The 55,475-nt window shown below is 74.2% G+C and carries 53 protein-coding genes and 4 pseudogenes (2 of these 57 running past the window's edge); 24 read left to right on the top strand and 33 right to left on the bottom strand.

Features of this window, described 5'->3' with window-relative positions:
- Window positions 1-434, bottom strand: partial view of a fumarylacetoacetate hydrolase family protein gene (locus XF36_RS18155; RefSeq protein WP_202968416.1) — the 5' portion only. 103 nt of this gene lie to the left of the window's left edge; only the first 434 of its 537 coding nucleotides appear in the window; it begins with the start codon at window positions 432-434; its stop codon lies off the left edge, out of view.
- A gap of 535 nt (window positions 435-969) precedes the next feature.
- Between XF36_RS18155 and XF36_RS18150 the strand changes: the two genes are divergently transcribed.
- The 5 genes from XF36_RS18150 to XF36_RS18130 all read left to right on the top strand — a co-directional run bounded on the left by XF36_RS18150 (window position 970) and on the right by XF36_RS18130 (window position 7,050).
- Complete coding sequence (locus XF36_RS18150; protein ID WP_060712894.1) at window positions 970-2,298, top strand: phenylacetate--CoA ligase family protein; 1,329 nt, start codon at window positions 970-972, stop codon at window positions 2,296-2,298.
- 48 nt (window positions 2,299-2,346) lie between these two features.
- Window positions 2,347-2,643 (top strand): hypothetical protein, encoded by a 297-nt coding sequence (locus tag XF36_RS18145; protein WP_060712893.1) that lies wholly within the window; start codon window positions 2,347-2,349, stop codon window positions 2,641-2,643.
- 132 nt (window positions 2,644-2,775) lie between these two features.
- Window positions 2,776-4,944 (top strand): indolepyruvate ferredoxin oxidoreductase subunit alpha, encoded by a 2,169-nt coding sequence (locus XF36_RS18140; protein ID WP_060712892.1) that lies wholly within the window; start codon window positions 2,776-2,778, stop codon window positions 4,942-4,944.
- Complete coding sequence (locus XF36_RS18135) at window positions 4,944-6,635, top strand: indolepyruvate oxidoreductase subunit beta family protein (protein ID WP_202968415.1); 1,692 nt, start codon at window positions 4,944-4,946, stop codon at window positions 6,633-6,635. Before XF36_RS18140 ends, XF36_RS18135 begins: the two co-directional genes overlap by 1 nt.
- 1 nt (window position 6,636) lies before the next feature.
- The gene (locus XF36_RS18130) at window positions 6,637-7,050 is read left to right on the top strand and encodes a RidA family protein (RefSeq protein ID WP_060712891.1); all 414 of its coding nucleotides are present in this window, start codon (window positions 6,637-6,639) and stop codon (window positions 7,048-7,050) included.
- A 300-nt stretch (window positions 7,051-7,350) separates the two neighbouring features.
- Here the strand turns inward: XF36_RS18130 and XF36_RS18125 are convergent, their stop codons facing one another.
- The 3 genes from XF36_RS18125 to XF36_RS18115 all read right to left on the bottom strand — a co-directional run bounded on the left by XF36_RS18125 (window position 7,351) and on the right by XF36_RS18115 (window position 10,675).
- Entirely contained in the window at window positions 7,351-8,190 is an 840-nt protein-coding gene (locus XF36_RS18125; RefSeq protein ID WP_060712890.1) for a PaaX family transcriptional regulator C-terminal domain-containing protein, read from the bottom strand.
- A gap of 164 nt (window positions 8,191-8,354) precedes the next feature.
- Window positions 8,355-9,878, bottom strand: coding sequence for a flavin-containing monooxygenase (locus XF36_RS18120; protein ID WP_060714801.1), 1,524 nt, complete (start codon window positions 9,876-9,878; stop codon window positions 8,355-8,357).
- Between the two features lie 5 nt (window positions 9,879-9,883).
- Window positions 9,884-10,675, bottom strand: coding sequence for an SDR family oxidoreductase (locus XF36_RS18115; RefSeq protein ID WP_060712889.1), 792 nt, complete (start codon window positions 10,673-10,675; stop codon window positions 9,884-9,886).
- Window positions 10,676-10,826: 151 nt separating this feature from the next.
- Here XF36_RS18115 and XF36_RS18110 point away from each other — a divergent pair, with 151 nt between their 5' ends.
- The 3 genes from XF36_RS18110 to XF36_RS18100 all read left to right on the top strand — a co-directional run bounded on the left by XF36_RS18110 (window position 10,827) and on the right by XF36_RS18100 (window position 14,308).
- Window positions 10,827-11,801, top strand: coding sequence for an AraC family transcriptional regulator (locus XF36_RS18110; RefSeq protein WP_060712888.1), 975 nt, complete (start codon window positions 10,827-10,829; stop codon window positions 11,799-11,801).
- A gap of 122 nt (window positions 11,802-11,923) precedes the next feature.
- Window positions 11,924-12,697, top strand: coding sequence for a cyclase family protein (locus tag XF36_RS18105; protein WP_060712887.1), 774 nt, complete (start codon window positions 11,924-11,926; stop codon window positions 12,695-12,697).
- A gap of 3 nt (window positions 12,698-12,700) precedes the next feature.
- Entirely contained in the window at window positions 12,701-14,308 is a 1,608-nt protein-coding gene (locus tag XF36_RS18100; protein ID WP_060712886.1) for a phytoene desaturase family protein, read from the top strand.
- Window positions 14,309-14,430: 122 nt separating this feature from the next.
- Here the strand turns inward: XF36_RS18100 and XF36_RS18095 are convergent, their stop codons facing one another.
- Window positions 14,431-15,756 carry an MFS transporter gene (locus XF36_RS18095; RefSeq protein WP_238588949.1) on the bottom strand — a complete coding sequence of 442 codons (1,326 nt, stop codon included), beginning with the start codon at window positions 15,754-15,756 and terminating at the stop codon, window positions 14,431-14,433.
- A 12-nt stretch (window positions 15,757-15,768) separates the two neighbouring features.
- On the opposite strand from XF36_RS18095, the gene XF36_RS18090 reads away from it, so the two are divergent.
- Window positions 15,769-16,845 (top strand): ISAs1 family transposase, encoded by a 1,077-nt coding sequence (locus XF36_RS18090; protein WP_202968414.1) that lies wholly within the window; start codon window positions 15,769-15,771, stop codon window positions 16,843-16,845.
- A 256-nt stretch (window positions 16,846-17,101) separates the two neighbouring features.
- Here the strand turns inward: XF36_RS18090 and XF36_RS18085 are convergent, their stop codons facing one another.
- The 7 genes and pseudogenes from XF36_RS18085 to XF36_RS18055 all read right to left on the bottom strand — a co-directional run bounded on the left by XF36_RS18085 (window position 17,102) and on the right by XF36_RS18055 (window position 22,344).
- The gene (locus XF36_RS18085; protein ID WP_238589343.1) at window positions 17,102-18,313 is read right to left on the bottom strand and encodes an IS256 family transposase; all 1,212 of its coding nucleotides are present in this window, start codon (window positions 18,311-18,313) and stop codon (window positions 17,102-17,104) included.
- Window positions 18,314-18,537: 224 nt separating this feature from the next.
- Complete coding sequence (locus tag XF36_RS18080) at window positions 18,538-18,903, bottom strand: transposase family protein (protein WP_238588948.1); 366 nt, start codon at window positions 18,901-18,903, stop codon at window positions 18,538-18,540.
- A gap of 210 nt (window positions 18,904-19,113) precedes the next feature.
- Window positions 19,114-19,503 (bottom strand): annotated as a pseudogene (locus XF36_RS18075) (IS5/IS1182 family transposase); the annotation flags it as partial.
- A 292-nt stretch (window positions 19,504-19,795) separates the two neighbouring features.
- Window positions 19,796-20,032, bottom strand: a complete 237-nt coding sequence (locus tag XF36_RS18070; protein ID WP_145981413.1) for a hypothetical protein — start codon at window positions 20,030-20,032, stop codon at window positions 19,796-19,798.
- Between the two features lie 48 nt (window positions 20,033-20,080).
- Entirely contained in the window at window positions 20,081-20,281 is a 201-nt protein-coding gene (locus XF36_RS18065) for a three-helix bundle dimerization domain-containing protein (RefSeq protein WP_145981412.1), read from the bottom strand.
- Between the two features lie 228 nt (window positions 20,282-20,509).
- Window positions 20,510-21,214 carry a response regulator gene (locus tag XF36_RS18060; protein ID WP_238588947.1) on the bottom strand — a complete coding sequence of 235 codons (705 nt, stop codon included), beginning with the start codon at window positions 21,212-21,214 and terminating at the stop codon, window positions 20,510-20,512.
- Window positions 21,211-22,344 carry a sensor histidine kinase gene (locus tag XF36_RS18055; RefSeq protein WP_145981411.1) on the bottom strand — a complete coding sequence of 378 codons (1,134 nt, stop codon included), beginning with the start codon at window positions 22,342-22,344 and terminating at the stop codon, window positions 21,211-21,213. Before XF36_RS18055 ends, XF36_RS18060 begins: the two co-directional genes overlap by 4 nt.
- 104 nt (window positions 22,345-22,448) lie before the next feature.
- Here XF36_RS18055 and XF36_RS18050 point away from each other — a divergent pair, with 104 nt between their 5' ends.
- The 5 genes from XF36_RS18050 (at window position 22,449) to XF36_RS18030 (ending at window position 27,187) form a co-directional block, all read left to right on the top strand.
- The gene (locus tag XF36_RS18050; RefSeq protein ID WP_060714798.1) at window positions 22,449-23,390 is read left to right on the top strand and encodes an ABC transporter ATP-binding protein; all 942 of its coding nucleotides are present in this window, start codon (window positions 22,449-22,451) and stop codon (window positions 23,388-23,390) included.
- Window positions 23,387-24,160: an ABC transporter permease gene (locus tag XF36_RS18045; protein ID WP_060712879.1), complete on the top strand. Its 774-nt coding sequence runs from the start codon at window positions 23,387-23,389 to the stop codon at window positions 24,158-24,160. The genes XF36_RS18050 and XF36_RS18045 overlap by 4 nt, the downstream gene beginning before the upstream one ends.
- A 131-nt stretch (window positions 24,161-24,291) precedes the next feature.
- Window positions 24,292-25,710, top strand: a complete 1,419-nt coding sequence (locus XF36_RS18040; RefSeq protein ID WP_060712878.1) for a fatty acid desaturase — start codon at window positions 24,292-24,294, stop codon at window positions 25,708-25,710.
- Window positions 25,710-25,901 carry a ferredoxin gene (locus XF36_RS18035; protein ID WP_060712877.1) on the top strand — a complete coding sequence of 64 codons (192 nt, stop codon included), beginning with the start codon at window positions 25,710-25,712 and terminating at the stop codon, window positions 25,899-25,901. Before XF36_RS18040 ends, XF36_RS18035 begins: the two co-directional genes overlap by 1 nt.
- A gap of 71 nt (window positions 25,902-25,972) precedes the next feature.
- Window positions 25,973-27,187, top strand: coding sequence for a PucR family transcriptional regulator (locus XF36_RS18030; protein WP_060712876.1), 1,215 nt, complete (start codon window positions 25,973-25,975; stop codon window positions 27,185-27,187).
- Between the two features lie 99 nt (window positions 27,188-27,286).
- On the opposite strand, the gene XF36_RS18025 is transcribed toward XF36_RS18030, so the two are convergent.
- From XF36_RS18025 to XF36_RS17990, 8 genes are all read right to left on the bottom strand, one after another.
- Complete coding sequence (locus tag XF36_RS18025; RefSeq protein ID WP_060714797.1) at window positions 27,287-28,192, bottom strand: hypothetical protein; 906 nt, start codon at window positions 28,190-28,192, stop codon at window positions 27,287-27,289.
- A gap of 425 nt (window positions 28,193-28,617) precedes the next feature.
- Entirely contained in the window at window positions 28,618-28,800 is a 183-nt protein-coding gene (locus XF36_RS18020) for a hypothetical protein (protein ID WP_060712875.1), read from the bottom strand.
- Between the two features lie 70 nt (window positions 28,801-28,870).
- Window positions 28,871-29,971 (bottom strand): MSMEG_0565 family glycosyltransferase, encoded by a 1,101-nt coding sequence (locus tag XF36_RS18015; protein ID WP_060712874.1) that lies wholly within the window; start codon window positions 29,969-29,971, stop codon window positions 28,871-28,873.
- Between the two features lie 3 nt (window positions 29,972-29,974).
- Window positions 29,975-30,808: a carbon-nitrogen hydrolase family protein gene (locus tag XF36_RS18010; protein ID WP_060714796.1), complete on the bottom strand. Its 834-nt coding sequence runs from the start codon at window positions 30,806-30,808 to the stop codon at window positions 29,975-29,977.
- A 1-nt stretch (window position 30,809) separates the two neighbouring features.
- Complete coding sequence (locus XF36_RS18005; RefSeq protein WP_020623658.1) at window positions 30,810-31,676, bottom strand: carbon-nitrogen hydrolase family protein; 867 nt, start codon at window positions 31,674-31,676, stop codon at window positions 30,810-30,812.
- A complete protein-coding gene (locus XF36_RS18000; protein ID WP_082375863.1) occupies window positions 31,673-33,199 on the bottom strand; it encodes an MSMEG_0567/sll0787 family protein in 1,527 nt (508 codons plus the stop codon). Before XF36_RS18000 ends, XF36_RS18005 begins: the two co-directional genes overlap by 4 nt.
- Before the next feature lie 2 nt (window positions 33,200-33,201).
- Window positions 33,202-34,392, bottom strand: a complete 1,191-nt coding sequence (locus XF36_RS17995) for an MSMEG_0568 family radical SAM protein (protein WP_082375862.1) — start codon at window positions 34,390-34,392, stop codon at window positions 33,202-33,204.
- A gap of 200 nt (window positions 34,393-34,592) precedes the next feature.
- Window positions 34,593-35,111, bottom strand: a complete 519-nt coding sequence (locus tag XF36_RS17990) for an MSMEG_0572/Sll0783 family nitrogen starvation response protein (protein ID WP_060712873.1) — start codon at window positions 35,109-35,111, stop codon at window positions 34,593-34,595.
- A 290-nt stretch (window positions 35,112-35,401) separates the two neighbouring features.
- Between XF36_RS17990 and XF36_RS17985 the strand changes: the two genes are divergently transcribed.
- From XF36_RS17985 to XF36_RS17965, 5 genes are all read left to right on the top strand, one after another.
- On the top strand, window positions 35,402-36,736 hold the full coding sequence (locus XF36_RS17985) for an MSMEG_0569 family flavin-dependent oxidoreductase (RefSeq protein ID WP_193393977.1): 1,335 nt from the start codon (window positions 35,402-35,404) through the stop codon (window positions 36,734-36,736).
- Entirely contained in the window at window positions 36,737-37,468 is a 732-nt protein-coding gene (locus XF36_RS17980) for an SH3-like domain-containing protein (RefSeq protein WP_060712872.1), read from the top strand.
- Window positions 37,465-38,052, top strand: a complete 588-nt coding sequence (gene nthA / locus XF36_RS17975) for a nitrile hydratase subunit alpha (protein WP_060712871.1) — start codon at window positions 37,465-37,467, stop codon at window positions 38,050-38,052. The genes XF36_RS17980 and nthA overlap by 4 nt, the downstream gene beginning before the upstream one ends.
- Complete coding sequence (locus XF36_RS17970; protein WP_060712870.1) at window positions 38,049-38,393, top strand: nitrile hydratase accessory protein; 345 nt, start codon at window positions 38,049-38,051, stop codon at window positions 38,391-38,393. The genes nthA and XF36_RS17970 overlap by 4 nt, the downstream gene beginning before the upstream one ends.
- 183 nt (window positions 38,394-38,576) lie before the next feature.
- A complete protein-coding gene (locus tag XF36_RS17965) occupies window positions 38,577-39,137 on the top strand; it encodes a hypothetical protein (protein WP_145981410.1) in 561 nt (186 codons plus the stop codon).
- Between the two features lie 116 nt (window positions 39,138-39,253).
- Here the strand turns inward: XF36_RS17965 and XF36_RS17960 are convergent, their stop codons facing one another.
- The gene (locus XF36_RS17960) at window positions 39,254-39,775 is read right to left on the bottom strand and encodes a PaaI family thioesterase (RefSeq protein WP_060712868.1); all 522 of its coding nucleotides are present in this window, start codon (window positions 39,773-39,775) and stop codon (window positions 39,254-39,256) included.
- Window positions 39,772-40,284 carry a winged helix-turn-helix transcriptional regulator gene (locus tag XF36_RS17955; RefSeq protein WP_060712867.1) on the bottom strand — a complete coding sequence of 171 codons (513 nt, stop codon included), beginning with the start codon at window positions 40,282-40,284 and terminating at the stop codon, window positions 39,772-39,774. Before XF36_RS17955 ends, XF36_RS17960 begins: the two co-directional genes overlap by 4 nt.
- 8 nt (window positions 40,285-40,292) lie before the next feature.
- Between XF36_RS17955 and XF36_RS35265 the strand changes: the two are divergent.
- Window positions 40,293-41,128: pseudogene (locus XF36_RS35265) on the top strand (SDR family oxidoreductase).
- A 45-nt stretch (window positions 41,129-41,173) separates the two neighbouring features.
- On the opposite strand, the gene XF36_RS33405 reads toward XF36_RS35265, so the two are convergent.
- The 3 genes from XF36_RS33405 to XF36_RS17935 form a co-directional block, all read right to left on the bottom strand.
- Window positions 41,174-41,443 carry a sigma-70 family RNA polymerase sigma factor gene (locus XF36_RS33405; RefSeq protein ID WP_060712866.1) on the bottom strand — a complete coding sequence of 90 codons (270 nt, stop codon included), beginning with the start codon at window positions 41,441-41,443 and terminating at the stop codon, window positions 41,174-41,176.
- A gap of 183 nt (window positions 41,444-41,626) precedes the next feature.
- The gene (locus XF36_RS33395) at window positions 41,627-41,953 is read right to left on the bottom strand and encodes a sigma factor (protein ID WP_060712865.1); all 327 of its coding nucleotides are present in this window, start codon (window positions 41,951-41,953) and stop codon (window positions 41,627-41,629) included.
- A gap of 227 nt (window positions 41,954-42,180) precedes the next feature.
- Window positions 42,181-42,363 (bottom strand): YegP family protein, encoded by a 183-nt coding sequence (locus XF36_RS17935; protein ID WP_020622520.1) that lies wholly within the window; start codon window positions 42,361-42,363, stop codon window positions 42,181-42,183.
- 190 nt (window positions 42,364-42,553) lie between these two features.
- Here XF36_RS17935 and XF36_RS31705 point away from each other — a divergent pair, with 190 nt between their 5' ends.
- Together XF36_RS31705 and XF36_RS17925 are read left to right on the top strand one after the other, a co-directional pair.
- A complete protein-coding gene (locus tag XF36_RS31705; RefSeq protein WP_145981409.1) occupies window positions 42,554-43,684 on the top strand; it encodes an SDR family NAD(P)-dependent oxidoreductase in 1,131 nt (376 codons plus the stop codon).
- A 268-nt stretch (window positions 43,685-43,952) separates the two neighbouring features.
- A complete protein-coding gene (locus tag XF36_RS17925) occupies window positions 43,953-45,104 on the top strand; it encodes a TerC family protein (RefSeq protein WP_082375494.1) in 1,152 nt (383 codons plus the stop codon).
- On the opposite strand, the pseudogene mgtE reads toward XF36_RS17925, so the two are convergent.
- Window positions 45,068-46,364 (bottom strand): annotated as a pseudogene (mgtE, locus tag XF36_RS34895) (magnesium transporter). The gene XF36_RS17925 and the pseudogene mgtE overlap by 37 nt on opposite strands.
- A 141-nt stretch (window positions 46,365-46,505) precedes the next feature.
- Between mgtE and XF36_RS17915 the strand changes: the two are divergent.
- Window positions 46,506-46,904, top strand: a complete 399-nt coding sequence (locus XF36_RS17915; RefSeq protein WP_168169538.1) for a DUF3040 domain-containing protein — start codon at window positions 46,506-46,508, stop codon at window positions 46,902-46,904.
- Between the two features lie 96 nt (window positions 46,905-47,000).
- Here the strand turns inward: XF36_RS17915 and XF36_RS17910 are convergent, their stop codons facing one another.
- From XF36_RS17910 to XF36_RS17895, 4 genes are read right to left on the bottom strand one after another with little or no spacing between them, the layout of a single operon-like run.
- Window positions 47,001-48,344 (bottom strand): NtaA/DmoA family FMN-dependent monooxygenase, encoded by a 1,344-nt coding sequence (locus tag XF36_RS17910; RefSeq protein WP_060712863.1) that lies wholly within the window; start codon window positions 48,342-48,344, stop codon window positions 47,001-47,003.
- A gap of 22 nt (window positions 48,345-48,366) precedes the next feature.
- Window positions 48,367-49,029, bottom strand: a complete 663-nt coding sequence (locus tag XF36_RS17905; RefSeq protein WP_060712862.1) for a methionine ABC transporter permease — start codon at window positions 49,027-49,029, stop codon at window positions 48,367-48,369.
- Window positions 49,026-50,114 carry a methionine ABC transporter ATP-binding protein gene (locus tag XF36_RS17900; RefSeq protein WP_060712861.1) on the bottom strand — a complete coding sequence of 363 codons (1,089 nt, stop codon included), beginning with the start codon at window positions 50,112-50,114 and terminating at the stop codon, window positions 49,026-49,028. The genes XF36_RS17905 and XF36_RS17900 overlap by 4 nt, the downstream gene beginning before the upstream one ends.
- Window positions 50,114-51,010, bottom strand: coding sequence for a MetQ/NlpA family ABC transporter substrate-binding protein (locus tag XF36_RS17895; RefSeq protein WP_060712860.1), 897 nt, complete (start codon window positions 51,008-51,010; stop codon window positions 50,114-50,116). Before XF36_RS17895 ends, XF36_RS17900 begins: the two co-directional genes overlap by 1 nt.
- Window positions 51,011-51,463: 453 nt before the next feature.
- Here XF36_RS17895 and XF36_RS35255 point away from each other — a divergent pair.
- Window positions 51,464-52,756: pseudogene (locus XF36_RS35255) on the top strand (sulfotransferase domain-containing protein); the annotation flags it as partial.
- Between the two features lie 235 nt (window positions 52,757-52,991).
- Here XF36_RS35255 and XF36_RS32545 read toward each other — a convergent pair.
- The 3 genes in view from XF36_RS32545 to XF36_RS17875 are tightly spaced (each overlapping or abutting the next) and all read right to left on the bottom strand, a layout consistent with a single transcriptional unit that may run on beyond the window.
- Window positions 52,992-54,095 carry an LLM class flavin-dependent oxidoreductase gene (locus XF36_RS32545; RefSeq protein WP_060712858.1) on the bottom strand — a complete coding sequence of 368 codons (1,104 nt, stop codon included), beginning with the start codon at window positions 54,093-54,095 and terminating at the stop codon, window positions 52,992-52,994.
- On the bottom strand, window positions 54,092-55,219 hold the full coding sequence (locus tag XF36_RS17880) for an ABC transporter substrate-binding protein (RefSeq protein WP_082375493.1): 1,128 nt from the start codon (window positions 55,217-55,219) through the stop codon (window positions 54,092-54,094). Before XF36_RS17880 ends, XF36_RS32545 begins: the two co-directional genes overlap by 4 nt.
- On the bottom strand, window positions 55,209-55,475 hold the end of the coding sequence (locus XF36_RS17875) for an ABC transporter ATP-binding protein (protein WP_060712857.1). It continues 447 nt past the right edge of the window; 267 of the gene's 714 nt are visible here — the last part of the coding sequence; its start codon lies off the right edge, out of view — the gene reads right to left on this strand; its stop codon occupies window positions 55,209-55,211. Before XF36_RS17875 ends, XF36_RS17880 begins: the two co-directional genes overlap by 11 nt.

The raw sequence follows: 55,475 nt of genomic DNA, 5'->3' as shown, positions 1-55,475 counted from the left end.
AGGGCGCGGGGCGGGGTCGTCCCGGCGCCCACCCCGGCGGGGGTGCCGGTGAGCACGACGTCGCCGGGGGACAGCCGGGTGAAGGCGGAGACGTAGGCGAGCAGCGCGGGCGCGTCGAACACCAGGTCCGCGGTGTCGCCGGACTGCACGAGCTCGCCGTCGACCCGGCAGGTCAGCGCGAGACCGGCGGCCGGGTCCAGCTCGTCGGGGGTGACCAGCACCGGGCCGAGCGGGGTGGTGGCGTCGAACGCCTTGCCCGGCAGCCACTGCCCGGTGTGGCGCTGCCAGGAGCGGACCGACAGGTCGTTCGCGGCGGTGTACCCGGCGATCGCGGCGGTCGCCTCGTGGCGGTCCGCGCGGTGCAGCGGTGCCCCGACGACGACGGCGAGCTCGGCCTCCCAGTCCAGCCCCTCGGCCCAGTCCGGCACCGTCACGGTGTCCGCGGGCCCGGTGAGGGTGTCGGGTGGGCGGGCAGCTCGCGGCCCATCTCGAGGATGTGTCCCGCGTAGTTGTGCCCGCAGCACACGACCTTCGCCGGGTGCGGGACGACCGCGGCGAGGTCCTCACCCCGGGGGCCGCACCCGGTGCGGCGACGGCGCGGGCCCGGCCGGGGCCGTCCGGGTCGGCCAGCAGCGCACCGACGTCGCGGTACCCCAGCGGCACCCACCGCCCGTCGGCGGCGACGGCGGCGACGGTGGTGTCCGCGCGGCGCAGGGTCGCCAGGCGCATCCCGACCTCCTGTTGTGTCGTTGCGTTGACGGAAACCACTGAAACACGATGAACAGTGTCACGGCAAGCGCGTCGCGACCATCTGCGTCAGGTGGACAGTGTCCGCGTTTCGCGCCATGACGTGCCGATCTCGTTCCCCGGGTGCCTCGGTGACGGGGGTTGTCGGAAGTCGCTGTTCCGTGCTGTGATGACTGTCGTCACGTCAGCGATATACGGCTTGCGCCGGGAGAAGGGGACGTCGTGACCGAGCAGCCGTTCTGGAACCCCAAGACCGAGCTCATGCCGCGCGCGGAGCTCGTCGAGCTGCAGCTCGCGAAGCTGCGCCGGGTGCTGGCCTGGGCGAAGGACCGAAGCCCGCACTACCGGCGCACCCTCGCCGGCGTCGACCCGGACCGGATCCGCACCCGCGACGACCTGGCGCGCATCCCGTTCCTCACCCGCGAGGAGTGGATGGTGTCCCAGGACGCGCACCCGCCGTTCGGTGAGCTGCCGGTCACCGGGCCGGAGTCGGCGATCCGGCTGCACACCACCTCCGGCACCTCCGGACGCACCCCGCTGCGTGCCTTGGACTCCCGCAAGGACTGGTCGTGGTCGGCGGAGATGTGGTGCTACGCGCTGTGGGGCGCCGGGGTCCGCCCGCACGACGTCGGCTACGTCGCGTTCGGCTACGGCTCGTTCATCGGGTTCTGGGGCCTGCACAACGGGCTGGAGAAGGTCGGGGCGCTGACCATCCCCGGCGGGGCGCAGTCCACCGCCCAGCGGGTGCGCCAGATCCACGACTTCGGCGCGACCGTCGTCGCGTCCACCCCGACCTACGCGCTGCGCCTGGCCGCCGAGGCCGAGGAGCTGGGCATCGACCTGGTGAACGGCCCGGTCCGCCGGGTGATCCTCTCCGGCGAGCCCGCCGGGTCGATCCCGGAGACCACGGCGCTGATCGAGCGGAAGTGGGGCGCGCGGGCCTACGACACCGCGGGCATGACCGAGGTGTCGACGATCGTCATGTTCACCCCCGCCGAGCAGCCCGGCGGCTGCCACGTCATCGAGGACCACCTCCTGGAGGAGGTGATCGACCCCGAGACCGGGCGCGAGGTCGGCTACGGCGAGCGCGGCGAGCGGGTCTGCACCTCCTTCGGGCGCTCGACCACCCCGTTGCTGCGGTACCGCACCGCCGACCTGGTGGTGAAGGTCCCCGGCACGGCGACGACCTCCGGTCGCACCTGGGACCTGTACCAGGGCGGGATCGTCGGCCGGGTCGACGACATGAAGCTCGTCCGCGGCACCAACGTCTACCCCGGCGCCGTCGAGGCCATCGTCCGCGGCTTCGACGGGATCGAGGAGTTCCAGATCCGCATCTCCCGCCCCGGCGACCGCGACGAGATCGAGCTGTTGCTCGAGCCCGCCCCGACCGTCGACGACACCGCGTGGGATCTGCTGTCCGGGCGGGTCGGTGCCGAGCTGGCCGACGCGCACGAGGGCCTGCGCTTCCACGTCCGCCGCGCCGCGACCGGGGAGCTGCCCCGCTTCGAGCTGAAGGCCAAGCGGCTCACCGACCTGCGTCCGGCCGTCTGACCGGGCCCACCGCCGACCCGACCCGACCCGACCTGCGAGGAGCCCGCCATGAGCACGACCACCACCACGACCACCGCCACGACCACCGCCACGACCACCGCCACGACCACCGTGCCGTCCGCCCCGCGCGCCGCCGCCGACCGGGCGACGGACCTGCTCGGTGTCCCGCTCGACGACGCCGAGCAGGCCCTGCTCGACGTCTACGACCGGATCGTCGCCGCGCTGCGCCGCGACGACCTCTCGCCCTGCGTCGCGGCGAACCTGCGCGCCGCGCTCGCCCCGGTCGCCGTCGCCGTCACCGACCTCGGCCTGCGCTTCGAGCACCTGACCGACGTGGACGTCTGACCGCCGTACCCGCCCCGCGGCGCCGATCGGACAGGGACCACGTCCACGGGATAGGCGCCGCGCGATCCGATGCCTAGCGTCGGTCCTGACGACCACACCCACCACCACGACCACCACGACGAGAGGACGGCCATGGCCGAACGGTCCTTCGCCGCCGAGGTGCAGAAGCTGCGCGCCGGTGCCGGCGAGACGCTGCACGTCGAAGGCATCCTGGCCGTGACGAAGGCGCTGCTGCAGTCCGGCGTCGCCTACGTCGGCGGCTACCAGGGCGCGCCGATCTCGCACCTCATGGACGTCCTCGGCGACGCCCGCGAGATCCTCGACGAGCTCGACGTCCGGTTCGAGAACTCCGCCTCCGAGGCGACGGCCGCGGCCATGCTGGCCGCGTCGGTGCACCACCCGCTGCGCGGCGCGATCACCTTCAAGTCCCCGGTCGGCACGAACGTCGCCTCCGACGCCCTGGCCAACCTCGCCTCGGGCGGGGTCACCGGTGGTGCGCTGGTGATCCTCGGCGAGGACTACGGCGAGGGCTCCTCGATCATGCAGGAGCGGGTGCACGCGTTCGCGATGAAGTCGCAGATGTGGCTGCTCGACCCGCGCGCCGACACGACCGCGATCGTGAACGCGGTGGAATCCGGGTTCGCGCTGTCCGAGGCGTCGAACACCCCGGTCTTCCTGGAGCTGCGGCTGCGGTCCTGCCACCTGCACGGCGGGTTCGTCGCCAAGGACAACGTGCGGCCGCCGATGACCGTCGCCCAGGCCGCGGACGCCCCGCGGCGCAGCGTCGACCGGATCGTGCTGCCGCCCGCGTCGTTCGCCCACGAGCGGGAGAAGCTGGAGGACCGCTGGCCCCGGGCGGTCGAGTTCATCCGGGAGCACGGACTCAACGAGCTGTTCCCCGGTGACGGCACCGCCTCCGACGTGGGCATCATCGTCCAGGGCGGGCTGTACAACACCCTGAACCGGTCGATGGAGCTGCTCGGTGCCTCCGACACGCTCGGCCGCACCCGCGTCCCGACCTACGTCATGAACGTGACCTACCCGGTCGTCGACTCCGAGATCGTCGAGTTCTGCGCCGGCAAGCGCGCCGTGATCATGGTCGAGGAGGGGCAGCCCGACTACATCGAGCAGAACCTGCACGCCATCCTGCGCCGTGCCGACGTCCCGACCGTGCTGCACGGCAAGGACATGCTGGCCGCGGGCGGCGAGTACACCGCCCAGGTCATCACCCGCGGACTGGACCAGTTCCTCGGCAAGTACGCCCCCGACGTCGTCACCCACCGGCCGTCGCTGCTGCGCGACCCGGCCGACCCGGCGAGCCCGTTCGCGCCACGGGTCGCCGCCGAGGTCGTGCGCCCGCGCCCGCCGGGCCTGTGCACCGGCTGCCCGGAGCGCCCGATCTTCTCCGGCCTCAAGCTCGCCGAGCGCGAGACCGGGCAGCACCAGATCTCCGCCGACATCGGCTGCCACCTGTTCGCCATCAATGCCCCGTTCGACCTGGGCGCGACGACGATGGGCTACGGCATGGGCGCCGCGGGCTCGTCCGCGCTGGCCGGCGGCGGTGCCGAGAAGCGGCCCGTGTCGATCATGGGCGACGGCGGCTTCTGGCACAACGGGCTCGTGTCCGGCGTCGGGAACGCGGTGTTCAACAAGTCCGACCAGGTCATGGTGGTCGTCGACAACGACTACGCCGCCGCCACCGGCGGGCAGGACGTGCTGTCCAGCCACGCAGACCTGGAGCGCCGCTCGACCAAGCACCCCATCGAGAAGGCCGCCCGGGGGCTCGGCATCACCAACGCCACCACGATCGACCACACCTACGACGTGGCCCGCGTCCGCGACACCTTCCTGAAGGCGTTCCGCCGCAGGGAGCCCGGCCCCGAGCTGCTGGTCATGCAGTCGGAGTGCCAGCTCAACCGGCAGCGCCGGGTCAAGAAGGACCGCGCGGCCAGGCTCAAGCGCGGCGAGCGCGTCGTGCGCGAACGCTTCGGCGTCGACCCGGAGACCTGCACCGGCGACCACGCCTGCATCCGGATCTCCGGCTGCCCGTCGCTGACGATCACCGACAACCCGGACCCGCTGCGCACCGACCCGATCGCGACCGTGCTCGACTCCTGCGTCGGGTGCGGGGTCTGCGGCAACAACGCCCACGCGGCGGTGCTGTGCCCGTCGTTCTATCGCACCGACGTCGTCGACAACCCCACGGCCGGCGAGCGGGTCCGCGCCCGCGTCCGGTCCTGGTGGATCACCCTCGTCGGACGTGGCCTGGAGCGCCGCGCCGCTCGGATGGAGGCAGCCTGATGCCCACCGTGATGCCCGCACCGACCCGGACCGGCACCGCGTCCTGGTACGCCGGGAACCGCCCGATCACCCTCGCGATCCTCGCGATGGGCGGCGAGGGCGGCGGGGTGCTCGCCGACTGGGTCGTCGCCGTCGCCGAGGCCGCCGGCTACCACGCACAGACCACCTCGGTCGCCGGCGTCGCCCAGCGGACCGGGGCGACCGTCTACTACGCCGAGCTGCACCCCCCGCTGCCCGAGAGCGACTCGCCCGACGGCGCGGGCCGGGCCGAGCCGGTGCTGTCGGTGTTCCCGACGCCCGGCGAGGTCGACGTCGTCGTCGCCTCGGAGCTGATGGAGTGCGGTCGCGCCGTGCAACGCGGCTTCGCCACCCCCGACCGCACCACGCTGATCACCTCGACCAACCGCGTCTACTCCATCGACGAGAAGATGCACCTCGGTGACGGCCGCGTCGACTCCGACGAGCTCGTCGCCGCGGCGGGCCGCGCCGCGCGGCACCTGGTCGCCGCGGACTTCGCCGCGATCGCCGAGGAACACCGCAGCGTGATCTCCGCGGCGCTGTTCGGGGCGCTCGCCGGGTCGGGGGCGCTGCCCTTCTCCCGGGACCGCTTCGAGCAGGCCATCCGCGACGCCGGCAAGGGCGTCGAGCCGAGCCTGGCCGCGTTCGCGGGCGGGTTCGACGCCGCCACCGCCGCACTCGCCCCCGCCCCGCCCGCGCCACGCGCGCCGGCGACCGTCGACATCGCGATCGGGCCCCGCCCCGTCTCCGCCGAGGAGCGCAAGGAGCGCGAGCAGGCGCGGCGCAACGACATCGCCGCGACCGACCCGGAGTCCCTGGTGGGGGAGGACCTGCGGCCGCTCGCCCGCACCGTCGCCGACCTGCCGGCCGCGTCGCGGTCCACGGTCCTGCACGGGCTCGTGCGGACCGGGGTCTACCAGGACCTCGACTACGCCGCCCGCTACCTCGACCGGGTCCGCGCGTTCGCCGCCGTCGACCCCGACCGGGCCGGCGCCGCCCGCCTCACCACCGAGGCGGCCCGGCACCTGGCACTGTGGATGTGTTACCAGGACACGATCCACGTCGCCCTGCAGAAGACCCGCAAGCGCCGTCTCGAACGGGTCCGTGAGGAGGCCCGGGTGACCTCGGCGCAGCTGTCCCAGGTGCGCGAGTACCTGCACCCGCAGGCCGAGGAGATCACCGACACGCTGCCGTACCGGCTCGGCAAGGTGCTGCGCCGGTCGCGGGCGTTCACCCGCACCGTCGACCGGGTCACCCGTGAGGGCATGGTCCTCGACACCACCTCGGTGACCGGCTACGCGATGCTCGCGACGATGGCGCGGATGCGTCCGCTGCGGCCGCGGTCGCTGCGGTTCGTCGAGGAGCAGCAGGCGATCGAGGCGTGGACGGCGCTCGCGCTCGGGATCGCCGCCGAGGACACGGACCTCGCCACCGAGGTCGTCGTCTGCCAGAAGGTCCTCAAGGGCTACGGCGCCACCTACGCCCACGGCAACGACAGCTTCGCCCTGCTCTGCCGGGCCGCCGGCGAGCTGCGCGGCCGCGCCGACGCCGCGGCGGTGCTCGCCCGGCTGCGGTCCGCCGCCCTGGCCGACGAGGACGGCGCCGCCCTGCGGCAGCAGCTGTCCGGGGCCGGGCTGCCCACCACCGTCCCGTCGAAGAAGGGGAAGCACTGACATGACCACCGGCACCGCATCCGACGTCGAGCTCATCAACCCGGACGCCCTCGCGAGGCCGTCCGGTTTCACCCACGCCGTCCGGCACGGCGACACCGTGCACCTCTCCGGCCAGACCGCGATGGACGCGACCGGCACGATCGTCGACGGCGACATCGTCCACCAGTTCCGGCAGGCCCTGACCAACGTGATCACCGCCCTGCGTGCGGCGGGCTCCGAGCCCGCTGACCTGCTGTCGGTCCGGATCTACCTGCTCGACGTGCCGGGCTACCAGGCCCGCGGCAGGGAGATCGGCGCGATCTGGAAGGAGCTGTGCGGGCGGACCTACCCGGCGATGACCGGCGTCGGTGTCACCGCCCTGTGGCAGCCCGAGGCCCTGATCGAGATCGAGGCGGTCGCGGCGCGCCGGGTCTGACCGCGGCCACCCGCCCGCGCGCGCCGGGTCCGGACCACCGGGCCCGGCGCTCCGGTGTGGGTGGAGGTGTTCCGTGGCCGGGTGGAGCGTGCCGGACCAGGGGGTTCGGTGAACTCGCTTACCGGGTAAGCGAATCGTTCGACCTCCTGCCCGCGCGGTCGCTCCGCCGGGCGCCTGCCCGTGATCGTCCTGCCGGGCGACGGTCCGTCCCTGCTCCGGCGACGCACGGGGCCCGTGGCCGGTGGGCGCGACAGCGCTGCCCACGCAGGCCGCCGGACGCACGGCGCGGTTCCCGGAGGCTCAGGAGTCCAGGACGCTGCTGACGTGCTCCCGTGCCGGGCCGGCCAGGCGGGCCCGCAGGTCGCCGAACAGGTCCTCGGCGCGGTCGCCGACCCAGTTCTCGGGCAGCGCCTCCAGCGGCAGGCCCGGGTCGAGGTAGGGGAGGCGTCGCCAGACGGTCACCAGCGTCACGTAGTCGGCGAAGGCCTGCTCGGCGGTGCCGTCGGCGTCGCGCCAGGCGCGCAGCACCGGCTCGTGGCGGGCGACGAACGCCGAGTACTGCGCGGCGAGGGCGTCGAGGTCCCACCAGGACGCGACGGTCTCGCGCAGTGGGCGTCCGGCGACGTGCCGGCTGCGGAACAGCTCGGTGTACCCGCGCAGACCGGCGCGGTCCAGCGCGTGCGAGACCTCGGCCTCCAGGTGCGCCGGCGCGACCCACAGGCCGGGAGCCACGGTGCCCAGGCCGAGCCGGATCAGCAGGCTGCGCAGCTGATGACGCTGGTCACGGGCCGATTCGGGCACCGAGAAGGCCACCAGCATCCAGCCCTCCCCGGCACCGGCGCGGCGCCGGGAGAAGATCCGCTCGTCGCCCTCGGCGAGCACGTCGGCCAGCGCGGCCGACAGCCGGTACCCGGCGGCGCCGCCGACCTTCTGCGGCTCCAGCAGACCACGCCGCTTCAGCCTCGACACCGCCGAGCGCACGGCCTGGCCGTCGACCCCGAGCCCGCCGAGCAGGCGCACCAGCGACGACACCGACAGGGCGCCGCCGCGTTCGCGGGCGTAGAGCCCGTACACCGACACGATCAGCCGGCGCGGCGGGACGGGCGCGAGGATCTCCTCCGGTTCGGCGACGGTCGTCACGTCGGCATCGTACGGCCGCGAGCGTCGGCCGGGCCGCGCGCCGGGCCGACGGCGGGGTGTCGGTGCGGTGGTCAGGGCGGTGGTCGGGTCGGCCCCCGCAACGCGGCGACGCGCCGCACCGTCCGGGAGGGACGGTGCGGCGCGTCGCCGGGGAGCGGTGCTCGTCACCCGGCGGCCCGCAGCGGGGCCCCCGTCCGCCGGTCCGCCCCGGCCGCAGTGAGCGGGGCGTGCCGGGCGGTCAGCTCGGCGGTGATCCGGGCGTACGCACCGGGGTCGACCGGGAGCAGCCACTCGGCCAGGCGGCGGCGCCGTCCGATGCCGGCGCCCAGGTCCGAGAGCATCTCGTCGATGTTGTGCAGCGAGAACGGGATGATGTTCGTACCGCGGGCGTGCTTGCCCTCGGTGCGCTCCTCCATCCACCGCAGCCGCTCCTGCACGAAGGCGCGCCGCTGCTCCACCGACGGCAGATCGATCCCGCCCGCCAGGTGCACCCCGATCCACAGCGCCGCGACCTCGGCCGACAGCGGGGACAGGAACGAGGAGTTGTACCCGCAGAAGCTCAGGTCCGCCACGGTGTGCGGGTGGATCTGGCGGTAGAGCTCGAAGTTGCCGCGCTCGTCGACCAGCCGGTCCCGCACGTCCTGGGAGAGGAACGGCACCCGCTGGTGGAACCCCGTCGCCGCGACGACCACGTCGGCCGGGACCTCGGTGCCGTCGGACAGGATCGCGACGGGCCTGCCGTCGCGGGCACCGAGCGCGCTGATGAGCGTGTCGCGGTGGACGGTGATCGAGCCGTCGGCGACGGCCTCGTAGAAGCCGTCGGTGGCCAGCGACACCGTGGAGCGCGCGATGTCCTCCAGCGACCCGCCCGGCACCAGGCCCAGCTTCTGCAGCCCGAGCTGGCGCACGATCTGGCCCTGCAGGCTCGACATCATGCCGTTGCGCACGCCCTTGCCCGGGCCGTGCAGGAACTTCTCGAAGCCGGCGAGGTGGGCGTAGCGGAACAGGCCCTCGCCGAGCCGGGTGAGCAGCAGGTACTTGTAGTTCAGGGCACCGCCGATCCGGCGGGGCATCTTCCACAGCAGCTCGCGGGCCACCACGGTGGTCGTGCGCGACACGCTGTTCAGGGCCACCGCCACGTCGCAGCCGGACTTGCCGTAGCCGATCACGACGTCGCGGTCGCGGGCGTCGTCGATGTCGGTGAAGTCCGACGGCGCGCAGTACCGCCCGCCCGCGGCGCGGTACTCCTCGGTGCCGGGCAGCGGCGGCAGGAACGGCTCGGAGAAGATCCCGTTCGCGACGACGAGGTGGTCGAACTCGCCCACCCCGGCGGCCGCGCCCGCGGTGGTGACGGTCCAGCCGCCGCCCTCGCGCGGCTCGGCGGAGAGCACCTCGGTGTCGGTGCGCACCGCGTCGCGGATGCCGAAGTGGCGGGCGTAGGACTCCAGGTACTCCTGCACCTGCTGGCCGGACGGCCACTCCGGGTAGTGCTTCGGCATCGGGAAGTCCGACAGCGAGTAGGTGCCCTTGTCGTTCTGCGTGGTCAGGCCGGGATAGCGGCGGCTGGCGCTCCACACCCCGCCGACGTCCGGCGCCTTCTCGAACACGGTGACGTCGTGACCGAAACCGGTCAGGACCTTGGCGGAGGAGAGGCCGGCGAATCCGGCCCCGACGACGGCGATCTTCATGGTGGTCACTCCGAAGCGGTCGCGAGCTGGGGGATGGCGGGAACGGCCTGCTCCGGACCCATCGCCGAGTAGCCGCCGTCGACGGCCCAGTCGGCGCCGGTGACGGCGGAGGCGGCCGGGGAGAGCAGGAAGGCGACGACGGCGCCGACCTCGTCCGGGTCGCCGACGCGGGCCGTCAGATGGAACGGGGCGGCGACGCGGTCGGTGTGCGCACGGTCGCCGCCGGACAGGTCGTCCATGATCTTCGACCAGGTCCAGCCCGGGGAGACCGAGTTGACCCGGATGCCGTCGCCGGCGAGGTCCATCGCCATGGAGCGGGTGACCTGCACCAGCGCGGCCTTCGACGCCGGGTAGACCCAGCGCCCGGTCTGGGCGACCTTCGACGAGATCGAGGTCAGGTTGACCACCGCGCCGCGGGCCGCCGCGAGGTGGGCCCGCGCGGTCCGGGCGGCCTGCACCGCGCTGACCAGGTTGACCTCCAGCGCGCGCAGCCAGTCGGCCCGACCGGTGTCGGCGCCCTCGTCGAGGTAGCTGCACGCCAGGTTCACCAGGCCGTGCAGGCCGGACGGGGCGGCGACGGAGGCGACGGTGGCGGCCACCGCGTCGTCGTCGGTGATGTCGGTGCGGTGGAACGCGACGCGCCCGCCGAGCTCGTCGAGCAGCGGCTTCGCGCCGGCCTCGTCGATGTCGGCGATCGCGACGGACGCCCCGGCGGCGTGCAGGGCACGGACGACACCGTGCCCGACCAGGGTCGATCCGCCGGTCACCAGCACCGTGCGGCCGTGCAGGTCAGTCATGGGAGCCTCCGAAACATGACGGTCATCTAGCGGACGCGTGATGGCAGTCATCATTTGGCTATATGGTGGGCGTGACTATCCCCACCACGCGGTCGCTGTCCGTGGGACGCGGCCGGGACGCACGAACCGGGGTCGAGCACGAGGAGGTGCCATGACCGAGGTGCTGAGCGGTTTCCGACGGGTGCACTCGCCGGACCTGGAGGAGGCCCGCGAGCGGGTCGGCGAGGTGTTCTGCCCGCACCGGCTGGAGCCGGTGGACCCCGCGACACCGGCGCCGGTCCGGTTCAACACGGCCGCGTTCGGGGCGGTCGGGCTGTCCTACCTCTCCTACGGGGCGGCGGTACGGATCAGGCCGCAGCCGCTGCGCTCGTTCGTCCTGGTCCAGATCCCGCTCTCCGGGCGCGCCCTGGTGCGCACCGGCGGCACCGAGGTCGTCTCCGACGCCCGCACGGCGTCGGTGCCCGACCCGGACGCCGGCCTGGACATGACCTGGGAGTCCGGGAACGAGCAGCTCATCGTGCGGGTCGAGCGCGAGGCGTTGACCGGGCAGCTGCACCGGCTGCTGGGCCGCCCGCCGTCGAAGCCGCTGCGGCTGGCGACCAGCGTCGACCTCACCACCCCGGCCGCGCGGTCCTGGCTGTCGACGGTGGACATGGTCCGCACCGACCTCGACGGCCCCGGCGGCCTCACCCACCCCGTGCTGCGTGCCCAGGCCGAGCAGCTGCTGATGAGCCAGCTGCTCGCCGCGGTGCCGCACTCGTCCAGCGACGAGCTGCTCGCCGCGGCCGACCCGCCGCCCGCGGTGCCGAAGGTGATCCGCCGCGCGGAGGCGCTGATCGAGGGGCACGCGCGCGAGCCGCTGACCGTCGACGACGTCGCCGAGGCCGTCGGGCTCTCGGTCCGCAGCCTGCAGGAGGGCTTCCGCCGCCACCTCGACACCACGCCGACCGCGCGGCTGCGCGAGGCACGGCTGGCCGGTGTGCGGGCCGAGCTCACCGAGTCCGACCCGACTCGGCGCACGGTGTCCCAGGTCGCCGCGGACTGGGGCTTCGCGTACCTGGGCCGGTTCGCCGTCGCCTACCGGGAGCGGTTCGGGGAGTCGCCGTCGGAGACCCTGCGCGGCTGACCTGGGCGGCCGACCTCTGGGCGGCTGACCCTGAGCGGACAGCCGCCGCGCGGAACGGATGGCCGGACAGGCATCGGTGCGACGAAGCTGTCCGGCACGTCCCGACCGACCTGGAGGTCCCCGTGTCCGTCCTCTCCGCCCTGCTCGACGCCGCGCGTTCCGGCTCGGTCCGGGTCGTCGACCTGACGACCCCGCTGCAGGCCTCGACGCCGATCCTCGAGCTGCCCGAGCCGTTCGGCCAGACCGCGCGGTTCGAGCTGGAGGAGATCTCCCGCTACGACGACCGCGGCCCGGCCTGGTACTGGAACAACATCCGCACCGGCGAGCACACCGGCACCCACCTCGACGCGCCCAACCACTGGATCACCGGCAGGGACGGCCTCGACGTCTCGCAGGCGCCGCTGTCGACCCTCGTCGCGCCGGTCGCGGTGATCGACCGGACCGCCGAGGCCGAGAAGGACCCCGACTACCTGCTGCAGATCGCCGACGTCGCGGCGTGGGAGGCGGAGAACGGTCCGCTGCCCGCGGGCGGGTGGCTGCTGCTGCGCACCGGGTGGTCGGCCCGCGGGGAGGACGAGGCGGCCTTCGCCAACGCCGACGAGAACGGACCGCACACCCCGGGCGTCGCACCGGAGTGCGCGCGGTGGCTGGCGCGCGAGACCCCGATCACCGGCCTGGGCGTGGAGACCGTGGGCACCGACGCGGGGCAGGCGCCGAACCTGGAGCCCGCGTTCCCGTGCCACTCCGAGCTGATGGGCGCGGACAAGTGGGGGCTGACCAGCCTGCGCAACCTCGACCAGCTCCCGGCCACCGGCGCGGTGCTGGTGGTGTGCCCGCTGCCGATCATCGGCGGCTCGGGCAGCCCGGCGCGCGTGCTCGCACTGGTCGAGGGCTGAGCCGTGCACGCCACGTACGACGCCGTCGTCGTCGGCGGCGGCATCAACGGTCTGGTCGCGGCCGCCCGACTCGCCCGTGGGGGCTGGTCGGTCGCGCTCGTCGAGGACCACGACCGGGTCGGTGGGTTCGTCGCCGCCCAGGAGCACGACGGGTTCGTCCACGACACCTGGTCGAGCTGGCACCCGCTGTTCGTCACCGGCCCGGCCTACGCCGCCTTCGGCGACGACCTGCACCGGCACGGCCTCGCCTACGCCAACACCGACGGCCCGCTCACCGCGACGGTCGCGGGCGACGGCTCGGTCGCGCTCGCCCACCGGTCGGTCGAGGCGACCGTCGCCGGGTTCGCCGAGGCGGCCGACCGCGACGCCTACCGGGCCATGATCGACCGGTTCGGCGCGCACGCCGCCGGGATCGGCGGGCTCCTCGGTGCGGAGCTGCACGCCCCCGGCATGCTCGGCCCGGTCGCGACGCTGGCCCGCGCCGCAGGCGTCGCCGGGATGGCGACCTACGCCCGCGACGCGCTGACCTCCGGCCGGTCCTGGATGCGCGCCCGGTTCACCGGTCCCGAGACCGACCGGCTCTGGGCGCCGTGGCTGCTGCACGCCGGCCTGGCCCCGGACTCCGCGTCCGGCGGGCTCATGGTCCCGATCTTCGCCGCGACCATGCACGGTGCCGGGCTGCCGGTCGTCGCCGGCGGGGCGGGCCACTTCCTCACCGCCTGGGAGCGGCTGCTCGACGAGCTCGGCGTCGCGGTGCACACCGGCTGCCGGGTCGAGCGGGTCACGGTCGCCTCCGGGTGCGCGACGGGCGTCGCCGGTGACGGGTTCGCGTTCCGGGCGCGGCGCGCGGTACTGGCCTCGGTGACCCCGCCGGCGCTCTACGGCTCGCTGCTCCCGCCCACCGTGGTGCCGCCGCCGGTGGCCGACGCCGCCGCCCGCTACCGCCCGGGCCGGGCCGCGATGCAGATCTACGTGACGCTGTCCGGGCCGGTCCCGTGGGCCGACACCCGGCTGCGCGAGGTCTCCCTGGTCCACGTCTGCGACGGGTCCGACTCGACCGCGATCGCCTGCGCCGAGGCGGAGGCGGGGCTGCTGCCGCGCCGGCCGACCGTCGTCGTGGGGCAGCAGCACGTGCTCGACCCGACCCGGGTCCCCGAGGGTGCCGCCGCGCTGTGGCTGCAGCTCCAGGAGCTGCCCTTCGCCCCGGTCGGCGACGCGGCGGGCGAGCTGGACACCGCCGACGGCTGGGACGCCACCCTCGCCCAGGGCTACGCCGAGCGGGTCCTCGACCGGGTCGCCGCGCACGCGCCGGGCCTGCGCGAGCTCGTCGGTCGGGTCGACGTGCTCGACCCGACCGCGATCGCCGCGCACAACCCGAACGCGCTGCGCGGGGACCCCTACGCCGGGTCGGCCGAGCTGGACCAGAACTTCTGGTGGCGGCCGTTGCCGACCTCCGGCGGGCACGCGACGCCGGTGCCCGGGCTGTGGCAGATCGGCGCGTCCACCCACCCCGGTCCGGGGCTGGGCGGGGCGTCGGGGTTCCTGGTCGCCGACCGGCTCGCGACCCCCGGGCCGGTGGCGCGGCTGCGCTCGCGCCTGTCCGGGCGGTGACGCCGGGCCGTCGGTGATCGCCGGGAGTGGAGTGCACGGGGCGGCGCACTGCGCTGCGCGCTCCGCTCCCGGCGATCATCCGGCGGTGTCGCCGCTCGCGCGCGGCCAGCGCACGTGCCCCGTCAGGGGTGCGTGGCTGCGCCCCGCGGCACCAGCACCATGACGATCGCGCCCAGCACGGCGGGGATCGCGAAGGCGAGGAAGTTCGCGGCGAACCCGGCCCCGGTCGCCATCACGACGCCGCCGTAGAGCGGACCCGCGATGGCCCCGATCCGGCCGATCCCCAGCGACCAGCCGAGCCCGGCGGCGCGCAGGTGCTCGGGGTAGAAGGTGGCGGTGTAGGAGTTCACGATGATCGTCGTGCCGATCGTGCAGGCCCCGGCGACGGCGATCAGGCCGAGCAGCACCGGCGTCGGGAAGCGGTTCATCAGCAGCAGGATCGACGCCGCCGCGGTGAGGAACATCCCGGTGACGACCGGGCGCGGCCCGATGCGGTCGGCGAGCGCCCCGAGCAGCGGCGCCCCGACGATCGCGCCGAGGTTGAGCGCCAGCAGGAACGCCAGCGCCCCGCCCAGCGGGTAGCCGGCCTGACGCATGATCTGGGCGAGCCAGGTGTTGAGGCCGTAGACCAGCAGCAGCCCGAACCCGGTGCCGACCCAGAACAGCAGCGTGCCGCGCAGGTGGTGGCGGTCGAGCAGCGCACGCAGCCCGGCGCGGCCGGCACCGGGCGGGGCGTCGTCGGGGACCGGCATCCCGTAGCGGGCGGCCAGTGCGGCCGCCTCCGCGCGGCGACCGCGCCCGACCAGGTAGGCCACCGACTCCGGCAGCGCCACCGCGACGACGACGAGCAGCACCGCGCCGACCCCGGCGCCGATCCAGAACAGCGCCCGCCAGCCCAGCTGCTCCAGCAGCACGATCCCGGACAGCGCCGCGACGACGCCGCCGACGGAGTAGCCGGAGAACATCAGGGCGTTCGCCGCGTTGCGCCGCCCGGCCGGGGCGTACTCGACGGTCAGCGCGATCGCGGTCGGCACCACCCCGCCCAGCCCGATGCCCGCGACGAACCGCAGCAGGCCGAACACCTCCGGCGACGGCGCGAGGGCACACAGCGCCATCGCGACCGAGAACCAGGCGATGCAGATGATCATCAGCCGGCGTCGGCCGATGCGGTCGGTGACGGTCCCGGCGAGCAGCGCGCCGACGAGCATGCCGACCAGTGCCAGTGACCCGATCCAGCCCGCGGTGCCCGCGTCGAGCGCCCACTCACCGGCGATCAGGGTGGGCAGCACGGTGCCGTAGACGATGAGGTCGTAGCCGTCGACGACGATCGCCGTCCAGCACAGGGCGATGGCCCAGGCGCGGGAACGGGTCCCGGTACCCGGTGGTGCGGAACGGTCGGACACGTCGGTCAAGTGCCCGACCCGCGACGAGCTCGCGGAGTCCGTCATGCCCTGTTGCCGGTGCTGGTGCTGGCTGCGTGCGCGGTGCTGGCCGGTGCCCGCTCGTTCACCGCGATCGCCGAACACGCCCGTGACGTCGGCGCCGGCGTGCTGATCGAACTCGCCGACCGGCTCGCCATCGACCCGGAACACGCGGCGCTGGTGGTACCACACGAGTCGACGATCCGCCGGCTGCTCCAGCAGCTCGATCCCGCCGCGCTGGAAGCAGCCCGGGGGTCCTGGACCAGCGCGCAGCTGGGTACACGACCGACCGGTGTCGATCGGCCCCGTCGAGAACAGCGACCGGTCTGGGCACTGGACGGCAAGACCGTGCGCGGCGCCCGTACCCCCGACGGACTCCCACATCTGGTGTCGGTGATCGATCAGGCCAGCGGCGTCGTGCTGGCCCAGACCCAGGTCCCGGCCAAGGCTGCGGAGCTGACTGCCGCCGTGACCGTGCTGTCCGGACTGGACCTGCATGGCGTCGTCGTGACCGCAGATGCCCTGCACACTCAGCGCACGCACGCCGATTACCTGTATGAACGTGGCGGGCACTACGTCATGACGGTCAAGGCCAACCAGCCCGGTCTGCTCGCCCGGCTGCGCCGGATCCCGTGGTCGGCGGTCGGACCGTGCACGCAACAACGCGCTCGTGGACACGGCCGGATCGAGACCCGCACGATCAGCGTGGTCGCCCTGGATCCGTGTCCGGACGGCAGGGGCGAGTTCTTCCCGCACGCCGCTCAGGCGATCAGAGTGATCCGTCGGCGCCGCCCGCTGCGACCCGGCGGGCGCTGGAGGGTGGTCACCGTCTACGCGATCACCAGCCTGGGCGGCGCGGACGCTGATCCGGCGCTGCTCGCCGGCTGGATCCGCGGGCACTGGGGCATCGAGAACCGGCTGCACTGGGTCCGCGATGTCTCCTTCGACGAGGACCGATCAGCAGTGCGTACCGGCGCCGGGCCACAGACCATGGCCGCGCTGCGGAACCTGGCCATCACCGCGCTACGCCTGGACGGGGTCACCAACATCGCCGCCGCACTGCGCCACCACGCCCGCGACGCCTCCCGGGCCCTGCACACCTACAAGATCACGTGACTTTGCCGGGACCCTGGGTTCACGCCTACAACCTGATCTTCTCAAACACGCTCTGAGAACACCTCAGTGACCAGGCGACCCGGCAACCAGCCAGAGACCTACAGGGCAGCGACACACCCCGCTAAGTTACTGAGCCTTTTTCAACCTGCCGTTCCGGCAGCTCAGGGGCCTGGTTGTGTGGGTGCAGACGCCGAGCTGGCGAGCCCCAACCAGCCAGAGAGGGCCTGTCTCGTGATCGGTGTTTCGGCGTCGTTGCTCAGTAGGTCTCGGCTCCCGGCCAGCGGTCACCGAACGTGATGGCGAACGCGTTGATCACGGGCTTCCAACGCATCGTCCACCTCGTGCGGCCCGTCCCGGTCGGGTCCAGGCTGCGAGTCACAAGATACAAGCATTTCATCGCAGCCTGCTCAGTGGGGAAATGACCACGCGCCCGCACCGCGCGCCGGTAGCGGGCGTTAAGCGATTCGATCGCATTCGTAGAGCAGATCACCCTTCGAATCTCGACGTCGTAGTCCAAGAACGGCACGAACTCTTCCCACGCGTTGCGCCATAGCCGGATCATCGCCGCGTACTTACGGCCCCATTTCTCGTCGAGCTCATCCATAGCGATAAGTGCTGCATTCGGGTTGGGCGCGGCATAGATTGGTTTGATGTCGCGCTTCACCGCGTCCCAGTCCTGTCGACCCACCAGCCGGAAAGTGTTTCGGATCAGGTGCACGACGCAGGTTTGGACAATGGTTTGCGGCCACACGTTGGCCACGACCTCCGGGAGTCCTTTGAGGCCGTCGCAGACCAGGAACAGCACGTCACGCACGCCGCGGTTCTTCAGGTCGACCAGCACGCTCATCCAGAACTTCGCGCCCTCACTGCCGACGCCCATCCACAGCCCCAGCACGTCCTTGCAGCCGTCCACGGTGACGCCGATGGCTGCGTAGACCGGCCGGTTGGCGACCTGCCCGTCCCGGACCTTGACGTGGACAGCGTCGATGAACACCGCGGCGTACACCGAATCCAACGGCCGACCAACCCAGTCATTCATCTCGGCGACGACCTTGTCGGTGATCCGCGAGACCGTCTCCTTCGATACTGACGCCCCATAGATGTCAGCGAAATGTGCGGAAACCTCCCCGGTCGTCATCCCTTTCGCATACAGCGACAGTACGACCTCGTCGACATCTGTGAGGCGCCGCTGACGCTTCTTCACGATCTGCGGCTCGAAAGTGCTGGCCCTGTCTCTCGGAACGTCGATCTCCACGTCACCCGCGGCATCCGAGAGAACCGTCTTCGAGCGGGACCCGTTCCGCACGTTGGTGGATTCCCGGCCGGGGTCGGCCCGGTTCTTGTCGTGCCCGAGGTGCTCGGTCATCTCCTCGTTCAGCGCCGTTTCCAGAACATTCTTGGTAAAGAGCTTCAACAGGCCGTCCGGGCCGGTCAACGCCAGCCCGCGCGCCTTCGCCTCGGCCACCATCGCCGCCGCAGCGGCCCGCTCCGCCGACGCCTGCCGAGCAGGCTTCGGGTCACCCTCGCTTGGATCCACAAGGTCCGATGTCATCACTGTCCGTGCCCATCTCGCCGGACCTCAGCCCGGCGTGTCGGGCCGAAAACACCGATCTTGAAACAGTCCCCAACCAGCCAGAGACCTACAGGGCAGCGACACACCCCGCTAAGTTAACTGAGCCTTTGCCAACCTGGTCAGGTGTTGACGATCATGAGGGTCTGAACTGCGGCGATGAGCTGTCCGGCCCGGTTCGGGCTGGAGCGGATCTTGCGCAGGATCTTCCAGTTCTTCAGCTCGGCGTTGACCCGCTCACCGGGTCCGCGGCGGCGTGAGTGAGCGGCGTTGACCTCGCGCTGGTTGTGCGACAGCGGGCGGAACCGGCCGGTGTCGGGGTCCTTGCGTCGCCGCCGGTGCGGGACCGCGACCGTCGGGCCGGCGCCCTGGTAGGCGGTATCGGCCGCGGCGGGGATGTCATGTTCGGTCAGGGCGTCGATGATGCCGTGCTCGCGGGCGGCGCCCATGTCGTGGCGGGCTCCGGGAAGCGGCGGGGAGATCCACACCAGCCGGCCGGCGGGGTCGGCGATGACCTGGACGTTGAGTCAGTGAGCCTTTTTCAACCTGACCAGCGAGCTTCTGCGTCAGGAGATCGCGAAGGTTGCAGCGCAACTGCTCTGACCACAGCTGCACAGGTCACCGGCTCGCCAGCTCGGCGTCTGCACCCACACAACCAGGCCCCTGAGCTGCCGGAACGGCAGGTTGAAAAGGGCTCAGTGGCACTTGTGCTTGCCGGAGTAGAACCCGCGGTCATAGCCCGAGGCCATCCCGACGCGGTCGATGCGCAGCAAGGTGCCGTCGAGGATCACGAACGCCTTGCCGATGGCGATCTCGATGGCCTGCTCGAGGGTGGGGGCCATTGCCGCGAGCAGGTCGATCGCCTCGCGCAGGTAGCGGTAGACCGTCGAGGTCCCGACCCGGAAACCGCAGGCGAGGTCGGTGTAGGTCTCGCCCTTGCGCAGGTGGGCGACCACGAGCAGGGCCTGGCGGCCGCACGTCAGCTTCCGCCAGCGGGTCGCCCGCTGGTTGCGGTGCGCCCGTAGCGCGTCAGAGAGTACGTGCAGGGCACGGCTGGACACGGTCATCCCGGACGGGTAGGACAGCACCTTGAAGCTCCTGGTTGGACGGTTTCGATCTCAGCAATCGCCCGTCTACCAGGAGCTTCACCCATTCGGGGGCACGCCACGCCGCACAGGCTCTGACCAGCCCCAACACCAGGTTGGCAAAGGCTCATTGGTACCTCCTGGGACGGCATCGTCGAGAAGGCACCTTATGTCGGTTGTGTTCCGTACGTCACCGTCGGGACATGACGCAGTGTGTCCGGGTCCGGTCGGGCTGCGTCCGGACCCGGACGACCGTGCCGGGGCCCGCGAGGAGCGCCCGATGGGCGGGATGGCCTCAGTCGGTGGGGGCGTCCACCCCGGTTCCGGCCTCGCCCGGCTCGCCGGTGCCCTCGACGGGTTCCGGCTCGGCCGCGCCCTCGGACGTGGTGTCGTCCGAAGACTCCTCGCGATCGGCCTCGGTGTCGCCGGCGTCGACCCGCTTGCCGAGCACGCGTTCCTCGAGTTCGTCGAGCGCACGTGCCGGGTCGATCGGGGGACTCGCGCGTCCGGTGTCGTTCTCCTCGTCGCTCATCGGGCGGGGGTACCCGGACGCCCGGCTCCCCATGCCGGGGCGGGCGGCTCAGAGGCCTGCGGTCGACTGCTCCAGGCGGGCCCTGGCCAGCCGCTCGACCAGCTCGGGCAGCGCACCCACCGGGCTGCCGCGCAGGTCGTCGCAGGCCTGCGCGACGGCGGCGACCACGGCGTCCCGGCTGACGGCAGGACCGAGCTCGTGGATCAGCCTGCTGACGGCGTCGGTGGCCCGGGCGAGGTCCGGCGTCACCGGAGGCCGCCGGCGGATCGGCGGCAGGCGCCCGTCCGACGACGACACCGACGGAGTCCGGAACGGAGGTCCCTCTGTGTGTCGGTCATGACGATCCTTCCGTCGATCCTCACCCGGCTGAGTGAGGAGTACCCGGGAACGGGCAGCTCAATCGCGTCGGAACGGGTGACACCCGTGACCACGGAGCGCGATCGTGACCCGCCGCCGCGTCGCCGTCGGACGGTCGGGTCAGACCCCGTCCCGGCCCCGTGGCGGGTCGAGCAGGCCGTGGTGCAGGGCCCGCAGCACCGCCCGGGTCCGGTCCCGCGTGCCCAGTTTCAGCAGCACGCTGGACACGTGGTTCTTCACCGTGCCCTCCGCCAGCACGAGGACCTGCGCGATCTCACGGTTGCTGTGCCCGGCGGCGAGCAGCCGCAGCACCTCGACCTCGCGGGCCGACAGGTCCTGCGGGCCGACGCCGGAGCCGTCGTCGGCCGGGGGCGGGCCGTCGCGCACCGCGCGCAGCAACCGGTCGGTGACGGCCGGGCTGATCAGGGTGCCTCCGTCGGCGAGGGTCCGCACCGCGCCGACGAGCTGGTCGAGGGTCACGTCCTTGAGCAGGTAGCCGCGGGCCCCGGCGCGCAGCGCGGACAGGACCAGCTCGTCGTCGTCGAAGGTGGTGAGGACGAGCACCGGCACGTCGAGCCCGCGCGAGCGCAGCTCGGTCAGCGCCCACAGCCCGTCGTGACGGGGCATGCGCAGGTCCAGCAGCAGCACGTCCGGGTCGTGCTCGACGACGGCGGCCACCCCCTCCGCACCGTCCCCGGCCTCGGCGACGACCTCGACCCCGTCGGCCAGGCCGAGCAGCCCGCGGATGCCGTGCCGAACCAGGGTCTGGTCGTCGACGAGCACCACGCGCACCGGCCGGCCACCGGGCGTCGTCGGCCCGGTCACGGCAGCACTGCCGTGACGACGAACCCGCGCGGTGCGGCGGGGCCCCAGTCGACCGACCCGCCGAACGCCTCGGCCCGTTCGGCCAGGCCGCGCAGCCCGTTCCCGGGGACCACGTCGGCGGCGGGACCGCGGCCGTCGTCGCGGGCGGACAGCCGCAGGCCGCCGCCGGGGACGGGGGACAGGTCGATCCACACGATGTCCGCGTCGCCGTGCCGGATGGCGTTGGTGAGGATCTCCTGCACGCAGCGGACCACCGCGAGCGTCCGCTCCTCGTCGGCGGCGACCCCGTCGGCGACGCGCACGTGCACCACCGGGCGGGGCAGCTGCCCGGCGACCCTCTCCAGGGTGGCCGCCAGGTCGGGGGCGCGGCCGCGCAGCTGCCCGACGGTCGTGCGGACGTCGGTGAGCAGGTCACCGGCCAGCGCACGGGCCCGCGCGACGTGCCCGCCCGGGTCGTCGCCGCTGTGCGTCGCGATCTCCAGCTCCAGGGCGAGCGCGGTGAGCTGGTGCCCGACGAGGTCGTGCAGCTCCCGGGAGATCCGCAGCCGCTCCTGGGCCCGGCTGGTCTCGGCGAGCGCGGCGCCCGCGGCCGCGAGCTCGGCGTGCGCGGCGGCGAGGCGTCGTCGCGACGCCTCCTCCCGGTGCAGCGCCACGATGAGCAGCACCGAGGCGCTCTGCAGCAGCAGGTAGATCGCGCCGGTGACCGCCGCGACCTGCACCGACCCGCCCGCGACCAGCGCCGCCGCGGCGGCGACCCCGACGTTGCCGACGACGATCGCGGCGGTCGCCGGGCCCCGCAGGTGGTAGGTGGAGACGGACGCGGTGACGACCAGGAAGATCGGCAGCCAGCCGAAGTGCGCGCCGAGCAGGACCAGCGCCGACGAGGCGAGCACCATCAGCGCGAGCAGCGCTCGGACCGCGACCGGCCCGACGACCTCGTCCAGCCAGCCCCCCACCACCAGCGCGAGGAGAAACGCGGCGTAGGCGGCCCACCACAGCCACGGCGGGCCGAGGGGGCTCGCGACTCCGGCTGCCTGCTCCAGCGCCACCGGGACGGCGAGGATGCCGCACAGCACGCTCATGATGAGTCCGGCCACGACGTTCGGGTCGATCCGGCGCACGTCGGACACGGTAGGGCACGGTGCGGCGCGGGCACCGGTGCCGGAAGTCATGGTCCGGGGTCACGACGTCCGGCACTGACCCCGGCGCCGGTCCGGCCGCCACCGTGGACGGCATGGATGCGATCGAGGTGCACCGGCTGCACAAGCGCTACGGCGACACGGTGGCCGCCGACGGGGTCGACCTGTCGGTGCCCGAGGGGTCGGTCGTCGGGCTGCTCGGACCCAACGGAGCCGGCAAGACGACGACCGTCGAGTGCGTCGCGGGGCTGCGCGCCCCCGACTCCGGCACGGTGCGGGTGCTCGGGCTGGACCCGCGCCGGGACCGGCGTGCCGTCCGCGCGGTCCTGGGGGTGCAGCTGCAGGAGGCCGCCCTGCACGACATGCTCACGGCCACCGAGCTGGTGCACCTGCACCGGTCCCTGCACCGCACCGGGCGGGAGCCGGCGGAGCTGCTCGAGGCGGTCGGGCTGTCCGCGCAGGCCGGGACCCGGTTCGACCGGCTCTCCGGCGGCCAGGCCCAGCGCCTGTCGGTGGCGCTCGCGCTGGTCGGGGCACCCCGGGTGGTGGTCCTCGACGAGCTGACCACCGGTCTGGACCCGGCGTCCCGGGAGACCGTGCTCGACCTGGTGCGCGACCTCGCCGCCGACGGTGTCGCGGTACTGCTGGTCAGCCACCGGATGGACGAGGTCGAACGGCTCTGCGACCGGGTCCTGCTGCTCGACGCGGGCCGGGTCGTCGCCGACGCGACCCCGGCCGGGCTCGTCGCGGCCGCCGGGCTCGGGGAGTACGTCCGGTTCCGGACCGACGCCGGGTTCGACCGGGCCGGGCTGCTCGCCCTGCCCGGTGTCACGGAGGTGTCCCGGGTCGGGCACGACGTCACCGTGACCGGCGGAGGCGGGCTGCTGGGCCCGGTCGGGGCCGAGCTCGTCCGGCAGGGCGTCGTCGCCACCGGGCTGCGTGCCGAGCGCCCCGGCCTCGACGAGGCGTTCCTGGCGCTCACCGGGCACCGGGGCCGCGAGGACCGCCCGGCGACGGCGGGGGAGGTGGCGGCGTGAGCGCCCCGGTCCGGTCCGGGCTGCCGCTCGCCGGGTGGCGGGCACTCGTCGCCGCGGAGCTCAGGATGGTCGCCCGGGACACCGCGGGCCTGGTGGTCCCGCTGGTGCTGCCGCTACTGATCCTGGTGATGGTCGGCGCGACGGCGCCGGAGCTGCCCCCGGACGTCCTCGGCGACCGCTCGGTGGTGGAGGTCGTCGGGCTGCCGATCGCGATCGCCACGGTGCTCGCCCTGGTCGGCATGGTGAACGTGCCGAGCTTCGTGGCGGCCTACCGGCGCAGCGGGGTGCTGCGCCGCCTCGGGGTCACCCCGGCGGGCCCGGTGCCGGTGCTGGTGGCGCAGGCGGTGGTCGGGGTCGTGCAGGTCGCGGCCGGTGTCGGCGTCGCGCTGGCGGTCGCGGTGCCGGTGTTCGGCGCGCGGATGCCCGCCGCGCCGTGGGCGGCGCTGGGCGGGCTGGTCCTGGCTACGGCGGCGTTCTTCGCGGTGGGGGCGCTGGTCGCGGCGCTGGCCCCGACGGCGAACGCGGCCGTCGCGGCCGGGGTCATGCTGTTCTTCGGCACCGGGCTGCTCGGCGGCATGTTCGGCGACCCGCGGAGCCTGCCCGGCCCGCTCGCCGAGATCGGCCGGACCCTGCCCTACGGCGCGACGTCGGAGCTGCTCGGGACGGCGTGGCGCGGGGTCCCACCGGACACCGGAGCCGTCGTCGGGCTGGTCGTCGCGGTGCTGGTCGGTGCGGTGGGCGCGGTCCGGTTGTTCCGCTGGGACCGCTGACGACCTGCGCGTTCGGTCCGCGGGACCGAACGGGGCGCCGATCTTCGGTCCCGACGACCGAGGAATCGCGGGCCGATCTCCCTACCGTCTGCTCACAACGTTCCGTCAGAGCCGACGCGAGGAGGAACCCGATGCGGACCTACGCACTGTCCGAACCGGTGAACGGTGAACACACCTGGCACGACGGCAAGCGCTACGCCTGGCTGCTGGGCCTGCTGGTCCCGGTCCTGCCGTTCCTCGCGATCGGGCTGCACCTGGCCACCGGCTGGTCGGTGGCGCTGTGGCTGGGTCCGATCGTCGTGCTCGGCATCGTCCCGACGATCGACCTGTTCGCGGGCAAGGACCCGACGAACCCGCCGGACGAGGTGATGGAGGAGCTGGAGGAGGACCGCTACTACCGCTGGGTCACCTACGCCTACCTCCCGCTGCAGTACGCGGGCCTGTTCGCGGGCATGTTCTACATCGCCACCGCGGGGGCGCCGGTCGTCGGCAACGTCGGTTTGGCGGTCACGCTCGGCACCGTCGCCGGCGTCGCCATCAACACCGCCCACGAGCTGGGCCACAAGCGCGAGGACGTGGAGCGCTGGGCAGCGAAGATCGCGCTCGCCCCGGCGTTCTACGGTCACTTCTACGTCGAGCACAACCGCGGCCACCACGTGCGCGTCTCCACCCCGGACGACCCGGCCTCGGCCCGGATGGGCGAGAGCTTCTACCGGTTCTGGCCGCGTACCGTGCTCGGCTCGCTGACCAGCGCCTGGCTCCTGGAGCGCAAGCGCTACGCCCGCCGCGATCGGCACCCGTTCCGGATCGGCAACGACGTCCTCAACGCCTGGCTGATGTCGGTGGTGCTGTGGGGCGCGATCATCGCGCTGTTCGGCTGGGGCGTGCTGCCCTACCTGCTGATCCAGGCCGTCTTCGGGTTCACCCTGCTCGAGCTGGTGAACTACATGGAGCACTACGGGATGCTGCGCCAGAAGGTCGGCCCGCCGGACCGCCGCCGCTACGAGCGCGTGCTGCCCGAGCACTCCTGGAACTCCAACAACATCGCCACCAACGTGCTGCTCTACCACCTGCAGCGCCACTCCGACCACCACGCGAACCCGGTCCGCCGGTTCCAGACGCTGCGCGACTTCCCGGAGGCCCCGGTCCTGCCGACCGGCTACACCGGGATGATGCTGGCCGCCACCGTCCCGCCGGTGTTCCGCCGGCTGATGGACCCGCTGGTGGTGGCCCACTACGACGGCGACCTGCGCTTCGCCAACCTGCAGCCCGGCAAGCGTGACAAGCTCCTCGCCGCGTACCCGCCGCCCGCCGACCCGGCCCCGGTCGCCGACACCGCCGCCGACGTCACCCGCCGGGCCCAGGGCGACGCCGTCACCGCGGCCCGCTGCCCCGGCTGCGGCCACACCTACGAGGTCGCCGCGGGCAACGAGGCCGAGGGCTTCCCGGCGGGCACCCCGTGGTCGCAGATCCCCGACGACTGGTGCTGCCCGGACTGCGGGGTCCGCGAGAAGGTCGACTTCGTCGCCCTCACCACCGAGGAGGTCTGATGCGCATCGTCGCCGACCTCGACGTCTGCCAGGGCATCGGGATGTGCGAGGCCATGGCCGACGGCTGGTTCGAGGTGGGGGAGGACGACGTGGTCGTCGTCCACGACGAGCACCCGCCCGAGTCCGAGCGGGCCCACGTGGACGCCGCCGTCCGCGCCTGCCCCGCCCGCGCACTGGCCCTGGAGAGCTGAGCACCGGGTCACGGCGCCCGCCCGGCACCGGATCCCCGGAGCCGGGCGGGCGCCGCGCTACGGTCGGTCCCGTGTCGCCGGTGACCGCCCTGCTCGCCCGCCTCGCCACCGAGGTCCGCGACGACGTCGAGGCGCTCGGTGCGCGGGTGCTCGTCGAGATCGACGCCGGGCTGCCCGAGCTCGGCCGCGACCCCCGCGTGCGCGAGCTGCTGGTCGCGACCGTGCAGGGATCGCTGGAGGGGGCGCTCGTCGTGCTGACCGGCCGCGCGCCGGACGAGGTCCCGCTGCCCCCGGTCGCCGGGGAGCTCGCCCGCCGACTCGCCCAGCAGGGGGTCCCGGTCACCGTCGTCCTGCGGGCCTACCGGCTGGGCCAGTCGGTGTTCCAACAGGAGCTCATCGCGCGCATCGCCGGGTCCGGGCTGGGGACCACCGAGGTCGGCGACGCCGTCCGGGCGCTCACCGCAGTCGCCTTCGGCTACGTCGACCGGGTCTCCGAGCAGATGGTCGCGGTCCACCAGGCCGAACGCGACGGCTGGGTCCGCCGCCGTGACGCCGCCCGGCTCGCGATGGTCGACGCCGTGCTCGCCGGGCGCGGCGGCAGCGTCACCGAGGTCGAGGCGGCGCTCGGGCACCCGGTCGCGGGGGAGCACCTGGCCGCGGTGCTCTGGGCCGACCCGGACGCCCCCGATCCCGGCCGTGCCCTGGAACGCACCGTCGCCGACCTCGGCGCCGCCCTGGGCTGCCCCCGGGCCCCGCTCGTCGTCGCCCCGGACGCGGTGACCTCCTGGGCCTGGTACCCGGCCGCGGGCGGCCCGGTCACCCTGCCGCCCGGACCGGTGTCGGTCGCGCTCGGCGGTCCCGGCCGCGGCCTCGACGGGTTCCGCGACGCGCACCGCCGGGCCCGCCGGGTCCAGGAGGTGGTCACCGCCGCCGCCCCCGCGGCCCGGCTCCCGGTCACCACCGCCGCCGACCTCGGCCCGCTGCTGCTGCTCGACGCGGGCACCGACCTGCTCGCCGACCGGGTCGCCGAGATCCTCGGCGACCTCGCGATCGACGACGAGCAGCACGCCCGACTCCGCGACACCCTCGCGGCCTACCTGCGCGGCGGCGGCAGCCTCGCCGCCGCGGCGGGCGAGCTGCACCTGCACAAGAACACCGTGCAGTACCGGCTGCGCCGCGCCGAGGAGGTGCGGGGCCGGCCCCTCGGCGACGACCGGCTCGACGTCGAGGTGGCGCTGCTGGCCTGCCGCGTACTCGGGTCGACGGTCCTGCGCCCGCCCGACTGACCGGGTCCCGCCGCCGCCCCGCCGGCCGGCCGTGCGGTGATCCCTTGGCCGCGCGGTGATCCGCTCCGCGCGCGCGTCGAGGCACGCGCGGGGTGCGGATCATGCTGCCCGGGGGAGACGGTGCGCGACGGCGGCGAAGTCGTCCAAGTCGTCCCAGGTCCAGCGCACGACCGTGCGCACCTCGGGTCGGGCCCGCAGGGTGTCCTCGCGTCGCTTCTCCCGGACGACGGTGTCCGCCGCGCCCTCTCCCGGACGCACCGACCGCCCGTACTCGCCCAGGCCCTCGAACTCCCCGACCACCCCGTGGTCCGGCCACCAGAAGTCGACGACGCCGATCCGGTGACCGCGGTCGCCGAGCACGGGGTGCTGCAGTACGGGGGTCGCCACGTGCAGGCGCGTCATCCGGACGCGGCTGCGCGACTCGCCCGGCCCGTCCGCGCGGGCGTCGGCGAACGCGACGACGGCCCGGGCCCGGCCGATCCCGTGGCGTCCGCAGGCGGCGAGCACCGCGTCGCGCAGACGGTCGGGCGTGACCAGATGCCGGTGCAGCGCCGCGTCGGCGACGGCCACGGCGGTCTCGAACGGCGCGGTGCGGGCCACGTCGACGACGGTGCGGGCCACCGACGTCGTCGGGATGCCGTCGACGTCGACGACCTCGCCGTCGGCCAGGGGTGAGGCGTGCACGCGCAGCCGCGGCCCGCCGCGCCCGCCGGACGCGCGGTCCCGGGTGACGTGCACCGTGGTCAGGGGGACGCCCCGGACCGGCAGGCCGTGGCGCACGGCGGCGGAGGGACCGCTGACCACGGCCCCGGGGGCGAGGGTGGGGAACGTCGCCTCCACCAGGGTCGCGTGCCGTGTGGAGGCGAACCGCAGACGCTCGTCGCCGGTCTCCAGGTACACACCCGGACGCAGACCGGTCCAGCGACCGGTGCGCAGGGCGGTGCGGATCTCGGCCTCGGTCGTCCCGAGTCTCAGCAGGTCGCGGCGCAGCAGCGGTTCGTCCACGGTCCCGACCCTGCCCGGAGCCGGCCACCACACCGGGACGGGTTCGCCTCCTGTGGAGCATTCCCAGGATTGTGGACGGGCACCGGTCCCGGTGATCCTCGGTGCACGCGCTGATCCGCTCGGTGTGCGCATCCGGACACGCGCGCGCAGCGGATCACCGCGCGCAAGGCGGATCACCGCGCGCAAGGCGGATCACCGCGCGCAAGGCGGATCACCGCGCGCAAGGCGGATACCGCGCGCCGGGCGGACCAGCGCGTGGACGGGCATCTCCGCGTGTGCGGCGGATCAGCGCAGGTACAGGGCGGTCACCGCAGGTACAGGGCGATCAGCGCGGGTACAGGCGGACCACAGCGGGTGGGCGGAGCGGTGCGCGACCGATGTGCGAGCGGCGTGCGAGCGGCGTGCGAGCGATGTGCGACCGGTGGTCAGAGCCCGCCGGCGAGCACCTCGTGGCCGCGCAGCCGGGGCAACTGCAGCACGACGGCGTCGCGGTCGTCGCGGGTGGGGCGGGCGCAGTGCGGGCAGCGGACCCCGGCGGCGTCGCCGTGGCGGGCGGCGCGGCACAGGGGCACGACGGTGGCCGCAGCGGGTGCCTCGTGAGCAGGCATCGGCGTACCCCCGGACGTCGACGTCGTGTGGTCGGCCCCAGGCTAGCTAGCGCAGTCGGTGTGTCCTCCGTCACCCCACGGCGGCGAGGCGGGCGCGGTAGAGGTCCGCGTGCCGCTCCGCCGCCGCCGACCAGGTGTGTGCGGCGGCCAGTGCCCGCCCGGCGGTCGCGCGCCGCGGGTCGGGGGCGGCCAGCGCGTCGGTGAGTGCCGCGGCGAACCCGGCAGGGTCGTGGGCGAACCGCGCCGCGTCGCCGAAGACCTCGCGCAGCACCGGCAGGTCCCGGGTCACCAGCGGGACCCCGGCCGCCAGTGCCTCCATCGCGGCCAGGCCGAATCCCTCCTTGGCCGACGGGAACGCGAACGCCGCCGCGCCGCCCATGAGACCGGGGAGCGCGTCGTCGTCGACGGGGCCGAGGATCTCCGGGACGACGCCCAGCTCCTCGGCCCGGGCGAGCACCCGGGACCGGTAGTCGCGGTAGTCGAACAGCGTCTCGCCGCCGCCGATCACCAGGCGGGTCCCCGGGCCGAGCAGCGCCATCGCCTCGACCAGATCGGCGGTGCCCTTGCGCGGTTCGATCCCGCCGACCGAGAGCACGTAGCGACCGAACCGGTCCCGCCACGGCGAGCCGGCGCCGATGTCGGCGGCCCTGGCGAAGCGGGCGGCGTCGACGCCGTTGCCGATCACGGTCGCCTCCCGGCCCCAGCCGGCGCGCACCTCGGCGGCGACGGCCCGGGAGACGCACACCAGCGCCGCCGGTCCGACCAGGGCGCGTTCGTGGCAGGCGGCCAGCTCGGGGGTGCTGAACTCGTCGAGGTGGTGCACGGTGCGCAGCAGCGAGCCGTAGCCGTGCGCGCGGCCCTCGGCGTTGGCGGACAGGCAGTCCTGGGCGTGCCGCACGTCCACGGGCGGGGCCTCGGCCAACCCGGCGGCCAGGAGGTCGATCGAGCGGAGGATGCGGGCGCCGACGGTCTCGCCGTCGGCCTCGGGCACCTCGACCAGGTGCACCGCGACGCGGGGGTCCACGGCCCGGAAGAAGCCGGTGTCCCCGCCCCGGGCCAGTGAGAACACCGCGACGTCGTGCCCGGCGGCGGCGAGCGCCTCGGCCAGCGCGAGGGTGTGCACGACCCCGCCGCGCGGCTTGGTGGAGTAGGTGGACAGCCGGATCCGCACCGCTCAGCCCCGGTAGAGGTCGGGTCGGCGTTCCTTGAGGTGGTACAGCACCGCGCGGGCGGAGCCGATCATCTCGGCGGGTTCGACGTCGGCGACGGCGAGCCCGCCCTTGGACCAGGTGCGGGCCAGGATGTCCCCGCCCGGCCCGACGACCTTCGCCCGGCCCAGGAAGTGCAGCGAGCCGTTGCGCCCGCTCTGGTTCGCCGAGAGCAGCAGCACCTGGTTCTCCGCGGCGCGGGTCTGGTCGTACAGGTCGAACAGTCGGGCCTGGCGGTCCTGCGCCATCCGGGGCGCCCGGTTGGTCAGCGAGGTCGGCCAGGCCGACAGGCAGGCCAGCAGCTGCGCGCCGTCGAGCGCCAGGGAGCGGGCCGACTCGGGGAAGGTCTTGTCGTGGTCGATGAGCATCCCCATCCGGCCGGCGGGGGTGTCGAACGCGGTGAACCCGTCCCCGGCGGCGAACAGCCCGGCCACACCCGCGGGCTGGTGCACCTTCCGGTGCCTGCCGAGCACGCCGTCGCCGGTCAGGCAGACCGCGGAGTTCCAGCGGACCCCCGGCCCGGGTCCGGCCTCGCAGAACCCGACGCACACCACCATCTCCCTGGCGAGCGCGGCGACCGCGCGCACCTCGGGGCCGTCCGGGTCGAGCTCGGGCGGCAGCACCGCGTCGTCGGCCGGGTCGGGGCTGCGCAGGTCGTGCACATAGCCACCGAGCGCGCCGTCGGGCAGCACCAGCACACTCACGCCCTGCTCCCGGGCGTGCGCGACGATCACGCCGATCCGCTCCAGGTCGAACGCGACGTCCCGGGTGAAGTTCGCGGCCGCCGCGGCGACACGCACCTCACACCCCCGCGCGGACCGGACCCGGTCCGTAGGCCGCCGGACGGCGGTCACGCAGGTGCCCCATCACGCGGCGGGCGGCGTCCACGGACTGGTCGACGTCGACGGTCGCTACGGCCAGACCGGCCTCGCTGCCGGTCGTCGCCAGTACCTCGCCTCCCGGGTCGACGATCTTCGCGCTCGCCACCAGCTGCATGTCGCCGAAGGTACCGGCCTGGTTCGCCGAGACCCAGACGATCTGGTTCTCCAGCGCCCGGGAGCGGTCGTGCAGGTCGAAGCGGCGGGCCCACCGGTCGTCGGCGAGCACCGGGGCCCGGTTCGTCCGCGACGCCGGCCACGCCGACAGGCACAGCACGGTCCGGGCGCCGTCGTCGGCCAGCGCGCGGGCCGCCTCCGGGAACGCCTTATCGTAGCAGATCATCATGCCGGTGCGGCCGTACGGCGTGTCGAACGCGGCGAACCGGTCACCGGCGGCGTAGCTGGAGTTCTCGTTGATCGGCTGGTGCACCTTGCGGTGCCGGCCGAGCACCCCGTCACCGGTGACGGCGACGCAGGAGTTGTAGGGCAGCCCGCCGGACGCGTCGTCCCCGATCTCGCAGTACCCGGCCGCGACGACCATGTCCCCGGCCAGCGCGGCCAGCCGCCGGATCTCCGGCCCGTCCGGGTCCAGCTGCGGGGGCCGGTCGGCCGGGGTGCCGGGCACGTCGTGCAGCGACGACAGGTAGCCGCCCATCGCCGCCTCGGGCAGCGCGAGCACCTGCACCCCGGCCGCGCGGGCGCGGGCGATCGTGGCGGCGATCCGGTCGAAGTCCTCGTCGAGGTCACGGACGAAGCCCTGCGCGGCGGCACCGAAGGTCGTGGGCGTCATCGGGTCTCCTCAGGGTGGGGGACGGGGGTGCCGGCGCGGCCCATGCCGGTGACGCTCGCGGCGACGGCCTCGGTCTCCTCGCCGTCCGGCCAGCGCAGCCGGACCCCGGCACCGGGGACGAGCTCACCGCACTCGGCGGAGACCGCGGGACCGGCGTCGGGGGCGGGGGCGCCGGGGTCGTCCGCGGTGAGCAGACCGAACCCGGGGAAGCAGGTGAACCAGTCGCCCGCGGTGGCACCGTCGGGGCGGGGGACGGCGGCGACATCGAGCACGGCGCCGACCCCGGAGGCCTCGGCGAGCATGCCGAGGGTCCCGGCGAGCCCGGCCATCGACACGTCCTTCGCGGCCGCCGGGCGGTGCGGTGCGTCCGGGCCGATGGCGCCGACGGCCGCGGCGAGCTCGGCGCGGGTGCGCGACGTGGTCGAGTCCCACTGGCGTCCGGCGTAGCCGGGTCGCCAGCCGCCGCCGAGGTCGGTGGTGAGCCGCACCCGGTGCCCGGCACGCCCGCCACCGGCGGGGACGGGCCGGTCGGTGCGCCCGAGCGCGGTCAGCGACAGCGACGCGGGCACGTCGAGCTGGGTGTGCCCGCCGAGCAGCGGGACGCCGTAGGCGGCGGCCGCGTCGCGCACACCGCTGAGCACGCGGTGGGCGAAGGAGGCGTCCCGGGCGCCGACGGCGTCGAGCAGCCCGACGGGGGCGGCGCCCATCGCCGCGAGGTCGTTGACGTTGACCAGCACCCCGGCCCAGCCCGCCCACTCCGGGTCGCGCTCGACCATGGCGGGCACGATCGCGTCGCAGCAGGCGATCAGGTCGCTGCCCGGGACGGGGGCGCCGTCGTCGCCGACGAACCCGGCCGGTCCGAGCCCGCCGAGCAGCGCCCCCAGCGGGGCCTTGGTCGCGACGACGAGATCCTGGACGCGGGTCACCGGCCACCGCATCGTGACGTGCGGGGCCCCGGCAACCACGCTGTCGCGCACCCGGGTCCAGCCGAGCCGCTCGAACAGGACCGCGCCCGCGGCCTGCACGTCGGCGTCGAAGCGCAGGGCACCCGCGGCCTCGGCGCGCGCGCACGCGGCGCGGACCAGCGCGGCGCCGACGCGGACTCCGGCGCGACGGCGCGCGGCGGGGGCCACCACCAGCCTGCTGCCGGTCCACCACCCGATGTCGGGGTGGGCCGCCCGGGTCGGGCCGAGGCGCACCCCGCCGAGCAGGGTCCCGTCGGCGTCGTGGGCGAGCAGGACGACGACCCGGCCGTCGGCGTCGTGGTCGTCGAGGTCGGCGGTGGGCCGGTCGGGGAACAGGCCCTGTTCGACGCAGAACACCGCGCGGCGCAGCGCCCGGTACGCGGCGACGCCGGGGTCGCGTGCATCGTCGGCGCGGACCTCACGGATCGTGATCGCGGGCGGGTCGCCCGCACCGGTCGGGCGGCCGCCGAGCAGCTCGTCGGCGATCCAGCGCGGTGCCGGGGTCAGGTGCCGGGGTGTCCCGGTCACGAAGCGGGGGCGCGGGTCGGTGGTGCTCATGCTCAGCCCCCCGCCGCCGACAGGGCGCTGCACGCCCCGCATGCCGCACAGCCCGCGGCCTGGTCGGCGCCGCGCATCCCGGCGGCGCGGAGCACCGCGGCGACCCGCTCGGTGACGTCGGCGAGCAGGTCCGGGTCGGGTGCGGGCACCCCGTCGGCGAACGCGAGGGTGCCGGGCAGCGGCCGGTAGGGGACGACGAACGGATACACCCCGGCCGCGACCAGCTCCGCGGCGCCGGTGACGAGCTCGTCCGGGTCCTCACCGAGACCGACGATCAGGTAGGTCGACACCGAGTTCGGGCCGAACACACGCACGGCCTCGTTCCAGGCCGCCCAGTACTGGGACAGCGGGACCGTGGCCTTGCCGGGCATCCAGCGGCGGCGGACGTCGTCGTCGAGGGACTCGACGTGGATGCCGATCGCGTCGGCGCCCGCGGCGGCCAGCTCGGCGACAACGCCGAGGTCGTCGGGGGCGGGCGGCTCGCACTGGACCTGGATCGGCAGGGCGGCGACGCGCTCGCGGATCGCGCGCACGCAGCGCAGCAGGTGCCGGGCTCCGCGGTCGCGGCCGTTCGAGGTGCCGGTGGTCAGCACCATCTGACGCACCCCGTCCAGGCGGACCGCGGCCTCGGCGACCTCGGCGAGCTGGTCGGGGGTCTTCACCGCCGTCGTCGCGCCGGAGGCCAGGGACTGCTCGATCGCGCAGAACCGGCAGCGGTCGGCCTCGCCGTAGCGCACGCAGGTCTGCACCACCGTCGAGGCGAGCACGTCGTTGCCGTGCAGGCGGGCGATCTTCTCGTAGGACACGCCGTCGGCGGTGGTGAGGTCGTAGAACGCCGGCCGGGCGACGGTGTCGACGGCGACGCCCATGTCGGTCACGCCCCCGCCGGGCTCGCGGCGCAGCAGCCGTCCGTCCCGCAGCCGGTACGGGGAGTCGGCGACGATCGGGACCGTGGTCGCCAGCCCGTCGACGAGCACGTGCCCGTCCGCGGACGGTCCCGCCCCGCCGGGGCGGCGCAGCGGGATGACCGAGCCGAGGTCGGTCACGCCGGAGGGTCGGTCCGGCCGGGTGCCGGTGTCAGCGCCGGAGCCGGAGCCGGTGTCGGTGCCGGTGTCGGGGTCGAGCCCCACGCCGCGGACGGCGAGCTCGGCGCGGGCCCGCAGACCGGGCTCGGTACGGGACGGTGCGGACATGCGGCGGACCTCCGTGGATGCGACGGCCGGGTGCGACGGGCCGGGTGCGACGGGCCGGGTGCGACGGGCCGGGTGCGGCGGTGCGACCGGTGCGCCCGGCCGCACCGAGACGCAGCCCACGGCGGGCGTGGCGGGCGACGGGGCGCCCTGTGCTGCATCTCGGTGCGGGATCCGGTACGCGACGGCGTCCCGCCGTCTCCTCAGAGCTGGTAGGTCGAGTTGATGATCGCGCCCTTGCGGGCGTAGTAGATGAGGGCGTCCTGGACGTCGAGCGGGTGCGTCGGGATGACGCCCTCGATCAGGTCCTCCTCGCGGGCACCGTGCAGCGACAGCCCGAAGCGGCAGCAGTAGACCTTGCCGCCCTCGCTCATGAACGTCTTGAGCTGGTCGTTGATGTTGTGCTCGCCGGGGAACGCGGACGTGCCGGTGGTCGGGAAGCCGCGGGTGGCCAGGCAGTTCAGCGAGCCGGGGCCGTAGAAGTACATGGCCGACTCGAAGCCCTTGCGCAGGGCACGGGTCGCCTGCAGCACGGCCACGAAGCTGACCGAGGACTCGTGGGCGATGCCGTGCACCAGGGTGAAGTAGGTCTCGCCGTCCTCGGCCTGCAGGTCCGGGAAGACCTTCGTCCCGCCGTAGATGCTCGAACCCTCGGGCAGCGAGGGGTGCGGGATCTCCTCGAGGCTCTTCTTCTCGACGTCGGACAGCTCGGCGCTGGTCATGGGGATGCTCCTCGTGGTGTGACGGATCCACGCCGGGAAACGTGTGCGTGGGAGCGCCGGAGAGGGAGAATGCGATGGAATCGGGTCCCACCGTTTCCGGCGATCACTACGAGACCAGTGTTCTGTTGCCGGAACGTTGAGAGCGGACTACGACAACAACTCCGGATCAGCCCTGTGTGACCGTCGTGTTGCGTAACACGGGGCAATGCTGCCGTCGTCCGAACGACACGATTCGGTAATGCGACGGGTCGACCGTGGGTCCGTTCCCCGACCACCCACGAGGAGGCCCCATGACCGCGATGATCCGACGCGAGGACCGGCGTCCCCCGCCCGCCGAGCTGGACGGCGAGCACCGGACGGTCGTCGTCGTCGGCGGGGGGCAGGCGGGTCTGTCGATGAGCCGGTGCCTGGACGTGCGCGGCATCGACCACCTCGTGCTCGAACGCGACGTCGTCGCCTCGTCCTGGAAGCGGCACCGCTGGGACACGTTCAGCCTGGTCACGCCGAACTGGCAGTGCGACCTGCCGGACTTCCCCTACGCCGGGCCGGACCCGCACGGGTTCATGGTCCGCAGCGAGATCGTCGACTACCTGGAGGTCTACCGGGCGTTCGTCGACCCGCCGCTGATCGAGGGCGTCGAGGTGAGACGTGTGCACCAGGACGAGCGGGGGACCTTCGTCGTCGAGACCTCCGCCGGGACGTGCACCGCGGACCAGGTCGTCGTCGTCACCGGCGGGTACCACACGCCGCTCACCCCGCCGCTGTCCGAGCCGCTGCCGCCCGGCATCACACAGATCGGGTCCCAGGACTACCGCAACCCCGGGCAGCTGCCGCCGGGGGAGGTGCTGGTGGTCGGGTCCGGGCAGTCCGGCGCCCAGATCGCCGAGGACCTGCACCTGGCGGGGCGGACGGTGCACCTCGTCGTCGGGCACGCGCCGCGGGTGGCCCGCTTCTACCGGGGCCGCGACGTCACCGACTGGCTCGACGAGATGGGCTACTACCGGATGCCGGTCACCCGGCACCCGCGTCGCGAGGCCGTGCGCGCGCAGGCCAACCACTACGTGACCGGCCGCGACGGCGGTCGTGACATCGACCTGCGCCGCTTCGCCACCGAGGGCATGCGGCTCTACGGCGCGCTCACCGACCACGCCGCGGGACGGCTCACCTTCGCCCCCGACCTGGAGTCCTCCCTGGACCACGCCGACGAGGTCAGCGAGTCCATCAAGGACACCATCGACGGCTGGATCGCCGACAAGGGGATCGACGCCCCGGTCGAGGAGCGCTACACCCCGGTGTGGCGCCCGGAACGCGAGGTCACCGAGCTGGCGCTGGCCGACACCGGGATCACCTCGGTGGTCTGGTGCATCGGGTTCCGGCAGGACTTCTCCTGGGTCGACCTCGGTGTGTTCACCGGCCGCGGCTCGCCGGTGCACAGCCGCGGCGTGACGAGCGTCCCGGGGCTCTTCTTCCTCGGTCTGCCCTGGCAGTGGACCGGGGGGTCCGGGCGGTTCTCCGGGGTGGGCGCCGACGCGGCGTTCCTCGCCGAGCGGATCCGCTCCCAGCGCGGCCTGACCTCGACCGGCGGCCGCGGCGACGTCTGCAACGTCCTGGCCCTGGGGTCCTGAGTGGACGGGGCCGTCGACCCCGACGACCCGGCCGACCTGGGCGGGACGACGGGCTGGGGCCGGGTCGTCGCCCCGGGCGACGTCGAGCCCGAGCCGCCGTTCGCCCGAGCATGGGAGGGGCGGGCGTTCGCACTGACCGCGCTGACCATGGGCCGGATCTCCGGACGCAACCTGGACGCGTTCCGGCACGCGCTGTCCCGGTTGGACCGCACCCGCTACCTCGACGACGGCTACTACGGCCGCTGGCTGCACGCCGCCGAGCTGATGCTGGTCGACTCGGGCGTGCTGGCGCCCGGCGCGGTGGAGGCCCGTGCCCGGCGCACCCGCGGCGAGGACGTCCCCGAGCCGGCCGACCCGCACCTGGCGAAGCCCGACTACGCACCCACCGCGCCCGGGTCGCTGCGCACCGTCGACGCCGCGCCGCGCCTCGCCCCCGGCGACCCGGTCCGCGCCCGCCGCGAGCCCCCGGACGTCGCGCCGCCCGCGCCGTCGGCGGGTCCGGTCGGGCGGGGACCGAGCAAGCTGCCCCGCTACCTGCGCGGAGCGCCCGGTGCCGTGACCGCGGTCCGGCCCGCGCACGTGCTGCCCGACACCCACGCGGTGTTCGCCGGGGAGCACCCCGAGCACGTGTACACCGTGGCCTTCGCCGCCCCCGACGTGTGGGGCCCCGGCGCGGACCCGGACGTGATCGTGCACGCCGACCTGTTCGAGTCCTACCTGGAGCCACGATGACCGACGACGATCCCGGTCCGGCGCTGCGCACCGCGGCGCTGGAGGAGCTGCTGGTCGAACGGGGGATGGTGGACCCGGCCGTCGTCGACGGGTTCGTGCGCACCTACGAACGCGACGTCGGCCCCCTGAACGGGGCGACGGTCGTCGCCCGCGCCTGGACCGACCCGGAGTACCGGGAATGGCTGCTGCGCGACGGGACGGCGGCGATCGCCGCGCTCGGGTTCAGCGGGCCGCAGGGCGAGCACATGGTGGTGCTGGAGCAGACCGACCAGGTGCACCACGTCGTGGTCTGCACGCTGTGCTCCTGCTATCCGTGGCCGGTCCTCGGCCTGCCCCCGAGCTGGTACAAGGACCCCGCCTACCGGGCCCGGGTCGTGCGCGAGCCGCGCACCGTGCTCGCCGAGATGGGGCTCGACGTGCCCCCGGAGCGCCGGATCGAGGTGTGGGACTCCTCGGCCGAGGTCCGCTACCTGGTGCTGCCGCGCCGACCCGCCGGCACCGACGGGTTGACCGTCGAGCAGCTCGCCGGGCTGGTCGGGCGGGACGCGATGGTCGGGGTGGCCGACGTGGCCGGGCCGTCGTGAGCGGGCCGGTGCTCGACACCACGGGTCCCGCGGCCCCGCCTCGCAGCAACGGGGAGCTGGTGTTCGCCGCGCCCTGGGAAGGACGCGCGTTCGGGCTGGCCGTCGCGCTCGCCGAGGCGGAGGTGTTCACCTGGGACGGGTTCCGAGACCGGCTGGTCGCGCGGATCGCCGCCGATCCCGCCGCCCCCTACTACGGCTGCTGGCTCGCCGCCTGCGAGGACGCGCTCGTCGCCGCCGGCCGTCTCGACGGGGCGGAGGTGCTCACCCGCGCCGCCGACCTCGCCGCCCGCCCGGCCGGGCACGACGACGCCGACCACGACCACACCGACCACGCTCGGTAGGAGAACGTGCACCGATCGTCACAGAATGGTTCGGTGGTCGCATTCCGCGCATTACCCCGCGCGAATGGGGAAGGGAACTGCGCCGACCCGATCGGGGCGGTGACCGACCCGGCCGGTGTCACCGCTCGGTAACCGATCATGTTTCGCGGGGCCGATGTCCCGGTGCGCGGATAGATTGTGGTCATGAGCGGATCGCGGCCGATGGTCCTGCGGACCGTCGCCTGGTGCGCGGGCGTCCTGCTGGTGGGTGCCGGCGTGCTGGCCGCCGTCGTCGTCGGTGTCGGGGCGCTCGTCGCACCGGGGGAGGCGCGCGCGTCCCGCGAGATCGACCCTGCCACCGAGTTCGCCCGGCTCGCCGTCGACGACCCGGCCGCCGCGCTGCGCTCGTGCACCCCCGCGCAGGGGACCCTCCTCGACGCCCTCTCCGGTGCGCTCCCGGCCGGTGCGGTGCCCGGCGCGGCCCGGTTCACCGCGATCGACGGGGACCTCACGTTCGTCTCGGCGCCGATCACCGGCACGGTGCGCGGCGCCGGGGACCGCGCCGTGTGGGTGTGGGGGAGGCAGGGCTTCGCCGCCGTCACCGACGACGCGCGCGCCCTCACCCCCGAGCTCCCGGGGCCCGCGCTCTACGCCACCGGCCCGGACGCGGCGGGCGCGGTCCGCGCCGCGACCTGTGTGGAGGCCGCGCAGCGCGCCGAACGCTCCGGCGTCGCGCCGACCCAGGGCCCGATCGTCCCGCGCTGAGCCGGGCTCGCCCCCGGGCACGATCAGCCCGGGCCCCGGGCGGGATCAGCTCGGCCCGCGGGCGGGATCAGCTCAGCCCTCGGGCAGGATCAGCTCAGCCCTCGGGCAGGATCAGCTCAGCCCTCGGGCAGGATCAGGCAGCTCGACGTGGCCTCGCCCAGCAGTCTGCCCTCGGCGTCGGTCAGCTCGGCCCGGGCCAGCGCGGTGCGGCGCCCGGCCTGCACGACGTGGCCGGTGCACGTCACGGTGCCCGTCTCGACGGTGATCCGGCGCAGGAAGCGCACCGACAGGTCCAGGCTGGTGTAGCCGGCGGCGGGGAGCGTGGAGTGCACCGCGCACCCACAGGCGGAGTCGAGCAGCGTGGCGTACACCCCGCCGTGCACCGAGCCGATCGGGTTGTACTGGTGCTCGCCGGGTTCGAAGGCGAACGCGACGCGCCCGTGCTCGGCGGAGACGGCGCGGAACCCGACGAGGCTCGCGACGGGTGCGCCGGGGAGACGGCCGTCGACGATCCGGCGCAGGTACTCCAGTCCGTCCAGGCCGGACGCGGCGGCGGCGAGCGCCATCGGGTCGGTCCACTCGTGCTCGCGGCGGCGCGTGGCGGCCGGCCCGGTGGCGGGCCCTGCTGCGGAGGTCATCGTGGCTCCTGGTCGGTGTCGGTGTCGGTGTCGGTGTCGGTGTCGGTGTCGGGGGCTCCGGGCCCCGGTTCGAGGTGGATCTCGTCGGTACGGCCCAGACGGTGTCCGGCACCGCACACGCTCACCAGGCGCACCGGGGCGCCGCAGCCGGTGTGCACGCGGACCACGGGAGGTCCGGCGTCGCCGGCGAGGTGCCGGTCGCCGAAGTCCATGAGTGCGGCCAGGACGACGCCCAGATCGCGGCCGCGGCGGGTCAGGTGGTACTCGGCGCGGGTCCGCGCCCCGGGTTCGCGGTAGTCCACCCGTTCGACGACGCCGTCGTCGACCAGCTCGGACAGGCGCCGGCTCAGCACGGTGCGCGCGACACCCAGGCCGCGCGCCAGCTGGTCGAAGCGGGTGATCCCGCGGCCGACGTCGCGCACCAGCAGCACCGTCCAGGGGTCGGCCAGCAGCGCCGCGGTGCGGGCCACCGAGCACACCTGGGACGCCGCCGCCGTCCGTGCGTCCATCCCGCCTCCTGGGTATCGCTGAGCTACCCAGGCAGGGTAGCCCGGCGGGGAGGACGGCGACAGATGCCGGTCCCTCGTGCGCGATTGACCGCGCCCACAGCGGGAAGGCGGGAAGGGACACCGCACGAGCCGTCTGCGTCGTCTTCGCCAAGCGCAGGCAGCACTGTCGTGCCGAGGGCGCCGACGTCGCCCTGGCCCATCTCGACGAGGACGCCGACGCCGAGCACACCGCGCGGCTCGTTCGCGACGAGGGCCGCCGCTGCCTGATCCTGCCCGGCGACCTCGGCGACGCCGGGCACTGCGTCGAGGTCGTGCGCCGCACCGTCGACGAGCTCGGCCGCCTGGCCACCGTGGTCAACAACATCGCCACCCGGGAACCCGTCGACGATCTCACCGACATCGACGACGACGCCTGGCTGCGCACCTTCGAGGTGAACATCCACAGCTACTTCCGTGTGACCAAGGCGGCCCTCGCGCACCTGCCCGACGGCGGGGCGATCGTCAACACCGGCTCGATCAACGGGTTGCGCGGCAACAGAGCCTCATCGACTACTCCGCCACCACGGGCGCGGTGCAGTCGCTGACGTACTCGCTCGCCCGGTCGCTGACCCCGCGCGGCATCCGGGTCAACTGCGTCGCCCCCGGTCCGGTGTGGACCCCGCTGATCCCGGCGACCATGCCGGAGGAGAAGGTCGAGGGCTTCGGGGAGCAGACCCCGATGGGGCGGCCCGCGTCCGCGGACGAGATCGCCCCGTCCCACGTGTTCTTCGCCGCGCCGCGGCTGTCCTCGTACTACACCGGGGAGGTGCTCGCCCCGGTCGGTGGCGAGACCCTGCCCGGCTGACACCGGGAGGTCCCGGGGAGGTCGCGCCGGGGAGGCCAGCACGGGTCAGTCGCCGGCGAGCCGCTCACACAGCCGCGACAGCGTGCGGGACAGCAGCCGGGACACGTGCATCTGGGAGATGCCCGGGTCGGCGGCGATCTGGGACTGGGTCCGGTCGCCGTAGAAGCGCAGCACCAGGATGCGGCGCTCGCGCTCGGGCAGCTCGGCCAGCGCCGGGTCCTCTCCGCCCAACCGCTCGACGAGCGGCAGGGTCTGACCGTGGCCGTCGCCGTCGCCGACGGGGGCGTCGAGGGACCTGGCGTGGTGCGACTCCAACGCGCCCGAGCGCGTCGACGACCTCGTCGACCGACACGCCGGCCTCCTCGGCGATCTCCGACGGCCGCGGCGGGCGCCCGAGGCGCTGGCCCATCTCGTCGGCGATCCGGCCGACCCCGACGGCCAGCTCCTTGAGGTCGCGCGGCACCCGCACCGACCACGAGTGGTCGCGCAGGTGACGCCTCATCTCGCCGCGGATGCTCGGCACCAGGTAGCCCAGCGGGCCCCGGTCGCCGACCCCGGGTCGTACCGGTCGACCGCCTTGACCAGGCCGAGCATGCCGGCCCGCTCGATGTCCTCGGCGCCCCGGCCGGAAGCGGCGACGCGCCGGGACGGGTTGCGCACCAGGGGACGGAACTCGGTGATGACGTGGTCGCGCAACGCCGCCCTGCCGGGCGCACCGTCCGGGGTGGCCGCCAGCTGGTGCAGGTCGGGGATGAGGTCGTCGTAGCCGCGGCGGCCGTCGCGGGTGCGCTCCGCGGGCCGGGTGGGAAGTGTGGGACTGTGCATGGTCCCTCGCAATCGCCGATGGCAGTGCGAGGTCCGCTGCGTGTTGAACGGATCTCGGGTCGGCTTCCCGGACACGGTACGTATCGGAGCCGGACGATCACCGTAACTCCGGGCCGCGGCCCCCACGACCCGTCGGAGCCGCTGCCGGGCAACGCGGTGACCGCACCCCTCGTCGGGCGCGGCGCGTCCGACGAGGGGTGCGCTCGTCTCCGGGAGTCGGTGGTCGGTCAGGCGTCGACCTCGGCGACGGTGGCGCCCTCCGCGGCGCGCTGCACCGCCTCGCAGCCCTTGTGCGCCGCCGCCTTCGTCTCGTAGGCCTCGCCGACCGCGACGACCTGCCCGTTGCTCGCCTTGAGCCGGAACCGGAACTTTCCGCCCCGGTCCTCGTACACCTCGAACTTGCCTGCCACAGGGACCTCCTCGTCTCGACCGGTACCCGCGGTTGCAGCGGATGGGGGCGCACGTTAGTCCAGATGGCATTGCGATGTGGAACGATGCGGCGGGCCCGGGGTCACCGGTCCCGGAAGGGTCTCAGCGGGCTCTCAGCGGGCCGTGACCTTCTCAGGGGCACCACAGCGTCCGGGTCCTAGCGTCCCGGACATGCCGACTGCACTGGTGACCGGAGCGAGCCGAGGGCTCGGCGCCGTCTACGCCCGCGAGCTCGCCGAGCGCGGGTACTCCGTCGTCCTCGTGGCGCGCGACGCCGCCCGCCTCGCCGAGGTCGCCGAGTCCGTCGGCCGGGCCACCGGCGCGATCGTGGAGACGCTGCCCGCCGACCTCACCGACCCGGCGGGGCTGGCCGCCGTCGAGCGCCGGATCACCGACCGGGACCTGCCGATCGACGTGCTGGTCAACAACGCGGGTGTCGAGACCGACGCGGTGTTCGCCGAGGCGCCGTTCGAGGTGCTCACCGGCGAGATCGACCTCAACGTGACGGCCCTGATGCGCCTCACCCGCGCGGCGGTCCCGGCGATGACCGTCCGTGGCCACGGAGGGGTCCTCAACATCGCGAGCGTCGCCGGCTACCTGCCCTCGGGGGGCAACGCCTACGGCGCGTCGAAGTCCTGGGTGCTGGCGTTCAGCGACACCGTCGCGGCGTCGCTGCACGGCACCGGGGTCACCGTGACCGCGGTCGCCGCGGGCCGGATCCGGGCCGACGACGACCCGCAGGGCCCGCTGTGGCTCGACCCCCGCGACGTCGTGCGCCGCTCGCTCGACGACCTGGCCCGCGGCCGCAAGCTGTCCGCGCCGGGCTGGGTGTACCGGGCACTGGTCGGCTACCTGGAGGCGCCGCGCACCGCGCTGCGGCTGGCCGCACGGGTCGCGGGCCGGGGCCGGGGGCGCTGCGAGCGGCTGGAGCGGGGGAGCGGGCACACCCGGCCGTCGCCGGTCCCGACGCCGTTCCGCGACGAGCCCGCTCCGTCCCGGCCGCTGCCCGCCGTGGCGGTGGGCCCGGCGACGCCGGTGCCGCCGGTCCTGCCCGAGGAGCCGGTGCGGCCCGCGCACGTCGCCGCCGCGACCGTCCCGGCGCCGCGGGTGTCGGGCACCGGGCCGCTGCCCGTCGTGCCTCGTCGGGCCGTGGCAGGGTCCGGGGCCCTCCCGGCCCGCCCGACCGCCGCGCGGGCGGCCACCTCCGCGACGGCCCGCGCCGCCGTCCGCAGGCTGCCCGCCGGCCCCCGTCCGGTGCAGCCGGCCCGTGAGGTCGCGACCGTCCGGCTCGCCGCGGGCTGAGAGCCCCGGGCCGGTTCCGGGTCGTCGGCGGGGACCGCGCGTTCGACGGCTGAAACGGACAGATGTGACGAGGCTCGCGTACCCCCGGTTGTCGGAACCCAGGGCCATGCCCTAGCGTTTGCCCGGTCGAAGGGGAGTACTCCCGAACACGGCGTCGCCGTCAATACGGAACCAGGACGAGCTGGTCCCGGTGGCGCCGGTCCATCGCGGTCACCGCGGCGGGCGGAGGAGACCTTCAGCGCTCCTATCTGCGCTGGAGGATCCCGCAATGAACGTTCCCCTCTGGGTGTGGCTGGCGACGGTCGCCGTCGTCATCGGCATGCTCGTGTTCGACTTCGTCGGGCACGCCCGTGACCCGCACGAGCCCACGCTGCGCGAGTCGGCGATCTGGTCGGCCGGCTACATCGCGATCGCCCTGCTGTTCGGCGTCGGTGTCGGTGTCTTCTCGGGCTGGCAGTACGGCGGCGAGTACATGGCCGGTTGGCTGACCGAGAAGGCCCTCTCGGTCGACAACCTGTTCGTCTTCCTGCTGATCATGACCAGCTTCGCGGTGCCGAAGGTGCACCAGCAGAAGGTGCTGCTGATCGGCATCGCGATAGCGATCGTCATGCGCGGTGCGTTCATCGCGGTCGGTGCGGTCATCATCGAGCAGTTCGTCGCGGTGTTCTACCTGTTCGCGATCATCCTGTTCTGGCTCGCCTGGTCCCAGATCCGCGAGGCGCTGTCCTCCGACGACCACGAGCAGGCCGACGCCGGTGACTCGAGGCTCATCCGCCTGGTCCGCAGGGTGCTGCCCACCTCCACCGAGTACGACGGCGCGAAGCTCGTCACCCGCATCGACGGCAAGCGGCTCCTCACCCCGATGGCGCTGGTCGTCGTCGCGATCGGGCTTACCGACCTGCTGTTCGCGTTCGACTCGATCCCGGCGATCTTCGGCCTCACCCAGGAGCCGTTCCTGGTGTTCACCGCGAACGCCTTCGCCCTGCTCGGCCTGCGCCAGCTGTACTTCCTGATCGGCGGCCTGCTGGAGCGCCTGATCTACCTGGCGCACGGCCTCTCGGTGATCCTCGCGTTCATCGGCGTCAAGCTCACCCTGCACGCGCTGCACGAGAACAACGTGCCGTTCATCAACGGCGGGCAGCCGGTGCCGGTGCCCGAGGTGCCGATCTGGCTGTCGCTGCTGGTCATCACCGGGACGATCGCCGTCGCCGCCGTCGCGAGCCTGGTGGTCTCGCGCGGCCGCGCCGCCGCGGCCGGTGACGCCCCCTCCGCTGCTGCCGGCACCGGCTCCGGGGGCACCGGCTCCGACGACGCGGGCCACGACGGCGGGGCCGCCGGTCACGGCGACGTCACCGGTCATGGCGACGACACCGTGCGCGCCGGTCAGAGCCCCAGCACCAGCCGGGCGACCGAGAAGTAGATCAGCAGCCCGGTCGCGTCGACCAGGGTCGTGACCAGGGGAGCGGACACCACCGCCGGGTCGATCCCGACCCGGCGGGCCAGCAGCGGCATCGTCGCGCCGACCGTCGCCGCCCAGCCGCAGATCGCCACCAGGGTCACCGCTACCACGACGGCGACCTGGACCCCGACCAGCAGCGACGCGACGAGCAGGCCGAGCGCGCCGAGCAGGGTGCCCAGCACAGCAGCCCGACCCGCAGCTCCCGCCAGACGACGGCGGGCAGGTCGGCCAGCCGCACCTCCCCGACGGCGATCGCCCGGACCGCCGCCGATGCGGACTGGGCACCGGCGTTGCCGCCGGTGCCCACGAGCAGCGGGATGAACAGGGCCAACGCGGTGACCTGTTCCAGGGCGTCCTCGAAGATCTGGAGCACGTTGACCGTGAGCACCGCGGCGAGCAGCAGCACCGCCAGCCACACCGCGCGGGTGCGCGCCAGCTTCGTGACCCGCACGTACATGCAGTGGCCCGACCACGGCGTCGCACCGGACTGGCGGGCGGTGTCCTCGGTGTCGGCCGGCTCCAGGATCTCGACGGCGTCGTCGATGGTGAGCAGGCCCAGCAGCCGGTCCTCGGAGTCGACGACCAGCAGGTCGAGCAGGTTCGCCTCGCCCATCAGCCGTGCGGCGTCCTCGGCGGTGTCGGTGGCCCGCACCCGTGGTCCGGGCGGGCCAGCACCAGGTCGCGCAGCGAGACGGTGCCGATCACCCGGCGCCCGGCGTCGGTGACGGCGAGGGTGTAGACGGTCTCGGCGCGGGCGCCCTTGCGTCGCACGACGGCCAGTGCCTCGGTCACGCTGCTGTGCAGCGGTACGGCGACGGTCTCCGGGGTCATCACCCCGCCCGACCGAGCCGTCGGGGTAGCCCAGCAGCGCCGCGGTCATCTCCCGCTCCGAGGCCGAGAGCCCGGCGAGCATCCGGGTCGCGACCTTCGCGGGGGCCTCGCCGAGCATTCGTGCGCGGTCGTCGGGATCCGTGTCCTCGACCAGGGCGGTCACGGCGTCGTCGCGCAGCCCGGCCAGCAGCTCCTGCTGGTCGACCGGGTCGAGAGCTCCTCGAACACGTTGAGCGCGCGGTCCTTGTCGAGCAGCCGGAACACCCATCCCGCGTCGACCGGTTCCATCCGGGCCAGCGCGTCGGCGATCTCGTGGGCGGGCCGTCCGTCGAGCCGGTCGAGGACTCCGGAGGGGTCGTGCCGTTCGACGAGGTCGGTCCAGCGTCCCATACGGCCGATCCTGCCGCCGGGGCCTGCCGTGTGCAGCGGCGGGAGTATGTCCGTTTCGGTAGGATCGGTGACATCTTCAGCACATCCCGGATGGCTGCGGCCGGGAGCGGGAACCCGGTCAATGGCACCGAGGAGGTCACGATGTCCGTCACACCCCCGCCCCTGCCGCCGTCGTCGCCCGGCGGTGGGACCGGCGATCCCGATCCGCACCCGTCCGCGCGACCCCTGGACCGCGACGAGGAGTTCCGCCTCTCCGCCCTCGAGCAGGAGCTGCGCCGTTCCGACCCGCGGCTCGACACCGAGCTGACCGCACCGCACCGGCCATCGCGCGCCGCGGGCGGCCGTGCCGACCGGATCCTGCAGGCCGTCGCGATCACCGTGATCGTGCTGGTCCTCGTGCCGGGCGACTGGATCGCCGGGCTGCTGTCGTTCGGGCTGCTGCTCGGCATCCCGGTCGTGATGGCCTGGATCGCCGTCCGGGCGCACCGGGAGAACATCGCCCGGGAGCAGGCCGAGGGCCGCGACGACGAGCGCCCCTGAGCGCCGGGCCCGCCGCGGCCCGATCGGATCCGGCGCCTTCGGCCGCGTCGACCGCGGGAGCTGCCGTCGAGCACGACGGCACCGTCAGCGGCACCGTCAGCCCGCGGTCGGAGCCGCCGTCGCCGCCTCGGTCGGGTCGGTCGTCGAGCGGACGGCCGGGAGCCCGAGGTGCTCGCGCAGCGTCGTCCCGGTGTAGTCGGTGCGGAACGACCCGCGCTCCTGCAGCAGCGGCACGACCGTGTCGGCGAACTCGTCGAGCCCGCCCGGGGTGACGTGCGGGACGAGCACGTAGCCGTCCGCGGCGTCGGACTGCACGGCGTCGTCGATCGCGTCGGCGACCGTCCGGGGGCTCCCGACGAAGGTGTGCCGCCCGGTCACCTCGATCACCGTCTCCCGCAGCGAGAGGCCCTTCTCCGCGGCGAGGGCGCGCCACTGGTCGGCGACGGCCTTCGGGTCCCGGTACTGGCGCACGCTGGCGCGGCCCTTCGACACCAGCTCGCCCTCGACCGGGTCGAACTCGGGCAGCGGGCCGTCGGGGTCGCGGTCGGACAGGTCGGTGTTCCACAGCTGCTCGGCGAACACGATCGCGGTCTGCGGGCTGACCTGCTGGGAGCGGATCACCTCGGCGCGCTCGGCGGCCTCGGCGTCGGTGTCACCCAGCACGTACGTCGCGGCGGGCAGGATCTTCAGGTCGTCCCAGGCCCGGCCGTAGCGGGCGAGGCGGCCCTTCACATCGGCGAGGAACGTCCGTCCTGCCTCGGGCTCGGCGTGCCGGGAGAAGATCGCGTCGGCCGACGCGGCGGCGAACTCACGCCCCTCCTCGGAGTCCCCGGCCTGCAGGATCACCGGGCGGCCCTGCGGGCTGCGCGGCAGCGAGAACCGGCCGTGCACGTCGAACTGGTCGGAGGAGTACGCGAACTCGCCGCGGTCGCCCGCGCCGCTGCGCGAGTCCCAGATCGCGGCGGTCGCGGCCAGCTGCTCCTTCGCCCGGGAGTAGCGCTTCTCCTTCGGCAGGAAGCCGCCGCGGCGGAAGTTCTCACCGGTGAACGCGTCCCACGAGGTCACCACGTTCCAGGCGGCCCGGCCGCCGGACAGGTGGTCCAGCGACGCGAACTGGCGGGCGACGTCGTAGGGCTCGGTGAAGGTGGAGTTGATCGTGCCGGCCAGGCCGAGCCGGTCGGTGACCGCCGCCAGGGCGTTCAGGATCGTGAAGGTGTCCGGGCGGCCCATCACGTCGAGGTCGTAGATCTCGCCGCGGTGCTCGCGCAGGCGCAGGCCCTCGGCGAGGAACAGGAAGTCGAACCTCGCCCGTTCGGCCGTCCGCGCGAAGTGCGCGAACGACTCGAACTCGATGTGGCTGCCGGACGCCGGGTCGCTCCACACCGTGGTGTTGTTGACGCCCGGGAAGTGGGCGGCGAGGTGGATCTGCTTGCGTGGCATGCGTGTCCTCCCGACGTGGCTTCTACCGGTGCAACACCCTCCGGGCCAGGGTGTTCCCGAGCAGCTGCGCGCACTGCACGACGACCACGATGATCGCCACCGTCAGCAGCGTCACCGGCCAGTCGAACTGCTGGTAGCCGTAGGTGATGGCGAAGTCGCCCAGCCCGCCGCCGCCGACGTAGCCGGCCATCGCCGACATGTCGACGACCGCGACGAACACGAACGTGTAGCCGAGCACCAGCGGTGCCAGCGCCTCGGGCACGAGCACGCTCCACACGATCCGGAACCGGCTCGCGCCCATCGCCCGCGCCGCCTCGACGACCGCCGGGTCCACCGACACCAGGTTCTGCTCGACGATGCGGCCGATGAAGAACGTCGCCATCGCGACCATGGGGAACAGCACCGAGCGGGTGCCGATCGTCGTGCCCATCACGAGCAGGGTCAGCGGGCCCACGGCGGTGATGAAGATGATGAACGGGATCGGCCGCACGATGTCGACCAGCACGTTCAGCACGCCGAACACGGCACGGTGCGCGTACAGGCCGCCGGGACGGGTGGTGTGCAGGGCGACGCCGAGCAGCAGCCCGAGCAGCCCGGCCAGCAGCATCGTCCAGAACACCATGTAGGCGGTCTGCAGCACCGACAGCCACAGCACCGGGCTCAGGGTCTCCCAGTCGGCCTTCATGCGGACTCCTCGTCCTGGGTGGTGACGGCGTCCCGGGCGGTGACGGCGCCGTCCGGGGTGACCCGGGTGATGCGCGAGAGTTCGTCGACGCAGGCGTCGACGGCGGTGTCGTCGCCGGTCAGGGCCAGGGTGAGGCTGCCGACGGGGCGACCGGACAGCTCGCGGATGCCGCCGTGCACCACGGTCGCGCGGACCCCGTGCGTGGCCGGGACCCGCGCGATCGCGTCCTGGGCGTCGGCGGCGGCCGCGCCGGGCCCGCCGACGCCGACAGTCACCAGCCGGCCGGGGTGGCGCTCGCGCAGCCGGGCGAGCGTCTCCGGCGACGGCACGTCCTGCAGGACGCCGTGCACGAAGCGGCGCGTCGCCGGGTGCGACGGCGCAGCGAACACGTCGTACACCTCGCCCTCCTCGATGACCCTGCCCTGCTCCATGACCACGACCCGGTCGCACACGTCGGCGACGACGTCCATCTCGTGGGTGATCACGACGACCGTGGTGCCCAGCTCGCGGTTGACCCGGCGCAGCAGGGCCAGCACCTCCCGGGTCGTCTCCGGGTCCAGCGCGCTGGTCGCCTCGTCGGCGAGCAGGATCGACGGCGACGTGGCGAGCGCCCTGGCGATGCCGACCCGCTGCTTCTGCCCACCGGACAGCCGCGCCGGGTAGCGCCCGGCCAGCTCGGCGAGCCCGACGAACTCCAGCAGCTCCGCGACGCGGGCCCGACGCTCCTCCCGCGAGCGGCCGGCGACGGCGAGCGGGTAGCCGACGTTGCCGGCGACCGTGCGCGAGTTCATCAGCGCGAACTGCTGGAAGATCATCCCGACATCGCCGCGCAGCTCGCGCAGCCCCCGCTCGGACAGCTCGGAGGTGACCCGCCCGCGCACCGTGACGGTGCCCGACGTCGGCAGCTCCAGTGCGTTGATCATCCGGACGAGCGTGGACTTTCCCGCCCCCGACCAGCCGATCACGCCGGTGATCCCGCCCTCGGCGATGTCGAGGTCCACGTCGTCGACGGCGGTGACCCCTGGGCCGCGGCGGGCCGGGAACGTGCGGGTCGCGCCCGAGAACGAGATCACCGGCTCCGCCATCAGCGTGCCCGCAGCTGCTGCTCGATGCCGGCCAGGGTCTGGCGCAGGTCCTCCGCGGAGTTGTTGCGGAACACACCGCCGTCACCGAGGTCGCGGCGGGCGGCGTCGAGGACCTCCGGGTCGTGGTAGATCCGGACCAGCGTCGCGTACACCGGGTCGTCGGCCTGGTCGGCCCGGGCGACGAACAGGTTGATGTAGGGCTTGGCCTTCTCCGAGTCCGGGTCCTCCTGGTAGAGGACCTGGTCCTGGGTCAGGTTGGCCGACTGCGCGTAGTTGTTGTTGACGATCGTGGCGTCGGCGCTCGCCAGGTTCGTCGCGGTCTGGGCCGCGTCGACCGGGGTGACGGTGACCTTCGAGGCGGCGCGGTCGATGTCGGCGGGGGTGGAGGTGGTGGTGCCCCCGTCGGTCAGCCTGAGCAGACCGGCGGACTGCAGGACGGTCAGCGCCCGGGCCTGGTTCACCGCGTCGTTCGGGATGACGACCTGCCCGCCCTGCGGGATCTGCGCCAGGTCGGTGTGCTTCGTGGAGTACAGCGGCAGCGGGTACACCGCGGTCGCGCCGACCGGCACCAGCGTGTCGTTGTTCTGGACGTTGTAGTTCGCCAGGTACTGCAGGTGCTGGAACTGGTTGAGGTCCAGCTGGCCCTGGGCCAGAGCCGGGTTCGGCTGGTTGTAGTCGGTGAAGTTGGTCAGCTGGACGGTGATCCCCTGGGCGGCGGCCTTGTCGGTGAGGACCTTCCAGTAGGGCTCGGCGCCGTCGGAGACGCCGATCCGGACGGTCCGCGACCCGCTCTCACCACCACCGGACGAGGACTCGCCGGGGGCGGAGCAGCCGGCCGCCAGCACGGCGAGCACGGCGACGGGGACCAGCAGGGACAGTGCGCGTGGCAGGCGCATCGGACTTCCTCTCGGCTCCGGCCCCGGGACGGGTCGCGTCCGGGTGCCGGTGCGGCGGTGCAGCGGGGATGTGCCGGGCACCCGGTACGGCGCCCCGCGAGGGTGACGCCGGGCGGGAGCAGGTGCTCCGGGGGGCGTGACCGGGGAGACCGGGCCACCGGACCGGGTCCCGCCGGGTGGGCGCGACCGGCCGCGGCGGGGCGGTCGGCACGATCGGAGAACCTACATCGGACGAACCACCCGGACCGCACCGCCGCGACGAAGCTCACGGTGGCCGGGCGCGCCGCCGTCCGGCGGTTGCGGCGCAGCGGTCGGAGTGGCCACGATCGGGGGACCGTTCGCGCGCCCGTGCCCGGGCGGCCGCCCCCGCGTGGGCCGGCCGTCACCGCCGCGACCCGCCACCCGGCCCCGGAACGCCTCCGCCGCCGGGCGCCTCCCGCGGAGACCTGCGCGATGCCCCCCACGGACGTCGTGCCCGCTCCGGGCGTCACCGTCTGGCTCACCGGCCTGCCACATCCAGCCGGTCGCCGACTCGGTGTCGCTGCTGGTCGACCATCTCATCGGCCGTGGTCTGGCCGGACCGCGCGACGTCACGACCCGGGAGACCGCATGAGCACCCCGCTGCCACCGCCACGTCTGGACGGCGCCGCCGTCGCCGTCGCACCGCCCGGGGACGGCGCCGGGCACTGGGCGGGCGCCCCGTCGGCCGTCCCCGACGGTGACGGGGGCTACGTGCTCGCCTACCGGCTGCGGGCCCCGCTCGGCGAGGGCCGCAGCCTCGCGGTGGTGCTGGCGCGGTCGGCCGACGGCGTCGCCGTCACCCCGGTCGCCGAGGTCACCAAGGACCGCTTCGGCGCCGAGTCGCTCGAACGGCCCGCGCTGGTGCGTACCGAGCAGGGCCGGTGGCGGCTCTACGTCTCCTGCGCCACACCGGACTCCAAGCACTGGTGGGTCGACGTGCCGGAGGCCGGCACCGTCGAGGAGCTGCCCACCGCGCCCCGGCGCACCGTGCTGCCCGGCGACGACCGGCACGCGGTGAAGGACCCGGTGGTCGTGCGCGAGGGCGGCACCTGGCACCTGTGGGCCTCGGTGCACCCGCTCGAGCTGCCCGGCCACGAGGACCGGATGACCACCGAGCACTACACCTCGCCCGACGGGCTGGCCTGGAGCCACGCGGGCACCGCGCTGCGCCCGCGTCCGGACCGCTGGGACGCCCGCGGCGTCCGGGTCTCCGCGCTGCACCGTGCGCTGGCCGGCCATCCGGAGCTGTTCCTGTCCGAGCCGAAGGAACCGAAGTTCTTCCTCACCGACGGTCCGCCGCCCACCTCCGGCGGCGGCCCCGGCGACGTCCCGACCTGGGGTGAGCACGTGTGGCGGCGTGCCGACTACGAGGCGCTGTTCGACGCCGCCCCACCCGGTGCGCGCTGCGGCGCGTCGACGGTGTTCTACCTCTACGACACCGTCGCGCAGGACCGGATCGCCCGGCTGCTGCCCCGCGCCCGGCTGGTCGCGGTGCTGCGCGACCCGGTGGAGCGGGCCCACTCGAACTGGGCGCACCTGCGCGGCGCGAGCCTGGAACCGGAGGCCGACTTCCTGACGGCGCTGCGCGACGAGCAGCGCCGCATCGACGCCGGCTGGGCGCACTTCTGGCACTACGCCGCCCAGGGTCGCTACGGGGAGCAGCTCGCGCACCTGGCCACGCTGTTCCACCGGGAGCAGGTGCTTCTGCTGCGCTACCGGGAGCTGCGCGACGACCCGGCCGTCACGGCGGACCGGGTGTGCGCCTTCCTCGGCGTCGCGACGGAGGTGGTCACCGGGGTGCCCCGCCACCACGTGCGCCCGGACGTGCACGGCCGCACCGGCGGCCCCACTGCCGAGGAGCGCGCCGCGGCCCTGGCCCTGTTCGCCGACGCCGTGCCGCGGGTCGGAGCGCACCGGCTGGGACCTGGCCGACTGGCTCCGCTGACCCGGGGCCGGTTGCTCAGCGGGGCGGCTCGGCGAGCAGGCCACGCCGGCGCAGCTCGGGCAGCACGCCCTCGCCGACGCGGTAGGCCTCCTCCAGGTGCGGGTAGCCCGACAGCACGAACTCGTCGATCCCCAGCTCGTGGTACTCGGCGATCCGGTCGGCCACCTCGGTGTGCGACCCGACCAGCGCGGTCCCCGCACCGCCCCGGACCAGGCCCACCCCGGCCCAGAGGTTCGGCGCGATCGTCAGCGCGTCGGCCGAGCCGCCGTGCAGCGCGAGCATCCGCTGCTGCCCGACCGACTGGCTGGCCCGCAGGGTCGCCTGGGCGCGCTCGATCTCGGCCGGGTCGAGCGCGTCGAGCAGCCGGGCCGCCTCGGCCCACGCCTCGTCGGCGGTGTCGCGGGTGATCACGTGCAGCCGGATGCCGAAGCGGGGGCTGCGGCCCAGGTCGTCGGCGAGCTTGCGGACCCGTCCGATCTTCTCGGCGACGGCAGCGGGTGGCTCGCCCCAGGTCAGGTAGACGTCGGCGTGCCGGGCGGCGACCGGCAGCGCGGCGTCGGAGGAGCCTCCGAAGTAGACCGGGGGCAGCGGGTCCGGCGGGGCGAGGGTGGTGGCGCCGTCGACGTCGTAGTGGGCGCCGGTGAAGTCGAACGGCTCGGGTGACCAGGCGCCGCGCAGCACGGTGAGGAACTCGTCGGTGCGGGCGTAGCGCTCGTCGTGGGAGGCGTGGTCGCCGAAGCGGCGCTGCTCGACGGCGTCCCCGCCGGTGACGATGTTGAGCATCAGCCTGCCGCCGGAGACGCGCTGGTAGGTGGCGGCCATCTGGGCGGCGAGGGTCGGGGAGAGCACACCGGGCCGGAACGCGACGAGGTAGCGCAGCGTGCGGGTCTCGCGCAGCAGCGCCGCGGTGGTCAGCCAGGCGTCCTCGCAGAAGGTTCCGGTCGGGGTGAGGACGCCGTGGAAGCCCTGGGCCTCGGCTGCCCTGGCGATCTGGGCGAGGTAGTCGATGCTCGCCTCGCGGGCCGTCGAGCCCGCCTCGCCGCGGTCGGCATGCCGGCGGGCGACGATGGTGCGGCCGTCGCCGGAGGCGGGCAGGAACCAGTGCGGGACGATGCTCATCGTGCTCCCGTCCGTCGGTCGGTGGGGGTGCCCGGGATGCCGTCCCGGGCCGCGGCCAGCGTGGTGGCCTCGTAGCGGCGGTCGACGAACGCGCCGACGTCCGCCCGGCCGGGGATCACCCCGGCCTCGGAGAACGCGTCGGCCAGCGCCTGCTGGGAGGCGACGACGGTGTCGTCGAGCGGGACCGGCAGGTCCGGGCCGCGCGCGACGGCCCGCCGGGTGATCGGCAGCGGGATGGTCGTCTCCTCGCTCCACACCCGGGCCCGCTGCTCGCGGTGGGAATCGGAGTAGACCTGGGCGGCCGCGACCCGGGCCAGGTAGTCGGCCAGCGCGGCGCTGCGGGCCGGGTCGGCGAGGGTGGCGTTGGACGCGACCTGGAAGCCGTAGCCGTTCGCGTTGCCGGTGCCGTCGGCGACGATCCGGGCGCCGTCGTCGAGCTCGGCCTGGGAGGTGTAGGGGTCCCAGACGGCCCAGGCGTCGACGTCGCCCTGACGGAACGCGCCGTAGGCGTCGGCGGGGGCGAGGAAGGTCAGGTCGACGTCGTCGAGGGTCATCCCGGCGGCCCGCAGCGTGGACAGCACCTGCCCGTGCGCCGACGTGCCCTTCCCGACGGCGATCCGCGCCCCGCACAGGTCGGCGACGGTGCGGATCGGCGAGTCGCGGCGCACGAGGATCGCGTCGCTGGTGACGTTGCCGCGGTTGGCCGACACGACCTGCACCCGGGCGCGCGCCGCGGCGGCGAAGATCGTCGGGGTGTTGCCGGTGCCGCCGACGTCGATCGCGCCGGCCCGGGCCGCCTCGATCAGCGGGGGACCGGCGGTGAAGGTGCGCCACTCGATCCGGTAGGGCAGGTCGTCGAGGAGATCGGCGGCCCGCAGCAGGGACCGGGAGCCGCCCTTCTGGTCCCCGACGACGAGGGTCACCCCGGCCAGCGCGGCCGGGTCGACCGGCGGCTGCACCGGGGGCCGGGACACCGGGACCGAGGAGCACCCGGCGAGCACCAGCGCCGCGACCGCGACGGCCAGGACGGTGACACGCCGGCGCACCCGCGCGGCGGTCGTCGCACCCGCCGCGCAGGTCGCGACGACCGCATCCGGGGTGTGACGCGGACGCTCACGCGGCATCGGCGGCGACCCCCAGCTCGTCGAGCACGGTGCGGCGCAGGGCGGCGAGCCGCTCGGGGTCGCGCGGGCGGTCGCCGGGGCGGTGCTCGTCGCCGATGCGGCCGTCGGTCAGCACCAGCACCCGGTCGGCGAGCAGCAGCGCCTCGTCGACGTCGTGGGTCACGAGCAGCACGCCGGGGCGGTGCCGGTGCCACAGGTCGAGGACGAGCCGGTGCATGGTGATGCGGGTCAGCGCGTCCAGCGCGCCGAACGGCTC

The organism is Pseudonocardia sp. HH130629-09 (genome assembly GCF_001294645.1).
Taxonomy (GTDB): Bacteria; Actinomycetota; Actinomycetes; order Mycobacteriales; family Pseudonocardiaceae; genus Pseudonocardia.
This window is presented reverse-complemented; position numbering and strand designations above follow the sequence as displayed.

Bases quoted from the DNA above. Each gene is read 5' to 3' on its own strand.
- XF36_RS18140 (WP_060712892.1), top strand. From the start codon at position 2,776: ATGGCCGAACGGTCCTTCGCCGCCGAGGTGCAGAAGCTGCGCGCCGGT.
- XF36_RS18115 (WP_060712889.1), bottom strand. From the start codon at position 10,675: ATGACTGACCTGCACGGCCGCACGGTGCTGGTGACCGGCGGATCGACC.
- XF36_RS17910 (WP_060712863.1), bottom strand. From the start codon at position 48,344: ATGCCACGCAAGCAGATCCACCTCGCCGCCCACTTCCCGGGCGTCAAC.
- XF36_RS17905 (WP_060712862.1), bottom strand. From the start codon at position 49,029: ATGAAGGCCGACTGGGAGACCCTGAGCCCGGTGCTGTGGCTGTCGGTG.
- XF36_RS18040 (WP_060712878.1), top strand. From the start codon at position 24,292: ATGCGGACCTACGCACTGTCCGAACCGGTGAACGGTGAACACACCTGG.
- XF36_RS18000 (WP_082375863.1), bottom strand. From the start codon at position 33,199: ATGAGCACCACCGACCCGCGCCCCCGCTTCGTGACCGGGACACCCCGG.
- XF36_RS18020 (WP_060712875.1), bottom strand. From the start codon at position 28,800: ATGCCTGCTCACGAGGCACCCGCTGCGGCCACCGTCGTGCCCCTGTGC.
- XF36_RS18135 (WP_202968415.1), top strand. From the start codon at position 4,944: ATGCCCACCGTGATGCCCGCACCGACCCGGACCGGCACCGCGTCCTGG.
- XF36_RS17955 (WP_060712867.1), bottom strand. From the start codon at position 40,284: ATGGACGCACGGACGGCGGCGGCGTCCCAGGTGTGCTCGGTGGCCCGC.
- XF36_RS18050 (WP_060714798.1), top strand. From the start codon at position 22,449: ATGGATGCGATCGAGGTGCACCGGCTGCACAAGCGCTACGGCGACACG.
- XF36_RS18110 (WP_060712888.1), top strand. From the start codon at position 10,827: ATGACCGAGGTGCTGAGCGGTTTCCGACGGGTGCACTCGCCGGACCTG.
- XF36_RS17880 (WP_082375493.1), bottom strand. From the start codon at position 55,219: ATGCCGCGTGAGCGTCCGCGTCACACCCCGGATGCGGTCGTCGCGACC.
- XF36_RS17895 (WP_060712860.1), bottom strand. From the start codon at position 51,010: ATGCGCCTGCCACGCGCACTGTCCCTGCTGGTCCCCGTCGCCGTGCTC.
- XF36_RS18145 (WP_060712893.1), top strand. From the start codon at position 2,347: ATGAGCACGACCACCACCACGACCACCGCCACGACCACCGCCACGACC.
- XF36_RS31705 (WP_145981409.1), top strand. From the start codon at position 42,554: ATGCCGACTGCACTGGTGACCGGAGCGAGCCGAGGGCTCGGCGCCGTC.
- XF36_RS17965 (WP_145981410.1), top strand. From the start codon at position 38,577: ATGAGCGGATCGCGGCCGATGGTCCTGCGGACCGTCGCCTGGTGCGCG.
- XF36_RS32545 (WP_060712858.1), bottom strand. From the start codon at position 54,095: ATGAGCATCGTCCCGCACTGGTTCCTGCCCGCCTCCGGCGACGGCCGC.
- XF36_RS17995 (WP_082375862.1), bottom strand. From the start codon at position 34,392: ATGTCCGCACCGTCCCGTACCGAGCCCGGTCTGCGGGCCCGCGCCGAG.
- XF36_RS18085 (WP_238589343.1), bottom strand. From the start codon at position 18,313: ATGGTGGCCGAGGCGAAGGCGCGCGGGCTGGCGTTGACCGGCCCGGAC.
- XF36_RS17925 (WP_082375494.1), top strand. From the start codon at position 43,953: ATGAACGTTCCCCTCTGGGTGTGGCTGGCGACGGTCGCCGTCGTCATC.
- XF36_RS17915 (WP_168169538.1), top strand. From the start codon at position 46,506: ATGTCCGTCACACCCCCGCCCCTGCCGCCGTCGTCGCCCGGCGGTGGG.
- XF36_RS18035 (WP_060712877.1), top strand. From the start codon at position 25,710: ATGCGCATCGTCGCCGACCTCGACGTCTGCCAGGGCATCGGGATGTGC.
- XF36_RS18120 (WP_060714801.1), bottom strand. From the start codon at position 9,878: ATGAAGATCGCCGTCGTCGGGGCCGGATTCGCCGGCCTCTCCTCCGCC.
- XF36_RS18130 (WP_060712891.1), top strand. From the start codon at position 6,637: ATGACCACCGGCACCGCATCCGACGTCGAGCTCATCAACCCGGACGCC.
- XF36_RS33395 (WP_060712865.1), bottom strand. From the start codon at position 41,953: ATGCACAGTCCCACACTTCCCACCCGGCCCGCGGAGCGCACCCGCGAC.
- XF36_RS18095 (WP_238588949.1), bottom strand. From the start codon at position 15,756: ATGACGGACTCCGCGAGCTCGTCGCGGGTCGGGCACTTGACCGACGTG.
- XF36_RS17985 (WP_193393977.1), top strand. From the start codon at position 35,402: ATGACCGCGATGATCCGACGCGAGGACCGGCGTCCCCCGCCCGCCGAG.
- XF36_RS18005 (WP_020623658.1), bottom strand. From the start codon at position 31,676: ATGACGCCCACGACCTTCGGTGCCGCCGCGCAGGGCTTCGTCCGTGAC.
- XF36_RS17900 (WP_060712861.1), bottom strand. From the start codon at position 50,114: ATGGCGGAGCCGGTGATCTCGTTCTCGGGCGCGACCCGCACGTTCCCG.
- nthA (WP_060712871.1), top strand. From the start codon at position 37,465: ATGACCGACGACGATCCCGGTCCGGCGCTGCGCACCGCGGCGCTGGAG.
- XF36_RS18070 (WP_145981413.1), bottom strand. From the start codon at position 20,032: ATGAGCGACGAGGAGAACGACACCGGACGCGCGAGTCCCCCGATCGAC.
- XF36_RS17960 (WP_060712868.1), bottom strand. From the start codon at position 39,775: ATGACCTCCGCAGCAGGGCCCGCCACCGGGCCGGCCGCCACGCGCCGC.
- XF36_RS17990 (WP_060712873.1), bottom strand. From the start codon at position 35,111: ATGACCAGCGCCGAGCTGTCCGACGTCGAGAAGAAGAGCCTCGAGGAG.